General features: G+C 39.7%; 34 protein-coding genes, 4 tRNA genes and 1 riboswitch. Of the genes, 29 read left to right on the top strand and 9 right to left on the bottom strand.

What is annotated here, in order from left to right; all coding sequences use genetic code 11:
- Positions 1-1,446, top strand: a 1,446-nt coding sequence (locus tag DNK85_RS07900) for an FG-GAP repeat domain-containing protein (RefSeq protein WP_162896607.1), incomplete at its 5' end; no start/stop codon positions are given.
- Positions 1,447-1,552: 106 nt separating this feature from the next.
- On the opposite strand, the gene DNK85_RS07895 is transcribed toward DNK85_RS07900, so the two are convergent.
- From DNK85_RS07895 to DNK85_RS07880, 4 genes are all read right to left on the bottom strand, one after another.
- Positions 1,553-2,365: an alpha/beta fold hydrolase gene (locus tag DNK85_RS07895; RefSeq protein ID WP_119329036.1), complete on the bottom strand. Its 813-nt coding sequence runs from the start codon at positions 2,363-2,365 to the stop codon at positions 1,553-1,555.
- 68 nt (positions 2,366-2,433) lie between these two features.
- On the bottom strand, positions 2,434-3,705 hold the full coding sequence (locus DNK85_RS07890) for a citrate synthase (protein ID WP_119329035.1): 1,272 nt from the start codon (positions 3,703-3,705) through the stop codon (positions 2,434-2,436).
- Between the two features lie 184 nt (positions 3,706-3,889).
- Positions 3,890-4,225 (bottom strand): hypothetical protein, encoded by a 336-nt coding sequence (locus DNK85_RS07885; RefSeq protein WP_119329034.1) that lies wholly within the window; start codon positions 4,223-4,225, stop codon positions 3,890-3,892.
- 145 nt (positions 4,226-4,370) lie between these two features.
- Positions 4,371-5,402, bottom strand: coding sequence for a sigma-70 family RNA polymerase sigma factor (locus DNK85_RS07880; protein WP_235842411.1), 1,032 nt, complete (start codon positions 5,400-5,402; stop codon positions 4,371-4,373).
- A gap of 694 nt (positions 5,403-6,096) precedes the next feature.
- Here DNK85_RS07880 and DNK85_RS07875 point away from each other — a divergent pair.
- Positions 6,097-7,569: an ATP-binding protein gene (locus tag DNK85_RS07875; RefSeq protein WP_119329033.1), complete on the top strand. Its 1,473-nt coding sequence runs from the start codon at positions 6,097-6,099 to the stop codon at positions 7,567-7,569.
- 9 nt (positions 7,570-7,578) lie between these two features.
- Here the strand turns inward: DNK85_RS07875 and DNK85_RS07870 are convergent, their stop codons facing one another.
- The gene (locus DNK85_RS07870) at positions 7,579-8,184 is read right to left on the bottom strand and encodes a DUF4124 domain-containing protein (protein ID WP_162896606.1); all 606 of its coding nucleotides are present in this window, start codon (positions 8,182-8,184) and stop codon (positions 7,579-7,581) included.
- Between the two features lie 114 nt (positions 8,185-8,298).
- Here DNK85_RS07870 and DNK85_RS07865 point away from each other — a divergent pair.
- The 13 genes from DNK85_RS07865 to rpoC all read left to right on the top strand — a co-directional run bounded on the left by DNK85_RS07865 (position 8,299) and on the right by rpoC (position 22,122).
- Positions 8,299-8,383 (top strand) — tRNA-Tyr (locus DNK85_RS07865).
- Positions 8,384-8,395: 12 nt separating this feature from the next.
- Positions 8,396-8,469, top strand: a tRNA-Gly gene (locus DNK85_RS07860).
- A 46-nt stretch (positions 8,470-8,515) separates the two neighbouring features.
- A tRNA-Thr gene (locus DNK85_RS07855) sits at positions 8,516-8,591 on the top strand.
- A 33-nt stretch (positions 8,592-8,624) separates the two neighbouring features.
- Positions 8,625-9,809: an elongation factor Tu gene (gene tuf / locus DNK85_RS07850; protein ID WP_119329031.1), complete on the top strand. Its 1,185-nt coding sequence runs from the start codon at positions 8,625-8,627 to the stop codon at positions 9,807-9,809.
- A gap of 29 nt (positions 9,810-9,838) precedes the next feature.
- A tRNA-Trp gene (locus DNK85_RS07845) sits at positions 9,839-9,914 on the top strand.
- Positions 9,915-9,995: 81 nt separating this feature from the next.
- Positions 9,996-10,412, top strand: coding sequence for a preprotein translocase subunit SecE (secE, locus tag DNK85_RS07840; protein WP_119329030.1), 417 nt, complete (start codon positions 9,996-9,998; stop codon positions 10,410-10,412).
- A gap of 10 nt (positions 10,413-10,422) precedes the next feature.
- Positions 10,423-11,046, top strand: coding sequence for a transcription termination/antitermination protein NusG (gene nusG, locus DNK85_RS07835; RefSeq protein ID WP_119329029.1), 624 nt, complete (start codon positions 10,423-10,425; stop codon positions 11,044-11,046).
- Positions 11,047-11,160: 114 nt separating this feature from the next.
- On the top strand, positions 11,161-11,595 hold the full coding sequence (gene rplK / locus DNK85_RS07830; RefSeq protein ID WP_119329028.1) for a 50S ribosomal protein L11: 435 nt from the start codon (positions 11,161-11,163) through the stop codon (positions 11,593-11,595).
- A complete protein-coding gene (rplA, locus tag DNK85_RS07825; RefSeq protein WP_119329027.1) occupies positions 11,595-12,290 on the top strand; it encodes a 50S ribosomal protein L1 in 696 nt (231 codons plus the stop codon). Before rplK ends, rplA begins: the two co-directional genes overlap by 1 nt.
- A gap of 242 nt (positions 12,291-12,532) precedes the next feature.
- The gene (gene rplJ / locus DNK85_RS07820) at positions 12,533-13,051 is read left to right on the top strand and encodes a 50S ribosomal protein L10 (RefSeq protein WP_119329026.1); all 519 of its coding nucleotides are present in this window, start codon (positions 12,533-12,535) and stop codon (positions 13,049-13,051) included.
- Positions 13,052-13,096: 45 nt separating this feature from the next.
- Positions 13,097-13,471, top strand: coding sequence for a 50S ribosomal protein L7/L12 (gene rplL, locus DNK85_RS07815; RefSeq protein WP_119329025.1), 375 nt, complete (start codon positions 13,097-13,099; stop codon positions 13,469-13,471).
- 177 nt (positions 13,472-13,648) lie between these two features.
- A complete protein-coding gene (rpoB, locus tag DNK85_RS07810) occupies positions 13,649-17,740 on the top strand; it encodes a DNA-directed RNA polymerase subunit beta (RefSeq protein ID WP_119329024.1) in 4,092 nt (1,363 codons plus the stop codon).
- Between the two features lie 107 nt (positions 17,741-17,847).
- Complete coding sequence (rpoC, locus tag DNK85_RS07805; RefSeq protein WP_208123156.1) at positions 17,848-22,122, top strand: DNA-directed RNA polymerase subunit beta'; 4,275 nt, start codon at positions 17,848-17,850, stop codon at positions 22,120-22,122.
- 80 nt (positions 22,123-22,202) lie between these two features.
- Here rpoC and DNK85_RS07800 read toward each other — a convergent pair whose 3' ends face one another.
- Positions 22,203-22,961 (bottom strand): indole-3-glycerol phosphate synthase TrpC, encoded by a 759-nt coding sequence (locus tag DNK85_RS07800; protein WP_119329023.1) that lies wholly within the window; start codon positions 22,959-22,961, stop codon positions 22,203-22,205.
- Between the two features lie 59 nt (positions 22,962-23,020).
- On the opposite strand from DNK85_RS07800, the gene DNK85_RS07795 reads away from it, so the two are divergent.
- The 7 genes from DNK85_RS07795 to DNK85_RS07765 all read left to right on the top strand — a co-directional run bounded on the left by DNK85_RS07795 (position 23,021) and on the right by DNK85_RS07765 (position 30,291).
- Entirely contained in the window at positions 23,021-23,896 is an 876-nt protein-coding gene (locus DNK85_RS07795) for a glycosyltransferase family 2 protein (protein WP_119329022.1), read from the top strand.
- An 85-nt stretch (positions 23,897-23,981) separates the two neighbouring features.
- Positions 23,982-24,160: riboswitch (Lysine riboswitch) on the top strand.
- 61 nt (positions 24,161-24,221) lie between these two features.
- On the top strand, positions 24,222-25,616 hold the full coding sequence (gene lysC, locus DNK85_RS07790) for a lysine-sensitive aspartokinase 3 (RefSeq protein ID WP_119329021.1): 1,395 nt from the start codon (positions 24,222-24,224) through the stop codon (positions 25,614-25,616).
- On the top strand, positions 25,613-26,287 hold the full coding sequence (locus DNK85_RS07785; RefSeq protein ID WP_119329020.1) for a dihydrodipicolinate reductase C-terminal domain-containing protein: 675 nt from the start codon (positions 25,613-25,615) through the stop codon (positions 26,285-26,287). The genes lysC and DNK85_RS07785 overlap by 4 nt, the downstream gene beginning before the upstream one ends.
- The gene (gene dapA, locus DNK85_RS07780; protein ID WP_119329019.1) at positions 26,278-27,174 is read left to right on the top strand and encodes a 4-hydroxy-tetrahydrodipicolinate synthase; all 897 of its coding nucleotides are present in this window, start codon (positions 26,278-26,280) and stop codon (positions 27,172-27,174) included. Before DNK85_RS07785 ends, dapA begins: the two co-directional genes overlap by 10 nt.
- A gap of 44 nt (positions 27,175-27,218) precedes the next feature.
- Positions 27,219-27,968, top strand: coding sequence for a 2,3,4,5-tetrahydropyridine-2,6-dicarboxylate N-succinyltransferase (locus tag DNK85_RS07775; protein WP_119329018.1), 750 nt, complete (start codon positions 27,219-27,221; stop codon positions 27,966-27,968).
- Entirely contained in the window at positions 27,968-29,176 is a 1,209-nt protein-coding gene (locus DNK85_RS07770; protein WP_119329017.1) for a PLP-dependent decarboxylase, read from the top strand. Before DNK85_RS07775 ends, DNK85_RS07770 begins: the two co-directional genes overlap by 1 nt.
- On the top strand, positions 29,173-30,291 hold the full coding sequence (locus tag DNK85_RS07765; protein ID WP_162896605.1) for a M14 family zinc carboxypeptidase: 1,119 nt from the start codon (positions 29,173-29,175) through the stop codon (positions 30,289-30,291). Before DNK85_RS07770 ends, DNK85_RS07765 begins: the two co-directional genes overlap by 4 nt.
- A 160-nt stretch (positions 30,292-30,451) precedes the next feature.
- Here DNK85_RS07765 and DNK85_RS07760 read toward each other — a convergent pair whose 3' ends face one another.
- Positions 30,452-31,273: a YiiX/YebB-like N1pC/P60 family cysteine hydrolase gene (locus DNK85_RS07760; RefSeq protein ID WP_119329015.1), complete on the bottom strand. Its 822-nt coding sequence runs from the start codon at positions 31,271-31,273 to the stop codon at positions 30,452-30,454.
- A 200-nt stretch (positions 31,274-31,473) separates the two neighbouring features.
- Here DNK85_RS07760 and DNK85_RS07755 point away from each other — a divergent pair, with 200 nt between their 5' ends.
- Positions 31,474-32,691 (top strand): MFS transporter, encoded by a 1,218-nt coding sequence (locus DNK85_RS07755; protein ID WP_162896604.1) that lies wholly within the window; start codon positions 31,474-31,476, stop codon positions 32,689-32,691.
- Positions 32,692-32,803: 112 nt separating this feature from the next.
- Here DNK85_RS07755 and DNK85_RS07750 read toward each other — a convergent pair whose 3' ends face one another.
- Positions 32,804-33,388 carry an HAD family hydrolase gene (locus DNK85_RS07750; RefSeq protein ID WP_162896603.1) on the bottom strand — a complete coding sequence of 195 codons (585 nt, stop codon included), beginning with the start codon at positions 33,386-33,388 and terminating at the stop codon, positions 32,804-32,806.
- A 127-nt stretch (positions 33,389-33,515) separates the two neighbouring features.
- On the opposite strand from DNK85_RS07750, the gene DNK85_RS07745 reads away from it, so the two are divergent.
- The 5 genes from DNK85_RS07745 to DNK85_RS07725 all read left to right on the top strand — a co-directional run bounded on the left by DNK85_RS07745 (position 33,516) and on the right by DNK85_RS07725 (position 38,568).
- Complete coding sequence (locus DNK85_RS07745) at positions 33,516-34,121, top strand: peroxiredoxin (protein WP_119329012.1); 606 nt, start codon at positions 33,516-33,518, stop codon at positions 34,119-34,121.
- A 149-nt stretch (positions 34,122-34,270) separates the two neighbouring features.
- Positions 34,271-35,569: an LbtU family siderophore porin gene (locus tag DNK85_RS07740; RefSeq protein WP_119329011.1), complete on the top strand. Its 1,299-nt coding sequence runs from the start codon at positions 34,271-34,273 to the stop codon at positions 35,567-35,569.
- A 71-nt stretch (positions 35,570-35,640) separates the two neighbouring features.
- Positions 35,641-37,026: a sodium:proton antiporter NhaD gene (gene nhaD, locus DNK85_RS07735; RefSeq protein ID WP_119329010.1), complete on the top strand. Its 1,386-nt coding sequence runs from the start codon at positions 35,641-35,643 to the stop codon at positions 37,024-37,026.
- A 22-nt stretch (positions 37,027-37,048) separates the two neighbouring features.
- Complete coding sequence (locus DNK85_RS07730) at positions 37,049-37,963, top strand: lysophospholipid acyltransferase family protein (protein WP_119329009.1); 915 nt, start codon at positions 37,049-37,051, stop codon at positions 37,961-37,963.
- Entirely contained in the window at positions 37,963-38,568 is a 606-nt protein-coding gene (locus DNK85_RS07725; protein WP_119329008.1) for a DUF3261 domain-containing protein, read from the top strand. The genes DNK85_RS07730 and DNK85_RS07725 overlap by 1 nt, the downstream gene beginning before the upstream one ends.
- 189 nt (positions 38,569-38,757) lie before the next feature.
- Here the strand turns inward: DNK85_RS07725 and DNK85_RS07720 are convergent, their stop codons facing one another.
- Positions 38,758-40,311, bottom strand: a complete 1,554-nt coding sequence (locus DNK85_RS07720; RefSeq protein WP_119329037.1) for a SulP family inorganic anion transporter — start codon at positions 40,309-40,311, stop codon at positions 38,758-38,760.
- A 123-nt stretch (positions 40,312-40,434) separates the two neighbouring features.
- Here DNK85_RS07720 and parS point away from each other — a divergent pair, with 123 nt between their 5' ends.
- The gene (gene parS / locus DNK85_RS07715) at positions 40,435-40,812 is read left to right on the top strand and encodes a type II RES/Xre toxin-antitoxin system antitoxin (protein WP_328587295.1); all 378 of its coding nucleotides are present in this window, start codon (positions 40,435-40,437) and stop codon (positions 40,810-40,812) included.
- The last annotated feature ends 144 nt before the right edge of the window (positions 40,813-40,956 follow it).

Below are 40,956 nucleotides of genomic sequence, written 5' to 3'. Positions count from 1 at the left end.
GATGGATCGATAGATGCAACAGTCAATGGTGGCAACAATGCAATTGTTACTGACAATGGTGACGGCACTGTTAGCGTTGACTTTAATGGGGATGGGGTTGACGTGGTTTTACCAAGTGGTCAAACCATTATTCAAAATGGCGATGGTACAGTGACGATCCAGACGCAAAATGGTATGGTTACAGTATCTGAAAATAACGAAGTTGCAATAAGTGATAATACTGATGGAACAATAAACATCGACTTTGATAATGATGGCGTAGTAGATGTAGTTGCTGAGGCTGACACAACGGTTATTGAAGATAAATCAAGTCAAACACTTGAGGTGACAACACCACAAAACAATACTGTGATTCTGCCAAAAAATGAGAATGTTGCCGTTAAAGACGGTGAGTCCCAAGAAAATGTCAGTGTTGATTTTGGTAATAATGGCGTAGTTGATGCATTTATTACAACAGGATCAAAGGTGGTGGTTAATGATAATCAATTGATGGTTGAAACTACTGATGGCAACAAGGTATCAGTAGCAAAGGACGCAGGGGTTGATATATCAGCACCAACACAAAATCCAGATGTTTTAATAGATAATACGGATAGAAGTAATAAGCATAAAGTGGTAGAAAATTCGCTTGAAACGATCTCTGGACAAAGGGATATTACTATAGCAGAAGTGGCTAATCAAGCAACGACTCAATCACAAGAGTTACCGACTTTGAGTAATGAATTGAGCTTTGATATTGTACGATTGAATTTTGGTGAGGCTTTAAGGGCAAATGAGCCAGTAGAAGTTTTGACCATGATTGCAGGCTACACCATCAAAGATATACTTATAAATGTTGGCAACGTAGATTATTCGAGTGAGTTAGCTGTAAGACAAATTATTCAGCAAGCCATCGAAGCAAGAAAGTCACCTATGGTGATTGCTAATATTGCTTCAGGTATGGTGGGCACAGCATCAAGTATGGGGAATCCTTTTGACTTTGTTGTTAAAGGAGTTATTGCTCAGTCGATAGATTCATCTTTAGGTTCGAGCGAGATTACCCAAATTTTGTCGCAAATGATTCTTGATTCAGAGGATGATGAGCGAGACTTTCTCATTCGGATGGTTGCTGATAATCAGCAGCTTGACCAAAGTCATATGGTTCGAATCTTTAACTATCTTAAAGAAAAAGACCCTTTGATTGCGGAAACATTTGCCAAGGAAATACAATTACCATTAGCAAGCATGCCTGAGCAAACTAATATGACAATAGCCGCTGAGCAACTAAAAGAAGGGATGCTATCAAAGCTTAAAGCAATGCTTGTTGGGAATTATGGCGTTGATGGACAAAAAAATGCTACCTATGATGTGGATGAGCAAAGGTATAAAGTAGAGTTGGCAAAGGCGAAGTTATTAGCAAATTTTGGTAATGCTAAGAACGACAACAATAAAACTGAGAAATCATAAACCTCTGAAGCATTTTACAGGACGTATTGCTGAGGGAATTGCGTTATATATCCGCCGGAGACTAATTTACAGTATTTCTGCAAAATAACTTACGATGGGTATGTCTTTAAACTGGGGAAAGTTCAAGTATCCAGGTTAAAATGATTTTATTCATTCGTTCAGGCTCTTCTAATGGAGCAAAATGCCCGCTTTTGTTCATGCTAGCATATGTGATGTTGTTGATGTTTTGGTAAAAGCTAATACTGCTTTCAGCGCTAACAATTTTATCTTCTGGTGAGGTAATTAGCAGTGTTGGAATATTGAAGTTGTCAGTATTTTCAAGATCCTGCATTCCTAAGTTTAACTTTTTTATTACTTCTAAGTTATTGGTTTTGCCGGCATTCACTTGCTCATCAATAAGTGTTTGTTGCGTGTCGGGGTGGAAGCCCGAAGATGCGAAAAACTGATTCATGTTGTCACGAATATTTTCTAAGGTAGAAAGAGATTGGCTCCAAAAAGAAAAGCTCTCAGCATCAAGCTTAGTGCATGGTGATGGGCTGACCAGTATAAGTTGAGTAATATTGAGGATTAAACTATGCTTTTTGGCTGTCGCATAAGCATATGCACCACCACGTGAATGTCCAATTATGATATTTTCTTTACTACCTAATTTTGAAATAACATAGGCAATATCTTTAACATACTCATCAAGCATGTAAGGGTTTTCAGTATGGTTTTTAATAATAGGACTTTGCCCATGTCCTGGTAAGTCTAATGTAATAACATTAAAAAAATGCTTAAAAAATATTGCCTGATGACGCCATTGCGTTTGGCGTCCGCCCATCCCGTGAACAAAGATTAGCGTTATCGGGCTGTTATGATGACTGTAGTAATGGCAATTAATTTCACGCTTATCGCGGAAAACTTTCTTAAGCGTCATGCGTTATCCTTAACTGATGTTAACGGTATAATAAACCTAAGAAAAAAAGATATATAGCCAATCAATAATTATGGAAGGTTTCGTTTGTTTTCACCAATATAAAGTTGGCGTGGACGCCCGATTTTCATTGCTGGATCGTTATACATTTCTAGATATTGAGAGATCCAGCCAGATGTGCGCGCCAAAGCAAAAATTGGTGTGTACATATAAGTTGGAATGTTCAATGCTTTCAAAATAATGCCTGAGTAGAAATCAACATTTGGGAACAACTTTCTTTCGATAAAGTAAGTATCATTTAGAGCAATTGTTTCAAGTTTTTTAGCAATGTGAAGTAATGGGTTATCACTATCTCCCATTTGATTTAGAATGCTTTCACATGCTTTTTTCATGGCTGTTGCACGTGGGTCAGTGTTTTTGTAGACGCGGTGACCAAAGCCCATTAATCTAAACGGATCTTCTTTATCCTTAGCACGCTCAATAAACTTTTCGATATTACTTACATCACCAATTTGTTCAAGCATTTTAACAACTGCTTCATTAGCACCACCGTGAGCCGGTCCCCAAAGGGCAGCAATGCCTGCAACAATAGCGGCGTATGGGTCCGTGCCTGTAGAGCCAGCAAGGCGCACAGTTGAGGTGGAAGCGTTTTGCTCATGGTCTGCATGTAATATAAAGATGGTGTCCATAGCGCGTGCAGCTAATGGATCTGGCTGATAGTTTTCATTATCAGCAAACATCATATATAAAAAATTTTCAGCGTATGAAAAAGATTTTTTAGGCGCCATAAAGGGTAAATTATTGCGGTGACGGTAAGTCATTGCAACAAGTGTTGGGATGCGTGCAATAATTTTTTCCGCCATTTTTATTTGTTGTGCAGGGTCTTTCTTATTCATTGTTTTTTGATTTTCTGCAGACATTACACTTACTGCTGCCATTAGTGGCGCCATTGGATGCACGTCTTGTGGAAAGGCTTGGATTGTGTTAGCAATATGTTTGCATGCTGACATATTATCCAAAATGCGTTGGTTAAAGCCATTGATTTCTTCGGTACTTGGAAGCTTGTCATTTAGCAAAGCATAGCAAAGGTTCATGTAATGTGATTTCTCAACCCATTGCTCTATCGGGTAGCCGCGATGTAAAAGTACTCCTTGACTGCCATTAATATAGGTTATTTTTGACCAACATGCTGCTGTTGATAGAAACCCTGGGTCATAGGTAAATAGACCTTCTTTGACGAGAGAGGATACATCAACGGTTTGTTGACCTAGCACAGGGGTGTGAATAGGTAGGGTTAGGGATAAATTTTTATGTTGGACATTTAAAACAGCAGTTTCAGACATGTTGATCTCCATGATTTGGCACATTTAAATAGCACAAAGCTCCACCATGACTAAAGCCAATAAGAGCGTTTTTAATGTTATTTTAGTTTGTGCAGGTAAGTAAAAAATTCTGAGGCATATTTAAGCTTATATCCCCAAGGTTGTCAAATAAAGACACCCAAAGAGTTAGGAAGGATAGTAAGTCTTAAACAGCGTGTGCAGATGATGATTTTGGTAATGCAATAGTCCCAATAAAGCCAATGATACTTGCAATAAGCTGCAAGATCATACTTTTTTCAAGACCAGCGACTGAGAAGCTTGCAGTAATGATGGCTAGAATAAAAGTGATAACGAATATAGTACCTACGGTTGATTTGGTGTTAGCAAACGTTAAGAGACCCAGCAGTAACGAAACTGCAGATAAGATAATCCCCCAGACGCCTATTGCAACTGAGTAGCTCATAAGTGTGGCTGCGAAAATAACACCTAGAATGCTTGCAATAACAACAAGAATAGATCCAATGTTTTTAATGCCTTTCATAATATTTCTCCTGATAAATGTATGAACAAAATGCTTCCTTTGCTTCCTTTGCATCATGTGCTAAAGAAGTTAGGGTCAGTTTATGCTTTATCCGTGCATAATAGAAATGACAAAATCTTATCAGAGCTATAATGTTGATTTATGATTATTGTTTGGAGAATAAGTTGGCATCAATATTATTAGCGGCAGCAATCACTTTTAGGCGGCGTAACGCATCAACCTGTATTTGGCGCACGCGCTCACGCGTCAGTCCGATTTGTGTACCTGTTTCTTCAAGTGTTTGGATGTCATAACCGCGCAAGCCAAAACGCATTGATAATACAGCACGTTGGTTGTCACTTAGCTCATCAAGCCACTGATCAATAAATTGTGCTGCTTTTTGATGTAAGTGAATATTCTCTGGGTCACTTGTTTGTTCATCGGCAATTGTCTCAAGCATACTGCGGTTTGAGTCATCATAGGCATCATCTAATGAGTCCATCGGCACAGTTGAGGTAAGAATTTTACGAATATCCTCAACAGGGCGGTCAATAAACTCGGCAATTTCTTCAGGGGACGGCTCGTGATCAAGTAGTTTGGTCAGCTCAGTTGCGGCACGCAAATAGACATTAAGCTCCTTTAATATATGGACAGGAACACGGATTGTTCGCTGATGATTTAATAGTGCGCGCTCAATATTTTGACGAATCCACCAAGTGGCATAAGTGGAAAAGCGCCAGCCAAGCTCAGGGTCAAATTTTTCAACAGCACGGATTAAGCCAAGATTGCCTTCAGCGATCAAATCAAGAAAACTCAAACTGTTACCACGCGGTTTGTAGCGTTTAGCAATTTTGACAACAAGACGTAAATTGCTTTCAATCATGATGTTTTTCGCTTGTAAGTCACCCTCTTGAACTTTTTGGGCATAATAGAACTCTTCATCTTTTGTTAGCAATGGTCTAAAGCCAATATCAACGAGATACATGCGTGTGGCATCATTGTCTACGTGTGAAAAATCATGCGCATCAATTTCAGTATTGCTAGATGTATCATCGTCATCATCAGTGTTATCAAATGCATAATCATCACTATCAATATCGTCATTATCACTGTCTTTAACGTGATCGTCCTTGAGCGTGTTAACGATATTGTTTGGTTTATTGTCAAACTTATCTTGTTTATTAGCTGATTGTAACACGTCTATCTCCTTATTACCCTATCATAGAATGGTTAGAGCTATTATTATCAAAAGGGTGTTATACCCATCACAAACCATTTTACAGTATTTCTTGCCTTGCACTTTCGCGTTATTGTCAAGTTGGGTTTTAGCAATAGCGAATGCGTTAATAAACAATGAATAATTGCATTGTTTTAGTAAATGAGAGTCCAAGGGCTCTACTTACTAAGGGCAGCTATTGCCTGTTATCCAACTTAGCAGAGTCATTACAAACTGCTTTACAACTAAACACCGCAAAATGATTTGCGATGGGTAACTGTATGCATCGACTTTTTGTAGTCTCGCTGCAAAACCCGATTTATGACCTTATTAACATTATCGCAATAACAGCTCATATGCGAAAGAGCAGAATGATGAATCTGCTGTAGGCTATATATGTAAGTGTTATCAGATATTTTTATGTCTTTGTCAGTGGATCATCGTACCTTGAATGTAAAGAAGATGGCAAGCATGATAGTCAATCTCTGCATAAGTATTTATTTTGCTGAAAATGAATTGAGAGATAATTGACCTTTTTTAATATGACTATTCCATCGTTATGAGTATTGAATTACAAGGCCCCAGCCGGTTTTGCTAGATTACCTCCAGTGAGTATTATATGATGGGTAAATTATTTATGATATGAAGCTTTTTTCTGTCTGGTATTTTGAGTATTATGGAGCGCGCAAATTACTTTACCTTTCTTAATAATAGATTATCAATTCAAAAGTTTTTAAGTATCTGTTTAATTTTACTTATTAGCTGCTCGATCTTTATATTAGGTGTTTTTAACTACTATCAGATGCGTCAACAAAATGAAGATTTATTTAAAATGCAAATGGTCAACAGTGCTAATGCGATAGACGCCTTATTATCAGCAGCAATTAAAGACAGTTCAAAACGCCAGTTAAGTGACTTACTCGAATCCAACTCTTTGGCAACACTTGAGAATATTGCGGGAAATTTAAAACCTAAGATTGCACAGTTTGATAATGTTTATAAGGACTCATTTGCCTTTCAGGTTTATGATAGACGCAGTGGGAATTTGATCTTACATTCAACAGGGTCGCCAGATGTATCCACTTTTCAAAAGGCAGAACTTGATAGTTTTCAAACTGTTAAGCTAACAACACCACAAGGGACAAAGTTGTGGAATATGTTTAGCATCAATAGTCGCTATCAACCTTACCGTATTGTGGTGTTGGTTAGCTCTGACTTTAAACATCAAATGTTTTTAAATTTATTTCGAAGTGCTTTATGGGATTTAATTACGCTATATATATTTCTATTGTTATCGATATTTGTCGTTGTACAGTTGGCTTTGCGTCCATTGTCTGATATTCGTCGTGCAATTGCGGTCAAAGATCCACGTAAACTTGAACCAATTGCCGTTAAAACAGCGCCACCTGAGGTGATCCCGCTGTTAAATCAATTAAATATTTTATTTCAAAAGTTCAGCAAAGTGTTGGAGCGTGAGAAGCGTTTTGCAGGAGATGCGGCACATGAGTTAAAAACACCATTAGCCGCATTAAAAACGCAGGCTGAGGTTGCGCTTAATTTGGATGATATGGTCGAAATTAAAAAGCGCATTGCTAATATTATTAGTGGTGCAGATCGTTATTTTTATATAATCGATCAACTGCTTACATTAAGCCGTTTAGAACCACAACAGGATTTACCAGATAAAAAAAATGTAAGCTTAAATAAAATTGCCGAAAATCAGTTGGCAGAATTGGCACTCTTGGCTTTGCATAAAAACATTGAGTTAGCATTTTTACCAAGTAAGTCGGCAGCAGTTGTTTATGCAAGTGAAACATTGATGAATATTTTGTTTAGAAATCTCATAGATAATGCCATTCGCTATACACCAGATGGTGGCAAGGTCATCTTATATAGTTATGTGACAAAATCAGCAGTATTATTTGAGGTGGTTGATAATGGAATCGGGATTGCTGAGGATAAACAAAAGAGAATTTTTGATCGATTCTATCGTGAAGCAGGGACAGGACAAGCAGGGAGCGGGCTTGGGTTATCTATTGTTAAGGAAATTGTGAGATTGCATGATGGGCTGATAGCGGCGCGCACCTCAGAAGGTGGTCAAGGTTTGACGATTGTACTGCAGTTTCCTGTGAGTAAAGTGGTGCAATGAGTTAAAAGACTATTTGACATTCTGCTTAACACGACTGTTGTGAATATATAGGGTAATTGAGTTAGAAAAAAAAGTCTCGCCTTCTTTGGTTTTCCCATAAAGGCTAATATCGTTCTTGCCAGGAAAAGGTCTTGGTATATTCCATGTATTATTTTGATAAACAGCACTACCTTCATGTTCGTTAGCAATTACCATCACTTTAGCCTTAGCTGACAATGGTGGGGAGGTTTGAATAGGGATTAAAGGATAAAAGTTATGAATGTGCGTGTTGTTGGCAGGGGATATGATTTTTATATTAAGCGTGCTGTTTTGATTTTTGATATGTTCAGAAAGTTTCTCTTTAAGCGTAGCTGACATTGTTTGTAATGCCTCGCTATCATTGTCTTTTGTTTCTTCATTATCAGCTGTGGTGTTTGTCTGAGCGATAATGTTTAGCGTTTTCGTGTCAACAGTTGTTGTGTTGGTGTTTTCATCAGGTGGCGTGTTGGAGAAAACGGTATTACCATTTTTATCTTGCCACTGATATATCTCAGCATGCGCTGTGAGACTCAAAAAAACTATAATTAATAGTAAAAAATGCTGGCAAAATGATTTTGCTTTCGTATATACTTGCACGCGTCTTAACAGCTTATGTTTTCAAAATCTGGTGCATAAAATTATAGGCAAAAAAATCGATGAAAAAAAGTTGATTTTTAAAAACTAAAGCCCTATGATTGTCGCCAGCACGCTGGAGGGGTTCCCGAGCGGCCAAAGGGATCAGACTGTAAATCTGACGGCTCAGCCTTCGCAGGTTCGAATCCTGCCCCCTCCACCACGATTTCCCAGTGCGGGCGTAGTTCAATGGTAGAACTTCGGCCTTCCAAGCCGATAGCGTGGGTTCGATTCCCATCGCCCGCTCCATTAAAGGGATTTATAAAGTGTAATATTAATTTTTTAAAATATTGAAGCTCGCATAGCTCAGTAGGTAGAGCACTCCCTTGGTAAGGGAGAGGTCACCAGTTCAAATCTGGTTGTGAGCACCAGTTGAGTTTGTTAATAAAACTTTGGAGCAAATAATGGCTAAAGAAAAATTTGAACGTAAGAAGCCGCACGTTAACGTTGGTACAATTGGTCACGTTGACCATGGTAAAACAACTTTGACAGCTGCGATCACTAAAGTGCTTTCAGAGGCGTATGGTGGTGCTGCTCGCGCGTTTGATGAGATTGATAATGCGCCAGAAGAGAAAGCGCGTGGTATTACTATTTCAACTTCACACGTTGAATATGAGACGCCAAGTCGTCACTATGCGCACGTAGACTGTCCAGGGCACGCGGATTATGTTAAGAACATGATTACTGGTGCAGCTCAGATGGATGGTGCGATCCTTGTGTGTTCAGCTGCAGATGGCCCTATGCCACAAACGCGTGAGCATATCCTTTTATCACGTCAGGTAGGTGTTCCATATATCGTTGTTTTCTTGAATAAGTGTGATATGGTTGACGATGAAGAGTTATTAGAATTGGTTGAAATGGAAGTGCGTGAGCTTCTTGATCAATACGAATTCCCAGGCGATGACACGCCAATCATCAAAGGGTCAGCAACGGGTGCTTTGGCTGGTGAGCAAAAATGGGTTGATGCTATTCTTGAGTTGGGTAAAACGCTTGATGAATACATTCCTGAGCCGCAACGTGAAACTGACAAGCCTTTCTTGTTACCAATTGAAGACGTATTCTCAATTTCTGGGCGTGGTACGGTTGTTACTGGGCGTGTTGAGCGTGGTGTTATCAAAGTGGGTGAAGAAGTCGAGGTTGTTGGTATTAGAAATACTCAAAAGACAACGGTTACTGGTGTTGAGATGTTCCGTAAGCTTCTAGATGAAGGTAAAGCGGGTGAGAACGTTGGTATTCTTATTCGTGGTCTTAAGCGTGATGATGTTGAGCGTGGTCAAGTTCTTTGTAAGCCAGGTTCAATTACACCACACACTAAGTTTGAAGCTGAAGTTTATGTATTGTCTAAAGAAGAGGGTGGACGTCATACGCCATTCTTTAAAGGTTACAGACCACAATTCTACTTCCGTACAACTGACGTAACGGGTTCAGTTGAGTTGCCAGAAGGTGTTGAGATGGTCATGCCTGGTGACAACATAAAAATGGTTGTTACATTGATCAACTCTATCGCGATGGAAGAGGGTTTACGCTTTGCTATTCGTGAAGGCGGTCGTACGGTTGGTGCTGGTGTTGTAGCGAAGATTCTTGCTTAATATTAGTAGTAACTCAATATTAGTTTTGTAGGCCAGTAGTTCAATTGGTAGAGCAGCGGTCTCCAAAACCGCAAGTTGGGGGTTCGAGTCCCTCCTGGCCTGCCAAATAAATTGACTTGAACGGCGTGTTAATCTGTGTTAAGATTGCACGCCGTTTTTGTTTGTAGTGGGAAATGAGGCTTCTAGATGAAAGATTCAGTAACGAAAAAAGTGTGGACAACCACCACTAAAAAAGCTGATGTGCGTCAAATAAGTAGCGCTAATAATAAGATGTTGTGGCTATTAATGGTTGTCATTGCGGCAATCATTGTTTTTTCGAGTATGTATTTCTCGCTTTTTACCGAATCATCAGCGTTAATGGCGGTGCTTATTATCGTTGGCATTGTAATCTTATTGGCGATTGGCAAGCAGACAAATCAAGGAGCAAAAGGCTGGCAGTTTTTGCTAGAGGCTAGGTTGGAAATGCGCAAAGTAGTGTGGCCAACACGTCAAGAAACGATTAATTCAACATTGATTGTTTTAGCAATTGTTGCTGTGGCATCAGTGATTATTTATTTTGTTGGTATGCTATTTATGCACCTTATTCAAGCGATATTAAGTTAAGAGGTTGTTTATGTCTGCAGATGAGAAAGATGTGCCAAACGCGCATGTCGAAACAGAGGCTGCTCAATCAGCTGCACAAGTGCAGAGTGATAGCAAGAAGAGGTGGTATGTTATTCAGGCTTATTCAGGTTATGAAAAGCGTGTGAAATCCCAAATTGAAGAGAAAATAAAGCTAGAAGGTTTAGAGCGCTTTTTTGGTAAGATTTTAGTTCCAACCGAAGAAGTGGTTGAAATGAAGGCTGGGCAAAAGCGTAAAAGTGAGCGTAAATTCTTTCCAGGTTATGTCTTAATACAGATGGAAATGGACGAAGCTGCTTGGCAGCTTGTGCGTCGTACGCCTCGTGTTAGCGGCTTTGTTGGAGGCACCAGTGAACGACCAATGCCGATTACCAATGCTGAAGCTGAAAGAATTCTTGGTTCGTTGAAGATGGGTGCGGATAAAACAGCGCCAAAGCCACGTACTACTTTTCAAGTTGGTCAGGTCGTTCGTGTGTTAGATGGTCCGTTTGCTGACTTCACCGGTGTGGTTGAAGAAATTAACTACGAAAAATCGCGCGTACATGTCGCCGTTTCAATCTTTGGGCGCTCAACACCGGTTGAGCTTGAGTTTTCGCAAGTCGAAAAAGATGCTTAAGAGTTTGTTGCTGATTTGAATCAGTAATATGAGGTGCCTGATGCTGAGCATTAGGCAAAAACAATAGGGGAGCTATGGATTCACATAGCGCTATACCCAGAATAGGAGTAAATAATGGCAAAGAAAGTACAAGCTTACATTAAGCTTCAGGTAAAAGCAGGGCAAGCAAATCCTAGTCCTCCGATTGGTCCAGCGTTGGGTCAACACGGTGTGAATATCATGGAATTTTGTAAAGCTTTTAACGCACAAACACAGAAGATGGAACAAGGCGCGCCAGTTCCTGTAGTGATTACTGTGTATAGTGATAGAAGTTTTACGTTTACTATGAAAACACCACCTGCTTCATTCCTGTTGAAGAAAGCAGCTAAGATTAAATCTGGTAGCTCTAACCCGTCAAAAGATGTTGCAGGAACGGTTAACCGTGAGCAACTAGAAGAAATTGCTAAGACCAAAGAGCCTGATTTAACAGCGGCAGATTTAGATGCGGCAGTTAGAACAATTGCAGGTAGTGCGCGTAGCATGGGTCTTAAAGTTGAGGGGGTTGAGTAATGGCTAAGTTATCAAAAAGAATGAAAGCTTTGTCTGAGAAAGTAAACAGACTAAATGCTTATCCGGCAACTGATGCATTCAACCTTTTAAAAGAGCTTTCAAAAGTTAAATTTAAAGAGTCTATCGATGTTGCGGTAAATTTAGGTGTTGATCCGCGTAAATCTGATCAGGTTGTGCGTGGTGCTTCTGTATTGCCAAACGGTACAGGTAAAACGGTTCGGGTTGCTGTATTTACGCAAGGTGAAAATGCAACCAAAGCAACTGAAGCTGGTGCTGATATCGTTGGTATGGATGATTTGGCAGCTGAAGTTAAAAAAGGCAACATGGATTTTGATGTTGTGATTGCAACACCTGATGCAATGCGTGTTGTTGGTCAGTTAGGTCAAATACTTGGGCCTAAGGGCTTAATGCCAAACCCTAAAGTGGGTACGGTAACCACTGATGTCGCTCAAGCGGTTACTAACGCTAAAGCAGGTCAAGTACGCTTCCGTGTCGATAAAGCAGGTATCGTTCATACGACCATAGGTAAAGCAGATTTTGAACCAGCAGCTTTGCAACAAAACTTAGAAACACTTTTGGCAGATCTTAAAAAACTTAAGCCTGCGACGGCAAAAGGTGTTTATATTAAAAAGATCACAATATCCAGTACAATGGGTCCTGGGATTATGCTTGACATGAGCACAATCGAGGTTTAAGATAACGAGCCTTTTTTGTGTGCCTTGGCGCGATTTCCTGCTGCTAAGGACTTAAACAAGTTTCTTTGGGTCGCTACTTAATGTCATGTTAAGTCAGTGATGTCAAAGACCGTAGGTGTGATTGCAAGATCGCTTAATTTCCTACGCAGACGGTGCGTGTGACCTTTGAAGAGAATAATTTTTTATTTGGTTTCAAACATCGTATTAAATAATAACGTAGACAAAAACAAGAGGATTAGCTAATGGCGCTAAAGCTTGAAGATAAAAAAGCGATTGTGGCAGAAGTTGCCGAACAGGCATCCTTGGCATTGTCTGCAGCGGTAGCTGATTACCGTGGCTTGACGGTGAATCAAATGAGTGATTTACGCAAACAGGCTCGTGAATCAGGTGTATATTTGAAAGTTGTTCGCAATAACTTAGCAAGAATCGCATTTAAAGGAACTGAGTTTGAGTGCATGAATGATGCGCTTGTCGGTCCTTTAGTCTTGGCTTTCTCGAAAGAGGAACCCGGTGCGGTTGCTAAATTATTCAAAAACTTTATGAAAGATCATAAAGCTTTTGAGGTGAAGAACTTAGCAATGGGCGGTGAGTTGTTTGGTGCGGATAAGCTAGAAGAAATGTCTAAGCTTCCAAGCAGAAACGATGCACTTGGCTTATTGTGCAATGTATTACTTGCACCTGTTACCAAGTTTGTGCGTACAGCTAATGAGATTCCAGCGCAAGCTGTTCGTGTATTCGCTGCTGTTGGTGATGCAAAATAAAACCACTTTTCGTTTTTGAAATAAATTATTTAATAGGAGTATATAATGGCTATTACTAAAGAAGATATCCTAAATGCAGTTGCTGAAATGAGCGTGATGGATGTTTGTGAATTGGTTAAAATGATGGAAGAAAAATTCGGTGTTTCTGCACAAGCTGCTGTTGCAGTTGCAGCACCTGCTGCAGGAGACGCTGCTGCTGCAGAAGAGAAAACTGAATTTGACGTTGTTTTAGTTGATGCAGGTTCTAATAAAGTTGGCGCGATCAAAGCTGTTCGTGCAGCAACTGGTTTAGGTCTTAAAGAAGCAAAGGATGCTGTTGAAGGTGTTCCTTTCACTATCAAGGAAGGCGCTTCTAAAGATGATGCTGAAGCACTTAAAAAACAGCTTGAAGAAGCTGGTGCTAAGGTTGAGCTTAAGTAATCAAACGATTATTTTGAGTTAAAAAGTAAAGGCTAACAGGTATTTTATCTGTTGGCCTTTTCTGCTATCTAACAAATAGCATTTGTAGATGTGTCTGTAAATTGCAGATAAATAAAGTTTTCCAAACTTTTGGCATGATTTAGTGGTTAAAACGAATGTAGTCAGAGGAAGTGCCTGATGTCGTACTCATACGCTGAGAAAAAAAGAATCCGTAAAGAATTTGGGAACCTTCCTAATATTCTAGATGTTCCATATTTGCTTGCTGTTCAAGTAAATTCATATAAAGAGTTTTTACAACAAGATGTAAAAGCGCAAAGCCGTAAAAATAATGGTTTAGAGGCAGCTTTTAAGTCGGTTTTCCCTATAGCAAGCGTTTCAGGGTATTCCGAGCTTCACTATGTAAGCTATCGTTTAGGTGAGCCTGTTTTTGATGAAAACGAGTGTAGCATTAGAGGGGTAACTTATGCAGCTCCTTTGCGTGTAAAGCTTAGATTGGTTATCTATGATAAAGATGCACCAGTCGAAGATAAAGTGATTAAAGATGTCCGTGAACAAGAAGTCTATATGGGTGAGATCCCATTAATGACAGATAACGGCACGTTTGTGATCAATGGGACAGAGCGTGTAGTTGTATCTCAATTGCATCGTTCACCAGGTGTTTTCTTTGATCATGATAAAGGCAAAACCCATTCCTCAGGCAAAATATTACATTCAGCACGCGTGATACCTTATCGCGGATCATGGTTAGACTTTGAGTTTGATCCAAAAGACTTACTTTATGTGCGTATAGATAGACGTCGTAAATTACCATCTACTGTATTACTAAAGGCGCTTGGTTATACAGCGGATGAGTTATTAAAGATTTTTTATGAGCCGGTTGACTTTGCAGTTGAAAATGGCGTTTTAATGATGACGTTTGATCCGGATTCATTAAAAGGTACAACGGCATCTTTTGATGTGGTTGACAAAGAAGGTAAAGTGCTTGTTGCTGAAGGCAAGCGTATTACCGCAAGACATACCAAGTTGATGAAAGAACAAGGTTTAAACCAAATCGAAGTCCCAGCGTCTTATGTGGTTGGCAAAGTGCTATATTCACGTATCGTTGATGAGACATCAGGTGAGGTGTTAGCACAAGCTAATGAAGAAATTACACCTGTATTATTAGATAAGCTATCTGATCGTGGTATTGCAAAATTCCAAACACTTAACACCAATGATTTAGATCGTGGTGCATATATTGCTGATACATTGCGCAATGACGTATGTCGTGATCGTGATGAGGCATTAGTTGAAATTTACCGTATGATGCGTCCTGGTGAGCCACCAACAAAAGAATCAGCAGAGAATCTATTCCAGGGTTTATTCTTCTCGGAAGATCGCTATGATTTATCAGCAGTAGGTCGCATGAAGTTTAATAATCGCTTGGGTCGTAAATCAGATAAAGGCCTAGGCGTTTTAACCAAAGATGATATTATTGATGTTGTTAAAACATTAATTGATATTCGTGATGGACGCGGCGATGTTGATGATATTGATCACTTAGGTAACCGTCGTATTCGTGCTGTGGGTGAGATGACTGAAAACCAATTCAGAATCGGCTTGGTGCGTGTTGAAAGATCAGTGCGTGAGCGCTTATCAATGGTTGATCGTGAAAGCGCGATGCCACAAGATCTAGTTAACGCTAAACCAATTACTGCTTCGATTAAAGAGTTTTTTGGTTCAGGTGCATTATCACAATTTATGGATCAGGATAACCCATTATCAGAAGTTACCCATAAACGTCGCATTTCAGCCTTAGGCCCAGGAGGTTTGTCAAGAGATCGTGCAGGATTTGAGGTGCGTGATGTACATACCACACATTATGGTCGTTTATGCCCGATTGAAACACCAGAGGGTCCAAACATTGGTTTGATCAACTCGTTAGCATGTTATGCGCGTACCAATCACTATGGTTTCTTGGAAGCGCCTTATCGCAAAGTAGTAAATGGGGTTGCCACCGATGAAATCGACTATTTATCAGCGATTGATGAGAGTAATTATGTGATTGCACAAGCCTCTGCTGCGATGGATAAAAAGGGACGTTTAACGGATGAGCTCATTCAATGCCGCTCTAAAGGTGAAGCAATTTTTACAAGTGCTGATCAAGTTCAATATATGGATGTTTCAGCCAAGCAAATGGTCTCAGTTGCAGCAGCCCTTATTCCATTTTTGGAACATGATGACGCAAACCGTGCATTGATGGGTTCAAACATGCAACGTCAGGCTGTGCCGACGTTAAGAGCTGAAAAACCATTAGTGGGTACTGGGATGGAGCGCATTGTAGCAAGTGACTCAGGCACTTGTATTGTTGCTAAGCGCTCAGGTGTCGTTGATGCGGTTGATGGCGGTCGTATCGTTGTTTGTGCCAATAATGACGAAGTCAATGAAGGTGATTCCGTTGTTGATATTTATAATTTAACAAAATTCCGTCGTTCAAATAAAAACACTTGTATCAACCAGCGTCCAATCGTGCGTCCTGGTGATGTCGTTAAAAGAGGTGATGTATTGGCAGATGGTTCATCGACCGATATGGCAGAATTAGCCTTAGGTCAAAACCTACTTGTGGCATTTATGCCATGGAATGGTTTTAACTTTGAGGATTCAATTTTATTATCTGAGCGCATTGTTGAAGATGATCGTTATACATCTATACATATTGAAGAGTTAACATGTATTGCGCGCGACACGAAGTTAGGGGCTGAAGAGATTACCTCTGATATTCCAAATGTGAGTGAGTATGCATTAAATAAACTTGATGAGTCAGGGATTATCCACATCGGTGCCAATGTTGCTCCGGGTGATATTCTAGTTGCTAAGATTACACCTAAAGCAGAGCAGCAATTGACTCCTGAAGAAAAGCTACTACGAGCGATCTTTGGTGAGAAAGCGTCAGATGTTAAAGATAGCTCATTAAGAATGCCAACAGGTATGTATGGTACAGTCATTAACGTTCAAGTATTTACGCGTGATGGTTTAGAAAAAGATCAGCGTTCTGTCGACATTGAAAAAGCAGAGTTAGCGCGCATTCGTAAAGATTTACGTGATGAGTATCGTATTGTTGAAGGTGCAGTTCGTTCTTATCTATTACAAGAGTTAAGTGGCAAGAAAGCGCTGGCTGGTCCTGGAGGCTTAAAGCGTGGGCAAGAGATTACTAAAGAATACTTAAAAAGTCTTGAGCTTATTCAATGGCTTGATATCCGCGCGGAAGATGAAGCAACGATGGAAGCAATCACGCGTTGTAAAGCACAGATTGAACAAGCACGTAAAGACTTTGAAACTAAATTTGAAGCAAAACGTAAGAAGCTTACCCAAGGTGATGATTTGTCCCCTGGAGTGCTTAAGATCGTGAAAGTTTTTGTTGCTGTTAAGCGTCGTATTCAGCCAGGAGACAAAATGGCGGGACGCCATGGTAACAAAGGGGTTGTTTCACGCATTCTACCGATTGAAGATATGCCATACTTAGAAGATGGCACACCAATGGATATCGTGTTGAATCCGCTAGGGGTCCCGTCACGTATGAATATTGGTCAGGTCCTTGAGACACATATGGGTATGGCAGCAAGAGCACTAGGACATAAAGTCTCTGATGCACTTGAAGCAAGCCAAAAAGCACAAGATATTCGTAAAACCTTAGAAGAAGTTTACAACACGATTGGTAATAAGAAAGTCGACCTAAGTCAGCTTGATGATGATCAAGTGATGGAAATGGCTTATAACCTAAGAGCTGGTGTACCAATTGCAACCCCTGTGTTTGATGGTGCTAAAGAAAAAGACATCAAAGATCTTCTGAAACTTTGCGGCTTAAATGAAAGCGGTCAAGCTCAGCTTTATGATGGGCGTACTGGCTTAGCATTTGATCGTCATGTCACTGTTGGTTATATGTATATGTTGAAGTTAGACCACTTGGTTGATGACAAGATGCATGCACGCTCAACGGGCTCTTATAGTTTGGTTACACAGCAGCCCCTTGGTGGTAAAGCACAGTTTGGTGGTCAGCGTTTCGGTGAGATGGAGGTTTGGGCACTACAAGCTTATGGTGCTGCTTATACGCTACGTGAAATGTTGACGGTTAAATCAGATGACGTCAATGGCCGAACTAGAATGTACAAAAATATTGTTGATGGTAATTTCAAGATGGATGCCAGTCTGCCTGAATCATTCAACGTATTGATGAAAGAAGTACGTGCATTAGGTATTGATATTGATCTTGAGTCTGATTTAGAAAACTAAACGAACTTAAGTTGTCGTGATGAAACAGCTATGGGCATAGTCTATAGCATTTTGATTTAAAACTTTGCAAAAATAGGAGTAGAGCCTTGAAAAACTTACTAGGCGGTATGAAACAGCAAGGTAAAGATTTAGAGTTTGACCGTATTCGTGTCGGTCTTGCGTCACCTGAAATGATTCACTCATGGTCATATGGTGAAGTGAAAAAACCAGAAACCATTAACTATCGTACATTCAAGCCAGAAAGAGATGGTTTGTTCTGTGCTAAGATCTTTGGTCCGATCAAAGATTATGAGTGTTTGTGTGGTAAATACAAGCGTTTAAAGCATCGTGGTATCATTTGTGAGAAGTGTGGTGTTGAAGTCACTCAAGCGCGTGTGCGTCGTGAGCGTATGGGGCATATCGATCTTGCTTGCCCTGTAGCACATATTTGGTATTTGAAATCATTACCATCGCGTATTGGTTTGTTGTTAGACATGACATTGCGCGATATCGAGCGTATTTTATATTTTGAAGCATATGCAGTGACTGATCCTGGCATGACGCCTTTTGAAAAAGGACAGTTATTAAATGAAGAAACGTATCTTGATGCATTAGAAGAGTATGGTGATGAGTTTGAAGCACAAATGGGTGCTGAAGCAATTCAAAAGTTATTGATCGACACCGATCTTAATCATGAGATTGAAACCATTCGTGAGGAAATCCCAGCAACCAATTCAGAAACAAAGCTTAAGAAATTAACAAAGCGTTTGAAATTATTAGAATCATTCCGTGAATCAGGTAATAAACCTCAATGGATGATTATGACGGTTCTGCCTGTGTTACCACCAGATCTACGCCCGCTGGTGCCATTAGATGGTGGACGCTTTGCAACCTCTGATTTAAATGATTTGTATCGCCGTGTGATTAATCGTAACAATCGTTTAAAGCGTCTTTTGGAGTTAAGTGCGCCTGATATTATCGTGCGTAATGAAAAGCGTATGTTACAGGAGTCCGTTGACGCCTTATTAGATAACGGTCGTCGTGGACGTGCGGTAACTGGCTCGAATAAGCGTGCCTTGAAATCATTAGCTGATATGATTAAAGGTAAGCAAGGGCGCTTCCGTCAGAACCTTTTAGGTAAGCGTGTTGATTACTCTGGGCGTTCTGTAATTACCGTTGGTCCAACACTACGTTTACACCAATGTGGTTTGCCAAAGAAGATGGCATTAGAGTTATTTAAGCCATTTATTTATTCTAAGCTTGAGCATTATGAGCATGCGACAACAATTAAAGCAGCTAAGAAGATGGTTGAGCGTGAAGAAGCGGTCGTTTGGGATATCTTGGAAGAGGTCATCCGCGAGCATCCGGTGCTTCTTAACCGTGCACCAACACTTCATAGATTAGGTATTCAAGCATTTGAACCGACCTTGATTGAAGGTAAGGCGATTCAGTTGCACCCACTAGTATGTACTGCGTTTAATGCAGACTTTGACGGGGATCAAATGGCGGTTCACGTACCATTAACGATTGAAGCGCAGCTTGAAGCGCGTGTACTTATGATGTCAACCAATAACATCTTGTCCCCTGCAAGTGGTTCCCCCGTGATCGCACCAACTCAGGATATTGTACTAGGTCTTTATTATGTGACGCGTGAGAGAGTTAATGCTAAGGGTGAGGGCAAATTATTTGCTGATTTACTACATGTTCAGCGGGCGTATGATGCCGGTGTTGTTGATATTCATGCGAAAATCAAAGTACGCTTGGACCATAAAGTATTACTTGAGTCTGGTGAATATATCGATGAGAAAGGTATTGTTGAAACAACGGTTGGTCGCGCTTTATTGTCAAGCATCCTACCAGAGGGCTTACCGTTTTCACTGATTAACCAACCATTGACCAAGAAAACAGTCGGTAAAATTATTGATCAGTGCTATCGCCGTTTAGGTACAAAAGCCACCGTGATTTTTGCTGATCAGTTGATGTATGCTGGTTATAAATATTCAACAAAATCAGGTATTTCAATCGGTATTAACGATATGATTATTCCGGAAGCAAAGGTTGGTATTTTGGCTGAAGCTGAGGGTCAGGTTAAAGAGATTTCTGAGCAATATGCAAGTGGTTTGGTCACTGCTGGTGAGCGTTATAATAAAGTGATTGATATTTGGTCTCGTGCTAATGAGAAAGTGGCTAAGTCAATGATGGAAGTGATCGCGAAAGAAAAAGTTGCTGATAAAATGGGTCATGAAATTGAACAAGAATCGTTTAATTCAGTATACATGATGGCAGATTCGGGTGCGCGGGGTTCCGCAGCACAGATCAGACAGCTTGCCGGTATGCGTGGACTCATGGCAAAACCAGATGGTTCGATTATTGAAACACCAATTACAGCAAACTTCCGTGAAGGTCTATCGGTATTGCAGTATTTTACCTCAACACATGGTGCGCGTAAGGGTCTTGCTGATACTGCATTAAAAACGGCAAACTCAGGTTACTTAACGCGTCGTCTTGTTGACGTGGCACAGGATCTTGTGATTATTGAAGATGATTGTGGCACGCAAAAAGGTCTAACCGTTTCTGCCTTGATTGAAGGAGGGGATGTGGTTGTGCCATTAGGTGAACGCTTATTAGGTCGAGTTAATGCCGAAGACATTTACAAACCAGGTGAAGATGAGATCTTGGTTGAAGCCGGCACATTGCTTGATGAGAAAGTCGTTGAGCTGATTGAGAAAAATGGTGTTGATCAGGTGGTGATTCGTTCATCAATCACATGTGAAACACGCCGTGGCTTATGTGCTAAATGTTATGGGCGTGACCTTGCACGTGGACACTTGGTTAATATGGGTGAGTCAGTTGGTGTTGTTGCCGCTCAATCCATTGGTGAGCCAGGCACACAGTTAACAATGCGTACGTTCCATATTGGGGGTGCTGCATCTCAGGATACAGCTGAGAATAATGTTCAGATCAAAAATGGCGGACGTATTAAATTTAATAATATTAAAACGGTTAAAAATCGTGAAGGTAACCATGTAGTCGTTTCGCGTTCTGGTGAAATTAGTATTATCGATAAGTTCGGACGTGAGCGTGAGAAGTACAAAGTACCATACGGTGCTGAGTTACCAGTGAACGATGATGCTCAGGTGAAAGCAGGTGCTGTTGTTGCAACATGGGATCCACATACACATCCAGTGGTTGCTGAGGTTGCTGGACACATCAACTTTGTTGACTTTATCGATGGTGTGACCATGAAGCACCAAGCAGATGAAATGACAGGACTTTCAAGTATTGTTATTACGTCTGACTCACAAAAAAGTGGTAATAGAGACATCAAACCGTTGGTACGCTTAATTGATGAAGTTGGCGAAGAGTTATGCTTCCCGAATACAAATATTCCAGCAAGCTATTTCATGCCAATTGGTGCGATTTTGAATATTGAAAATGGCACAAAGATCGAAGTGGGTGACGTCATTGCACGTATTCCGCAAGAAGGTTCTAAAAACAAAGATATTACGGGTGGTTTACCACGCGTTGCAGACTTGTTTGAAGCGCGTCGTCCGAAGGATGCTGCAATCATGGCAGAGATTTCAGGTATTGTCAGCTTTGGTAAAGAGACAAAAGGCAAGCGTCGTTTGATCATTTCACCAGAAGATATGGACCCAATTGAAATCATGATCCCTAAATGGCGTCATATTAACGTATTTGAAGGTGAGCACGTTTCTAAGGGTGAAATCATTTCTGATGGACCATTAGATCCGCATGAAATCTTACGTTTAAAAGGCGTGCATGAACTTGCAGATTACATTATCAATGAAATCCAAGAAGTTTATCGCTTACAAGGTGTGGGTATTAACGATAAGCATATCGAGACGGTTATTCGTCAGATGTTGCGTAAGGTGAATATCTTAGCAGCAGGAGATAGTAAGTTCGTTGATGGTGAGCCTGTTGAATTAGTTCAAGTCTTGGAAGAGAACGAGAAATTACGTGCTGAGGGCAAATTAGAAGCGATTTATGAACCAATTTTATTGGGGATCACAAAAGCATCGTTGTCTACAGAGTCGTTCCTTTCTGCAGCGTCTTTCCAAGAGACAACACGTGTGTTAACCGAAGCGTCAGTTAGTGGACAAGAGGATCAGCTGCGTGGCTTGAAAGAAAACGTATTGATTGGACGCTTGATTCCATCAGGCACAGGTTTAGCGCATCATCAAGAGCGTAAGCGTAGACACTTACAAGAACAAGAAGCATTAGAAACAGGTCCATCGATGGATGAGCTTGAAATGGCTTTAAGTGCTGCATTGAATGCAGATACTGAAGAAAATAGTGTTGACCTTGAAGATCTATTTGTTGTCGGTAATGATGATCTTGATGAAAACAAAAGACAAGATGATGATGAGGACTATGACGAGTAATCATTAATTTTCTGAAGTCAAATATAACTTGAAGCCTCGTTGGGAGTATCCTAACGGGGCTTTTTTGTTTGTGTGTTTGATTATGGCGTGGTCGCATTTATTGCTTCTTGTAAAAAGCCCACTTTATCGCGAGCGCGCATTAAAGCGGTTCCTGCTAGAACGCCATCATAAGTACATCCAAAGCGATGGAGGTCGCTTGGGGTTTTAGCGCCTGATAAGCTTAATAATGTAATATTTTTAGGTATTCTTTTTTGTAGACGTGCGATATTATCCGTGTCCATCTCAAGTGTATCTAAGTTACGATTGTTAACACCGATTAATTTGGCGTTACAGGCTAAGGCCATTTCGGTTTCTTCTTCATCAAATACTTCAACCAGTGCAGTCATATTCAGTGATTCCACGCATTGAATAAGTTCTTGCAAGCGAATTTTGTCTAAGCAGCGCACAATTAAAAGACAAGCATCAGCACCGTTAAGGCGTGCTTGATAGATCTGTTTTTCATCAATAATAAACTCTTTACATAAAATTGGTATCGTAACTACGTCGCGTATTTTGCGAATATCTTCAAAACTGCCACCAAAAAAAGGCTTATCGGTTAAAATAGATAACGCACAAGCACCGCCTGCTTGATAGGCTTTGGCAATGGTAATCGGATCATAGTTTGGATCAATGATACCTTCAGAAGGAGATTTGGGTTTAAGCTCAGCAATAATTGCTGGCTTATGCGTCTTAATGGCTTGTAGGAAGTCATATTTTGCAGGTGTTAATGCTGCAGGGGTTGGATCAGGTAAAAGTTTAAGCTCTTGACGCTTTGATTCAATAATTTTTTGTAAAATCACGTTATGTCCTTATTACTTTATGTGTACACTATTAAAAAATAAAAATGTTGAAATGTGTTATGAAATTATCAGGATTTACCTTTTTACGCAATGCCGAAGAGTTGTGTTTTCCCTATATTCAATCGATTCAGTCTATTTTGCCGATTTGTGATGAGTTTGTGATTGCTTTGGGGCAGTCACAAGATAATAGTCCAGAAATATTACATCAACTGGTGAAAGAGCACCCTAAAATTAAAATTATTGAAACAGTGTGGAATGAGCATATGCAGGTAAAGGGTTATACCTATGCACAGCAAAAAATGATTGCGCAATTTGCTTGTACTGGGGATTGGCTTTTTTATTTAGAGGGTGATGAGATCGTGCATGAGAATGATCTTGAAGCAATTAAAGAAGCATTGTATCGTTATAAAGATGACCAGGAGGTTGAGGCTTTGGCATTTCATTATTATCATTTTTATGGCAATACCAATACCTATCTTTCGTCACCAACCTGGTATCGTTATGCGCCAAGAATTATCAAAGCAAGTGTCAGAAGTTACGCACCAGATGGTTTGTACTGGTTAGTACTTGACCCTAAAAACTCCAATCGTATCGCACGTTATCCAAAAGCAAAGTTACTGGATAACTATATTTATCATTACGGTTGGGTGCGCCCAGAGGCTGCGATGAGTAAGAAAATCAGTCAGGTCAATAAACACTGGGGAAAATCCGAAGGTTTTGATTCCAAATACAGTGATATCGATCATCAAATTTTAACGGAATTTAAGGGGACACACCCTAAGATCATTGATGGCTTTTTTGCCAAAGAAGGAGGGCTTTTTAAAGCGAACCCTAGGCATATTCTAACAAAAAAAGAAAAGCGTCAGCGCTTTAAAATGAAACTGGAGAAATTATTCGGTTTGGATTTAAGTCGGAAGTATTTCAAAAAAATTTAGCATAAAAGTTTTGACAGCAACAAAAAACAAACGGTATAGTAAAAAAGTCGTGTTACTACGACGAAATATAAATAATATTTAAAAGAATTAAAGAAGAGGTGCGCAAGCTACAGCGTTTTTGGGAAGATCATAACATCTACTGATCAAAAATAAGCTAGAGTGAGTGCCGAAAGTAATGATGTGTTATGACTGAATTACTTGGGTCTGCTGCTGAAAGGCAGCAGGACTGTCACGTCAACAAAGACGTGGGGCGCTTCGGTTGTATTTGTATCTTTGTCAAATTTTGCAAAAGCCGTAACCCCGTGTCGATAAATGGAGAGGCTTTATGCAAAACCCTTTTGTCGTCGCGAAGTTTGGAGGCACGAGTGTCGCTAATCTAAACGCGATCTGCCAATGTGCAGAAATTATCAAATCTTCGCCAAGTGTGCGACTGGTGGTCGTCAGTGCACAATCAGGTGTTACAAATCTCTTGATTAAGTTAGCCTATCACTTAACATCTGTTGATGAAATAGAGAATATTGTAGGCAAAATTCAGACTGTTATATTGCCGATTGTTGCGAAGATTGATTGTACTAACCTGCAAACAGATATACAACAAAAGATAGATGATCTTAGATTCTTGGCACAAATGAGTGTGCGTCTTAATACCAAAGAGTTAAGTGACGAGATATTATCATTTGGTGAGCGAATATCAGCACAACTGGTTGCGGCAATCTTTAGGCAGAAAAAGATTAATGCACAGTATTTTAATGTGCAAACGGTGATGAAAACCAATAGTAATTTCTCTCAGGCAAAACCAAATCTTGATGTCATCAAAGAACAAGTTACAACCCATATGCTATCGTTGTTGCAGGCTGATCAAGTGCTTGTGTGCGAAGGATTTATTGGCATGGACTCAAAAGGTAAAACAACGACTTTAGGTCGTGGGGGGAGCGACTATAGTGCTGCTCTTTTAGCGCAAGCCTTACAGGCAAAGTCTGTGAAAATCTGGACCGATGTTGCTGGTATTTATGAAGCTGATCCACGGATTATTCCACAAGCGAGAGCCATTGAGAGTCTAAGCTTCAATGAAGCAGCAGAGCTTGCTACCTTTGGCGCTAAAGTTCTGCATCCGGCGACCTTATGGCCAGCAATCAGTAGCAATATTGATGTGTTTGTTGGATCTACTTTTTCACCTAAAATGGGTGGCACTTGGATTAGTGCTAAAGCAAATAGTTTAAAAGAACCACCACAAATTCGTGCGATTGCTGAGCGTAAAAATCAGCTTTTAATGACACTCAAAAGCTTTGATATGTTCCATGCCCAAGGTTTTTTGGCTACAGTATTTAGCATCTTGGCTAAACATAATATATCTGTAGACTTAGTGACAACCAGTGAGGTTAGTATTGCTCTAACCTTGGATCATATTGGCAGTCAGTCAATTGGTGAAAGCTTATTAACGCAAGCATTATTAGACGAGTTGCAGTCAATTGGTAATATTGAGATTAGCATCGAGCACAATTTATCACTCATTGCAGTGGTGGGTAATCGGTTGCATCAACATAAAGGGATAAGTGCTAAGCTATTTTCTGCCCTTGAAAGTTACAATGTTCGCCTTTTCACGCATGGCGCAAGCGGGCATAATATCTGTCTGTTAGTAGCAACAGAGGATGCAAAGAGTGTAATGATGGATATTTATACACAACTCTTTAGTGAATTCACTAAGGAGAGTGTGCGATGAAGGTAGCAGTAATCGGTCGTGGTAAAACGGGTAAAGCTGTATTGGAGTTATTGAAAGAAGATGAAATAAGTGATGTATTTGATTCACATAATTTAGTCACTGTTGAAAAACTTAATAAGGCAACTGTGGCGATTGTTTTTGTCAGTGCTGATGTGCTAAGGCAAATATTGCCAGTGCTGATGCAGAGCAAAGTATCTGTCATTTGTGGTACCACAGGGTTTCATTATGATGAAATATTTATACAGCGTATCAGACAATCAGAGCAAACGTGGGTAGTAGCGAATAACTTTAGTTTATCAATGGTGCTTATTAAAGAGATGCTCAATACCTTGGGTAATTTACAAAACCTAGTGACAAACAGTCGTTTTCAATTAACTGAAACACATCACACACAAAAGCTTGATGCGCCAAGTGGTACTGCTGTGTCATGGCAATCATGGCTTAATGTGAAAGAATGCCCTATTGAATCTATTCGCAAAGAAGATGTAAAGGGTGAGCATATCTTAAGGGTGGACAATCCATATGAAACAATTGAGTTAAAGCATGTGGCGAATGATCGCAAGCTTTTTGCTGAAGGTGCGGTATGGAGTGCGCGATTTGTGTATGAGAATAAGTTAAATGCTGGGTTGTATCAGTTTGATGAATTAGTAAGAGGTGTGTCATGGCAATAAATCTCAATAATAATATATATACAGCAGTGGTTACGCCAATGCTTGAAAATGGTGAGATTGATTTTATTAGCTTTGAGCGATTGTTGCGTAAACAAGAATCAGCTCATTGCGGTGTATTGATTTTAGGTAGTACAGGTGAGGCTTTAGCATTGAGCTATGAAGAGCAATGCCAAGTGGTCGTATTTGCCTGTAGCTTAGCACTCAAGGTTCCTTTGCTTGTTGGTGTTGGTGGCTATCAACTACATCAACAGTTGAAGTGGGTTGCGTTTTGTAATACGCAGGCAGTTGATGGATTTTTGATGATAACACCAATTTATGCTATACCAGGCACTAAAGGTCAGATTGCTTGGTTTAGCACATTATTAGATAGGGCAAAAAAACCCTGTATGTTATATAACGTGCCATCAAGAACGGGTGTTAATCTTTGTTTTGATGCCTTTGCTGCACTCAAAAACCATCCAAATTTGTGGGCATTAAAAGAAGCCTCCGGCGATATCTCTCGATTTAAGTGCTATGTACAAACAGCACCACATATTAATGTATATAGTGGTGAAGATGCGATGATGCCAGAGCTTGCCAAAGTTGGTGGCAAGGGCTTAATATCAGTCGTTTCTAATCTGTGGCCAAAAGAAGCTAAAGCGTATGTTGAAACTTCTTTGCGTTTTAGCGCTGATGAAACCTTAAGTCGTTTATGGCAAGATGCCACTGCTGCTTGTTTTAGTGTGGCAAATCCGATTCCAGCAAAAGCATGGCTTGCATATACTGGTGTTATCGGTAGTGATACATTGCGCTTGCCGTTGATTGCATCAGAGCTTACAAGTATCGCGCGTTTGCAGCAAGCGGATGCCGCGATTCAAAGTTATTATGAGCATATATGTGCCAATTAAACCCAATGAATAAAAAATACATTTCAAAATAAGGAAGACAAACGATGAGCTGGGAGAATACCCTACAAGATTTACAAACAGGTAAATTGCGTTCAGCAGAGCGTCAAGAGAATGGGCAGTGGCAAGCTAATGTGGCAGTTAAAGAGGCGATTTTAGCTGCATTTAGAGCTGGAAAAAACATGGATTTTACGGAAGGTTATCAAGGCTTTGTCGATAAGCACAATTTGCTCCCAAGACGCTTTACTGTTGCCGATGGTGTGCGTATGGTGCCAGGTGGGTCTGCGGTAAGGGCTGGTGCTTATATTGCACCATCGGTTGTAATTATGCCACCGGCATATGTTAACACCGGTGCTTACGTTGATGAAGGTACAATGATTGATAGCCATGCATTGGTCGGTTCTTGTGCGCAGATTGGTAAACATGTTCACTTATCAGCAGGGGTTCAAATCGGCGGTGTGCTTGAACCTGTGGGTATGAACCCTGTAGTTATTGAAGACCATGTATTTGTTGGTGCAGGCGTTGTGATTGTTGAAGGAATTGTTGTTAAACGGCGTGCGGTCATTGCGCCATCAGTGATATTATCACGAGGTGTTAATGTGTACGATTGTGTCAATGAACGCATGCTTGATAGAGGTGAGGCGATTCCAGAGGGTGCAGTTGTGATACCTGGTACAAGGCCATTGACACACACTTGGGCAAAAGACCAAGGCTTACAAGCAGCATGCCCGATTATTGTCAAATATCGTGATGATAAGAGTGATCATGCACTTAGTTTGGAGGAGGCATTGCGTTAATGGTTGATATCACACACCACCGTAAGGTATTAGTTGATTTAACCAAAGAGATCCATACATCCTTTTTTTTCTATGATCTAGATACTTTGCAATCTCATATAAAAGCGTTACAGAAATTGCCAGTAAAGCTATGGTATGCGCTTAAAGCCAACCCGTTATCAGCGATTATTAACATTTTACATAGTGAAGGGATGCGTTTTGATGTCGCTAGTATTGGTGAGCTCGATCAGGTCTTAAAGCAAGGTGTTGATCCTGCGCGTATCTTGCATACAGGTCCTGCTAAGTCTTATGAGCAGTTGTTATATTTCATCGAACAAGGAGTGCGTAAATTTATCATTGAGAGCACGCAACAATTGCAGGATTTGCAAAGCATAGCTTATGAAAAACAAAAACACGTTGAGGTATTATTACGTGTGCAATTACAGTGGCAAAATCAAGAGAGAAACGTTTTAGGTGGTGAGTGTGTGACGCCATTTGGCTTATCTCCTGATGACTGGATCACTTATGCAAAAAGTAATGTGCTTGATCACCCTTATATACATATTTTGGGTTTTCATTGTTTCCAATGGGGCAATATCCTCTCTTTGGATAAACTTGAAAAAATCTGGTTCACGATTGCCAGTACATTACACAAATTAGCAAAAAGCATGGCCATTGATTTACGCGTATTAGATTTAGGGGGTGGTTTAGGTATTGACTACCAAAGTAAGGGTCAAGAGCTGACATTAACTGAGATTAACTCATTGATTCTCAAGCTTAAAAATCATTATCCGCAAACAGATATTTGGCTAGAGCTTGGACGTTATGCTGTTGCCAAATGTGGGGCTTATGTTACAGCAGTAGTTGATCGTAAAACAGTTTATGGGCGTGATATGTTGATCTTGGAAGGAGGAAGTCAGCATTTGATGCGTCCAACATTGACATCAGAGGCTTTTCCGGTAAGCCTTTTAAAAGAAAGTGATGCTAGCTTATCAGAGATTCATTTGCATGGCGCATTATGTACAAGCTTGGACTATTTAGGCAAAGTCCAGCTCCCTGATGATGTCAAAGTAAAAGATCATGTTATTTTCCATCATACAGGCGCCTATGGATTTACTGAGAGTATGCCATTTTTTTTGTGTCATGTGTTGCCTGCAGAGGTGACATATCAAAAAGGGCAAGTTAAGATATGCAGAAGAGCACAAGCCGCAGGAGTATGGCTGAAATGAAAGAAATGAAAAGCTATATTACAAAATCCTTGATTGAAGTTGGACAGAATGCTTCAGGAGAAACAATCACAGTAACGAAGTATACGATTAAAGGACAAGATGCAAGTGCCAAGAAAGTTTATATTCAAGCAAGTATGCATGCCTCAGAAATTCAAGGTAATGCCGTAATCTTGAATTTGCTTACACATTTTAATGAAGAGCAGCCACAAGGTGATATTACGATCATTCCTCAGTGCAATCCGATTGGGCGTGATATGCTGGTAGGAGCCGGGCATCAGGGACGTTTTGACGCAACCAATGGTGACAACTGGAATCGCTATTATTTTAAACTCGAGATTGATTATAAAGCGTTTGCCAAAGAGCATCTTAAAAGCTCTGCAGCGGAATATGCTAAAGCGTTGCGTGATAAGATTAGTATGCAAATTAAAAAGGCGCTTAGCAGTGATTTTGGCTTATCGCGTGCGCGACGTTTAAACTATACCATGCAGTTAGAAGCATTGCAGGCAGATATTATTTTGGATTTGCATACTGATAGCTACGCCATTGATTATCTATATAGCCCGCAATATGCCAAGGACAGTGCAGAAAACCTTGGGTTTGAGTATGTGTTATTGATTGAAAATAAATGTAATGGTGCGTTAGATGAGGCAGGGTCTTATCCCTGGTGGAGTCTGCAACAGGCATTTATACAATTAGGTAGAAATGAACCTGTGTTGGTTGATAGCTTCACTCTTGAGTTAGGATCAGAAGAGTTAATTGATCATAAAAAAGCGCAGACTCAAATGCATCGTATATTGAACTATCTTGCGACAAAGAAAGTAGTCAAAACAAGTAATATATACCAACAAGCATGTGCCAAACATATTGCCTTTTGTGATGAAGATTCTTTTCGATCGATTTACGCGCAATCAGGTGGATTATATGAGTGGTTTGTTACTCCAGGAGTGAGTTTTAGCAATGGGCAGGTGCTAGGCAGATGCATACAAATGGCAGATGCTAAAACACGCGAAATAAGTTATCCATTTGACGGAATTATCGTAAGTATTCACAGCAAAGGTGCATTACAACAAGGCAGTCATTTACTAGATGTGGTTGTTGATAGATCCCAAAAATAACTTGCAATTATTTGTCTGATTCGTACGCATACCACTTTTAGTTTTGTATAATATCGAGCCACCAATAATAGCTACTTTTTGTATATATCCCTACAATAATGTTTCAAGTTGTGCTGAAGTATATTCTAATAAAGTAAAGGGTTGATAAAAGCAAAAAGCGTTACGATGGGCATATTTCTATCAGACCTTCATCATCATTGCTAATTACTTCGTCATTCCATAAGAAAAATTCATCGCTATTACCATCAATCGTGATCATTGGATATTTCACAATGTTAAAAAATGGCGAATAATCAAAATCACAAGGCACAAAAAGTCTAGGATTACGAGCAATCGCTTCAAAGTAGTTGCCTGAAGATTTCTTTTCAATGGTTGGCAGGATAGGAAACCGCGCTTGGATAAATGCTTGGGCTAACAGCAAAGAGCAGGTCATTTTTGCATGCCCCTTTGCATTGTGTTGAAAAATACTTGATCGCCATTTACGTGGTAAAATCATCCATGGGAATAAAAAACGTGCTAAATCAAACACCTGTCGATTATCATAAGGCTTACCTAGATTAGCTATTGCATAATTAAAAGCAGTTGTGATTTGCGTTTTAGAAATCCCTTTCGGTCGGCATATTCTAATATGTTCATGTGTGTATTCTTTTAGATTTTTAACGACAACACCTTCTCCAAGAATGCTTTCAATAATAATGTGATGATGTTCAAGATGCGGATTAAATTGCAATAAAGTATGTTGTAACTGTGGCTCAAGCTGATCAAGTTGACCGATATATAAAGCAGCATGGGTCCAAATGCTGCGGGTGATATAGCTAATTACACGTGCTATGCGTGAGCGTCCTTCAATCAACAATACATCGCAAGGCAAAACGACACGACTCAATGATTGATAGTCAGATAATGCTAATTTGCGTGCTTTATCCACATTATGCGTGAGAAAGCGAATGAGGTAGTTACTAAGTGTGTTGCGAAAGAACATGTGTTGCCTTGATTGGTGACTTTGAATAATTAATGTTTAGCAGAAATCTTGTATTTTTCCAAGGTAACAAGCTGATTGCGTTTAATCAATTCGTAACTGACTATACCGCTTGTAAATCATTTTGTTGGCAGTATATCACCTTTCCTTTTTTTAAAAGTCCCGGCATAATCTTTAGCCTTTACAGGGTGAGGATTATAGTGATGCAATCAAAAAAGAAAGTTATTGTCGCATCAGCGATTGGTACATTTGTTGAATGGGCGGAGTTTAGCTTTTATGGCTATCTGGCGTTTAAATTCGCACATTTGTTTTTTCCAGAAGATACTCCCTATGCAATGCTATTAAGTTTATGTGTATTTGCTGCAAGCTATTTAGCTCGCCCCTTTGGTTCCATTGCTTTTGGAATAATTGGGGATAAATTTGGGCGCAAAAAAGCCCTATCTTTAAGTCTCACTCTTATGGGATTGGCAACTTTGTGCATTGGGCTCTTGCCAAGCTATGAAAGTATTGGTATTGCTGCACCTTTAATTTTACTTCTTCTGCGGATTGTCCAAGGTATTTCTGTGTCCGGTGAGTTTACAGGAGCTGCAATTTTTGTGGCAGAGCATTATCATGGGGGCTTTAAGAATCTAGCTGTGAGCTGGGTAAGTTTTGCTGCAGCTTTGGGCATGATGTCGGGGGCGGCAATGGCATCAATCGTTTCATTACCCATAATGCCGGGATGGTTTTGGCGTGTGCCATTTTATTTGGGGTTTGTTGGTTGCTTAATTGGACTTTATTTTCGTGTAAACACTACCGAAAGTCCTGAGTTTGAGAGCGTTCGAGTTAATAAAGCATTTTTTAATGGCGTCAAAGCATTTAAAGGTTATACAAATCAGTTAATGCAATGCTTCTTTATTGCTGCATTTGTTGGTGTATATATCTATATTTGTAATTTATGGTGGGTATCTTTTGTGATTCAACGTGGACTGTTAACGAGTGAAAATGCACATTGGATTGCCACCTTTGGTGTAGCTGTTGTTACTCTGTTAACACCGATAGCAGCACTGTTTGCTGATAGACTAGGTACACAAAAGATGTTAAAAGCGGGGCTTTTAAGTAGTATTGTCACTGTGCCTGCTTTGTTCTGTTTATCAATATTCTCAAATGCTTATTTGGCAATGTGTGCACAAGTTTTATACGCGATAAGTAATATCTTGGTTACAGGCAGTATGTTTCGTTATTTAGTAGACATTTTTCCGGTTAATATTCGCTATACCGGCATGGGGGTAGCTTGGAGTGTTTCAGTGGCTATTTTTGGTGGTACTGCACCACTTGTTGCACAATTCTTAGCAATCAATTTGGCAAATATTGCTTATGTTGTTATTTATATTTGTATTATTGCCTTAGTTGCGTTTATCAGTGTTGCTAAGTCTAAGTAGTTAATCATTATTAAGTTAAGTCTTACGATTGCCTCTGACCTGTGCAGCTTAAGCTGCATGACTTCTTCTGCAAAGGGGATGCAAGAAATAGCACAACTTAACTTTATTATTGCTAAGGGTAAATCGTTCTAATATCAGTAACCATCATATTGGCTTTAACTGCATTGATAAGTCCAGGTTTGCCATCTTCAAAAACATGACATTTATCATAATCAACACCTAGTTTATCGGCGATCAAGGTGAAGGCTTCGGGTGTATCCTTGGTCGGATGATCATCGTCGGCTGTAATGATAAATTCAAAATGGTCTTGAATATCAAGTGCTTGAAGTGTTTTAATCACATTTCTACGCATCCCCCCAGAGATCACTACCATTGGCAGTTTCCGATGATAACGTTTTATAAGATCAAGGACTGGTTGAATAGCAATAACGTGATCCATCTTTTCCTCAGCAAGAGTTTCTTTTTCATGTACCATTTTGTGTAAATCAAAACGCTTCTTATCTTCACTGGTAGTTAACATTTGTAATATTTGCAAAGTGGGAATGCCATTGTAATGAGCAAGCTCAGCAGGGCTTAGATTAAAGTGGTAGCGTCCGGCAATTGTATGCCATGCTTCATTGTGAATTACCATCGTATCAGCAATGGTGCCGTCGCAATCAAAAATTAAGGCTTGGGTTTTCGGATGAATGTAAATCATAAAATTATTTCCAAAATTTGTTAAATTCTGCTGTGTCATTATTGACATAATTATCAGGCTTTAGCAAACTTTTGCGCACTAAATTGTTGTCAATTAATGTAAGATTACAAAACCTAAGGAGATAATCATGACGGTATTAGTAGGACGCAAGGCACCTGAGTTTACAGCGCCAGCAGTGCTAGCAAATGGTGAAATTGTAGATGCATTAAGTTTTGAGAAAGCACGTGATGGTAAATATGCGGCAGTTGTTTTTTACCCGCTTGATTTTACTTTTGTTTGCCCATCTGAGCTAATTGCGCTTGATAAACGTGTTGATGAGCTTAAAAAGCTAGGTGTTGAAGTTTTTTCGGTGTCAATTGATTCACATTTCACACATAATGCATGGCGCAATACATCAGTTAATGATGGTGGTATAGGAGCTGTTAAATACACTATGGTTGCTGATATTAACCATAGTATTGTTAAAGCATATGGTGTTGAGCATCCTGAAGCAGGTGTGGCTTTTCGTGGTACGTTCTTGATTGATAAAGACGGTATCGTCAGACATCAAGTAGTCAATGACCTTCCATTGGGGCGTAATATGGACGAATTAGTGCGCATGGTTCAAGCATTACAATTCTTCGAAAAATATGGTGAAGTATGCCCAGCTGGCTGGAAAGAAGGTGACAAAGGTATGAAGGCGTCACCGCAAGGTGTTGCTGCTTATTTGGCAGAAAATGCTGAATCTTTGTAATTTTTTATAAAAAAATCTATGATTTGCTTGAAAATTTAAAATAAAGTGATACCTTTGTCGGTGTGTAGTCTTTCGACGGCAAAGAAGCCGACAAAAAAGGAATCGTTTTTTAATAAAGATGTAAGTTTTAAAACAGTTGAGGAGAAACTATGAAACTTAAGATGATCGTAGCAGCGGTTGCTGCAACTGCAAGCGCTTCAGCTTTCGCAGCAGGTTCAATGAATGATCAAGTACAAAACGGTGGCGGTATCGTTAACGTGCGTACAGATGCAAGTTATTCACAACAAATGCTAAACAACCAGCAAGTCACTGGCTCTGTTTTAGATATCCTTAATGCGCGTAAGTCTGGCGATCTAGCTCCTAATGCTATCTATATTGGTGGTAAGGGTGAAATTTATGCAAGCTATCAAAATACGTCAGGTGTGGTCACTGGTATTCACCCAAGTGGAGCAACAGTAAATAATAACAGTTCAACTGAAATTAAAATGCCTTATGCTGATTTAGCATTTACATCAACGATTGGTAACTGGGTTACTGGTTTTGCTGATGTTCAAGTTTCAAATGCGGCTTCTAGCAATGTAACATTACCAAATGCATTCTTTGTTGTTGGTAACTTGGCTAAGTCACCATTTTATGCTTTTGGTGGTAAAAAAGTGGTTGAATTTGGTAAGTTTGATTCAGTGACTAATTTTATGCCGACATTAACGCGTGCTTACTTTATGGCGTACGGTGGTCAAGTCGGTGCTGGTTTTAGCATGAATGGTCTTAATGCAACTGCAACGTTGATGAACGGTAAGGGTGAGGCATTAATGAACTCACAAGCATCGGGTGCTAATCAAATTAATAATTTTGCATTAAATGCATCGTACAATGGTAAAGCAGGTAACTTAGATTACTATGCCGGTGCAGGCTGGGTTAATGCAACTGGTTTCTCTGAAGATAGAGCTGGTATGAATAATAAAATGGTTGGTGCATTAGACTTTAACGCGGGTGTAACTGTCCAAGGTCTGGCTGTTAATGGTGAATTCTTGGTAACCACTTCTGGCGTTAGCGGTATGAACCAAACTTCTGTTTATGGCAATGCTACAGGTGGTTCTAATACGGCAACTGGTGCTTCCAATAGAGATACTACTGGTATTACGGCATTTGGCTTTAACGCACTTCCAGTATTAGTAAGTTTTGATTCAGGCTCTACTGTTAAGGCTTGGAGCTTAGACTCTTCTTACACTATGCCAGTAGCAGGCAAAGATATGGTGCCTTATGTATCGTATAGCCAAGTAGCACAAAACTCTGATAACAACTTATATCAAATTGAAGTTGGTACACGTTACAATGTGGTTGATACAATTTGGGTTGGTGGTTCTTATAACTACATGTCTGGCAAATCATCAGGTAGCAGTGTTGGTAAATTCAATACATTAATGTTAGATGCTACAGTTTATTTCTAATTTAATTAGTTAGCTTTAACACTTTAAAGGCCGCAATTGCGGCCTTTTTTGTTTTAAAGGGTGGGGGAGAGATGACAAGAGTTTTATATTTATTGATACTGATGATACCATGTGCTTTATATGCAGGTGAAGTATCACAAACAGTAATGCAGGCGATGCTAAGTCCATATGCACTCATTGCATTGGCTGTTTTTGTTATTGCTTATATCTTAGTAATGCTTGAAGATGTGATTCATTTGGCTAAATCAAAACCGGTGATTTTAGCCGCTGGCATTATTTGGGTGTTGACGGCAATTGTTGGCAAAATCAATGGACAGAGTGATATTGTTAAGATAAGCCTTAATAAGGGCTTACTGGAATACGGTGAGTTGTTATTGTTTTTGCTGGTGGCAATGACCTATATTAATGTGCTGGAGGAGCGTCATGTTTTTGAAAAGCTAAAAGCATTACTTCTTAAAATGGGCTTGCGCTTTAAAGGTATTTTTTGGTTAACAGGACTTTTGTCATTCTTTATCTCACCATTTGCAGATAATTTGACAACGGCATTAATCTTAAGTGCAGTGGTGCTTTCTGTTGCTAGGAGGGGAGAGACTAAATTTATTTGCCTGTCTTGTATTAATATCGTTGTTGCTGCTAATGCTGGTGGTGCATTTAGTCCATTTGGTGATATCACGACCTTAATGGTATGGCAGGATGGTGTTGTACCATTTACCCATTTCTTCGCATTATTTATTCCAGCATTTGTGAGTTTTCTCATTCCGGCAATCGTTATGAGTTTTTTCCTGCCTAAAGGTGATGACTATGACAATAATCTGGTACAGGTTAAGCTCAAACCAGGTGCGGTTATTGTAATTGTGATGTTTCTTCTTACGGTAATAACTGCTGTACTTTTGCAAAACTTGCTAGATCTGCCCCCAGCACTTGGCATGATGACAGGCTTAGGTTATTTGATGTTTTTAGGTTTCTTTTTAAAGAAAAAAGCACGTGAGCATTTTGATGTATTTCAAAAAATTCAAATGATTGAATGGGATACATTGTTATTTTTCTTTGGTATTTTACTTGCTGTACAAGGCTTAGCAACGTTAGGTTATTTAGAAGTGTTATCTAATTTCCTTTATCACGATGTGCCAAGTGCTCTGCCGCAAGTTTTTGATCATATAACTCAAGCGAATATTTTGATTGGACTACTATCAGCCATTGTTGATAATATTCCGGTGATGTTTGGGGTGTTAACGATGCATCCGCCATTAACCGAGGGTCAGTGGCTATTAGTGACCTTAACCACAGGTATTGGTGGCAGCTTGCTATCGATTGGTTCTGCCGCTGGTGTTGCTGTGATGGGTAAAGCGCATGGACAGTATACTTTTTTAGGGCATTTGAAGTGGAGCTTAGTGATTTTATTGGGATACTTTGCTAGTATTGCAACGCATCTTTTGATAAACCAAGCTTTTTTTTAGTTAATCATTATAAAGGTAATCAATGACAGAAAAATCACGTTTTTATGCCCCAAAATATTGGGGGTTGCACCTTGGCTTTCTCTTTTTGCGTGGATTTGTATATTTGCCCTATCGTTGGCAGATGAAGATAGGGGCACTTCTTGGGCGCGTGAGCTACCCTTTTTTGAAGCGTCGTAAACAGATTACATTAACTAATCTAAAGATTGCTTTTCCGAATAAAAGCGAACAAGAACTTGAGAAACTATGTAAGAAATGTTTTGAATCTATTGGCATTTCTGGTGTTGAAACGGCGATTGCCTGGTTTATGCCAAAGAAGCGTTTTAATAAAATCAAGTTTGATACACATGGGATGATACACTTTGAGGATGCACATGATAATAAGCAGCAAGGGGCGTTATTATTAGGCTCACATTTTACTTGTATGGAGGTGATTGGACGCTTTATCGGTGAACATTACAGTCCCTTTTATCTTGTCTATCAAAAACATAAAAACCCACTATTTGAACAGGTGATGACTTCATCGCGTCAAGTGTATGTTAGTCAATGCTTACAACGCAAGAATGTTGTATCTATTGTTAAGGCACTAAAAAAAGGTGGGTCAGTGTGGTACGCTCCAGATCAGGATTTTGGTGCAGAGCGTAGCATTTTTGTTCCTTTTTTTGGTAAAGAATGTGCAACTTTGGTTGCAACATCATGGTTGGCAGAGAAAACAGGTGCACAAGTTGTACCGTGCTATTATACGCGCAAGACAGATTTATCAGGTTATGATATCTATGTATTACCAGCGCTTGATCATTTCCCCTCAGGTGATGATTATCAAGATGCACTCAGATATCACCATATTTTAGAGAAAGCAATCATTGATTTCCCAGATCAGTACTTATGGCAACATCGACGTTATAAGTCGCGTCCACAAGGTCAGACGAGTATTTACTAATGAAACGTTTATCTTATTTTCGAAACATCTTAATCCTTGGGTTATGTAGCATATTGCTATCATCATGTGCTTTATTACAAACTCATGTGGTCAATACGCCAGAAGTCGAAGTTTTCAAAAGCCAAAATCTAAGACTACCAACTCCTAATAAGCTTGATTTGCACTTTAATGTAACTCAGATTTTAAGCTCAGAATATACGATAAAGGGCAAAAAAGAGTCCTATATAGCACAGGTTGAAGTAGAAGCATCAAAACAAAAAATTGTCATTGTTGCTGCTGCAGGCTGGGGGGGCTCGATCTTCTCGCTTGTTTATGACGGGGTTTCTATTGATAGCAGTAGTTTGCCAATGCCGCATGCTGATATGGGTGTTAAGCAAAGTCTGGTGGATTTTATTTTTACCTATGCGCCAACAAAGGTAATTAAAGAAATACTACAAACCACGAATATTAAAATACAGGTGCAAAAGAATTTGCGTCAATTTTATCTTAATGGGCAGCTCGTGATGCAGATTAACTATCAAAATCAACAAGATCTGTATGCAGATGTAACGCTTGAAAACTTTGTTTATCACTATCAAATAGTGATTAAGACGTTAAAAAGATAGCTAAATCATATACCACCGTATCCTGAGCGCAGTTAAAGGGAATGCGTGACTTCGACTGCGCTTAACCAACGCCTGATGATTAAACTAATATGCCACTCGTTCCCTGAGCAAAGCTGTTAAAGGGAAGTAAGTGGCTTTGGCTTCGCTCAGTTACACTTACAATAAAAATAGATGAGAATAATGATTCAATTAACTGAGCTTATCGCTAGCAACGTGATAATCAGGATCTTCAAGCACATTGACTTCAACAAGATTACCTGCTTTACCTAATAACTCCTTACATTCCAAGCTTAAGTGCCTTAAGTGTAAGTTTTTGCCAAGGTTGCTATAACATTCAGCAACATAAGCAATGGCATCAATGGCGGAGTGATCACTGACGCGTGAGTATTTGAAATCAATAATCACCTCAGTAGGATCATCCTCAGGTGCGAAGAGGCTTTTAAAGCGTGTGCTTGAGCTAAAAAATAAAGGACCGTGCAGAATATATTCTTTACTGCCATCGGCATTGATTTTGGCTTCAGCATGGATATTTTTTGCAGTTTGCCACGCAAACACCAATGATGCCAAGATCACACCTACAATAACAGCAATTGCAAGGTCCGTCATCACAGTGACAACGGTTACGACAATAATGATAAATGCGTCGTGTAAAGGGATCTTGCGAATAAATTTAAAGCTTGCCCATTCAAAGGTTTCAATCACTACCATAAACATGACCCCAACAAGGGCTGCAAGTGGAATGATTTTAATCAATGGCATGGCAATGACGATAAAGAATAACAAAAACACGGCGGCAGTGATGCCTGATAGACGGCCACGTCCGCCAGAGCTAATATTAATCATGCTTTGACCGATCATAGCACATCCACCCATGGCTTTGAAAAACCCTGAGATGATATTGCCAGCACCTTGGGCAATACATTCTTTGTTGCCACGACCACGTGTTTTGGTAATTTCATCAATCAAGGTCAATGTCATTAACGACTCCGAAAGCCCAATAATAGCTAGAATAAACGCATAAGGCACAATAATGGTGAGTGCATGCCAAGTAAATGGAATATGTGGGATGCTAAAGGCGTGATTAACAACGTCTTTGCCAGTACCAATCATATCGCCAACATTTAAAATATGATTGCCCGGTAATGGTATAAATAAGGCAATAACCGTGACAACGATAATTGCTGTCAATGCTGAGGGGATTGCTTTGGTGAATTTTGGTAAAAAATGTGTAATAAGCATAGCAAGTACGACAAGCCCGATCATGACATATAAATCAACACCTTGTAACCAAACTTTATGATCTAATCCAGTTGGCATGTATTTAAACTGCTGTAATTGCGATAAGAAAATGACAATAGCAAGGCCATTAACAAAGCCAACCATGACAGACTTAGGTAGCATGCGAATAAACTTACCAAAACCCAGTAATCCAATAACGATTTGAATGATTCCCGTTAGAATAACTGTGGCAAATAAGTAGTTCATACCAGTGATGGGATCATTTGGAAATAGTAGCATAATCGAAACCATAACGACTGCCATTGAGCCTGTAGCACCCGATATCATGCCGGGTCTACCACCGAAAACAGCAGTCATAAAGCACATAATAAAGGCGGCATATAAACCAACGGTGGGGTTAACGCCTGCAACCAAAGCAAAGGCAACAGCTTCAGGGATAAGAGCAAGAGCAACAGTCACTCCAGATAAGAAGTCACTCATGTGTTTGCCGTCTTGATTAGGCATTAAAAAGCGATTAACGCGCTGTAATAACATATATATAGAAGTTAATTTTGCTAAAAGTGGCATTCTACTACGTTATATACCCATCATAAACCATTTTAGAAAATTTCTTGCTTTGCATTTCCCGTGCTTTTGCTTAATTGGATTTTGGCAAATAAGCACCCAAAGACTCTGTCAAGGGCAGCTATTTTGCGCTTTGCTAAATCAAGTGGTTTAGCAGAGGAGCTTGTGTCGTCACTTATTCCAATTAATCGTAAAACCTACTTGCGTAGAAAAGAAGTAGGTATGCTTGATGCAAAAGAATCTGATCGTTTAATATTAATTGCAAAAGTATATGCGCATGCGCTTGAGGTATTTGGCAGTAAGGAAAAGGTTAATAATTGGCTTGCAACAAATAACCTTGCATTAGGTGAAAGAACGCCGCTTGAACTTCTAAAAAACTCCTTGGGCTGTCAGATTGTTGATAATCTACTCTATCGTATTTCCTATGGGATATATAGCTGATGATCGCTTGGCGTATTACGCAGAAGCAATTTGCAGATCCACCTTTGAATGGTTTAGGTGGGCTTTTTGCATCAGGTCGTTGCTCTGTACACGAAGAAAAATTTGCAAACTGCTGCTTGAAGCGCTATTTTTTCTTGATTTCGC

The sequence above is a fragment of the Cysteiniphilum halobium genome, from assembly GCF_003574425.1.
GTDB classification, from domain to species: Bacteria; Pseudomonadota; Gammaproteobacteria; order Francisellales; family Francisellaceae; genus Caedibacter; species Caedibacter halobius.
The sequence above is the reverse complement of the archived record's forward strand: the minus strand, read 5'-3'. Positions and strand labels throughout refer to the sequence as shown.

Coding starts and splice junctions, on each gene's coding strand:
- DNK85_RS07895 (WP_119329036.1), bottom strand. CDS start 2,365: ATGACGCTTAAGAAAGTTTTCCGCGATAAGCGTGAAATTAATTGCCAT.
- DNK85_RS07890 (WP_119329035.1), bottom strand. CDS start 3,705: ATGTCTGAAACTGCTGTTTTAAATGTCCAACATAAAAATTTATCCCTA.
- DNK85_RS07885 (WP_119329034.1), bottom strand. CDS start 4,225: ATGAAAGGCATTAAAAACATTGGATCTATTCTTGTTGTTATTGCAAGC.
- DNK85_RS07875 (WP_119329033.1), top strand. CDS start 6,097: ATGGAGCGCGCAAATTACTTTACCTTTCTTAATAATAGATTATCAATT.
- tuf (WP_119329031.1), top strand. CDS start 8,625: ATGGCTAAAGAAAAATTTGAACGTAAGAAGCCGCACGTTAACGTTGGT.
- secE (WP_119329030.1), top strand. CDS start 9,996: ATGAAAGATTCAGTAACGAAAAAAGTGTGGACAACCACCACTAAAAAA.
- nusG (WP_119329029.1), top strand. CDS start 10,423: ATGTCTGCAGATGAGAAAGATGTGCCAAACGCGCATGTCGAAACAGAG.
- rplK (WP_119329028.1), top strand. CDS start 11,161: ATGGCAAAGAAAGTACAAGCTTACATTAAGCTTCAGGTAAAAGCAGGG.
- rplA (WP_119329027.1), top strand. CDS start 11,595: ATGGCTAAGTTATCAAAAAGAATGAAAGCTTTGTCTGAGAAAGTAAAC.
- rplJ (WP_119329026.1), top strand. CDS start 12,533: ATGGCGCTAAAGCTTGAAGATAAAAAAGCGATTGTGGCAGAAGTTGCC.
- rplL (WP_119329025.1), top strand. CDS start 13,097: ATGGCTATTACTAAAGAAGATATCCTAAATGCAGTTGCTGAAATGAGC.
- rpoB (WP_119329024.1), top strand. CDS start 13,649: ATGTCGTACTCATACGCTGAGAAAAAAAGAATCCGTAAAGAATTTGGG.
- rpoC (WP_208123156.1), top strand. CDS start 17,848: ATGAAACAGCAAGGTAAAGATTTAGAGTTTGACCGTATTCGTGTCGGT.
- DNK85_RS07795 (WP_119329022.1), top strand. CDS start 23,021: ATGAAATTATCAGGATTTACCTTTTTACGCAATGCCGAAGAGTTGTGT.
- lysC (WP_119329021.1), top strand. CDS start 24,222: ATGCAAAACCCTTTTGTCGTCGCGAAGTTTGGAGGCACGAGTGTCGCT.
- DNK85_RS07785 (WP_119329020.1), top strand. CDS start 25,613: ATGAAGGTAGCAGTAATCGGTCGTGGTAAAACGGGTAAAGCTGTATTG.
- dapA (WP_119329019.1), top strand. CDS start 26,278: ATGGCAATAAATCTCAATAATAATATATATACAGCAGTGGTTACGCCA.
- DNK85_RS07775 (WP_119329018.1), top strand. CDS start 27,219: ATGAGCTGGGAGAATACCCTACAAGATTTACAAACAGGTAAATTGCGT.
- DNK85_RS07770 (WP_119329017.1), top strand. CDS start 27,968: ATGGTTGATATCACACACCACCGTAAGGTATTAGTTGATTTAACCAAA.
- DNK85_RS07765 (WP_162896605.1), top strand. CDS start 29,173: ATGAAAGAAATGAAAAGCTATATTACAAAATCCTTGATTGAAGTTGGA.
- DNK85_RS07760 (WP_119329015.1), bottom strand. CDS start 31,273: ATGTTCTTTCGCAACACACTTAGTAACTACCTCATTCGCTTTCTCACG.
- DNK85_RS07755 (WP_162896604.1), top strand. CDS start 31,474: ATGCAATCAAAAAAGAAAGTTATTGTCGCATCAGCGATTGGTACATTT.
- DNK85_RS07750 (WP_162896603.1), bottom strand. CDS start 33,388: ATGATTTACATTCATCCGAAAACCCAAGCCTTAATTTTTGATTGCGAC.
- DNK85_RS07745 (WP_119329012.1), top strand. CDS start 33,516: ATGACGGTATTAGTAGGACGCAAGGCACCTGAGTTTACAGCGCCAGCA.
- DNK85_RS07740 (WP_119329011.1), top strand. CDS start 34,271: ATGAAACTTAAGATGATCGTAGCAGCGGTTGCTGCAACTGCAAGCGCT.
- nhaD (WP_119329010.1), top strand. CDS start 35,641: ATGACAAGAGTTTTATATTTATTGATACTGATGATACCATGTGCTTTA.
- DNK85_RS07730 (WP_119329009.1), top strand. CDS start 37,049: ATGACAGAAAAATCACGTTTTTATGCCCCAAAATATTGGGGGTTGCAC.
- DNK85_RS07725 (WP_119329008.1), top strand. CDS start 37,963: ATGAAACGTTTATCTTATTTTCGAAACATCTTAATCCTTGGGTTATGT.
- DNK85_RS07720 (WP_119329037.1), bottom strand. CDS start 40,311: ATGCCTAATCAAGACGGCAAACACATGAGTGACTTCTTATCTGGAGTG.